The following is a 57,671-nucleotide window of genomic DNA, read 5'->3' on the forward strand; positions in this document are numbered from 1 at the left end:
AGTACCTGCTTCCTGCTGGAATAGCCGGGCATGCGCTGCGACACAGTGAATCATTCCCCGGACAGCCCTGCCCTTGCGGGAGAGGGTGGCTCGCCGCGAAGCGGCGAGACGGGTGAGGGGTCTCTCTCCGCGCGCGAAACTCTTGCATTCGAGCTTGCCGAAGCAACCCCTCATCCGGCGCTTCGCGCCACCTTCTCCCACAAGGGGAGAAGGGAAGCAGCATCGCGTGCGGCGAGGTCATCTAGCCTAAAACGGCAGGCCCACATAATTCTCCGCGAGCAGGCGCTGCGCTGTCTCCGACGAGAGCAGATAGTCCAGCTCCGTTTGCTGCAGCCGATCCTCATATTCGATCCGGTCGGGGAAACGATGCAGCATCATCGTCATCCACCAGGAGAAGCGCTGCGCCTTCCAGATCCGCGCCAGTGCCTTGGCGGAATAGCCTTTGAGGCCGGAATCGTCCCCGCGCTGATAGTGCGCGAGCATGGCATGGTAGAGATAGTAGATGTCGGAGGCGGCGCTGTTCAGTCCGCGCGCGCCGGTCGGCGGCACGATGTGGGCGGCATCTCCGGCGAGGAACAGGCGGCCATAGCTCATCGGTTCGGCGACGAAGCTGCGTAGTGGCGCGATGCTCTTCTCGATCGACGGCCCCGTGATCAGGCGGCCTGCAACGTCGTCCGGCAGACGGCGCTTCAGCTCGGCCCAGAACGCATCGTCGCCCCAGTCCTCCACCTTGTCGGTCAGCGGCACCTGGATGTAGTAGCGGCTGAGCACCTGCGAACGCAGGGAGCAGAGCGCAAAGCCGCGCTCGTGCTTCACATAGATCAACTCGGGCGACACCGGCTTCGTGCGCGACAGCACCCCGAGCCAGCCGAACGGATAGACCTTCTCATATTCGCGCAGCACGTCCTTCGGGATCGATTTGCGGCTGACGCCGTGAAAGCCGTCCGCGCCGACGACGTAGTCGCAATCGACGCGGATAGTCTCGCCGTTCGAACGGTAGGTCACGTAAGGCCGGTCCGAGGTCAGCTCGTGCGGCGTCACATCCTCGGCATTGTGCACGACCTTGCCGCCAAAGCGGTCGCGCGCCTCGTAGAGATCGCGCGTGAGCTCGGTCTGGCCGTAGACCAGCACCGAATTGCCGCCGGAATGCTTGTGCAGGTCGATATGGGACAGAATGCCGTCATGGGCAATCTCGAACCCGTTGTGGATCTCGCCCTCGCGGTCCATCCGCTCGCCGCATTGCGCCTCGCGCATCAGTTTTGCAAAACCGTGCTCGAGCACGCCGGCGCGGATCCGGGCCAGCACGTGGTCGCGGCTGTACTTCTCCAGCACGATCGTGTCGATGCCCTTGAGATGCAGGAGCTGGGACAGCAGCAGCCCGGAGGGCCCACCGCCGATGATACAGACCTGAACTTTCATTTTTGCGTCCTCCCGTCGGCACTTTTTTGCAGATTTGGCGCTGCAGACCGATGGAGGGTTTCGCCATTGTCTTGTACTATTCGAACATGAGAAACGTGGCCCCTGCCCCGGCGATCCGGGTCTACAATCTGTTCGGCGAGTCCGGCGATCTGCCCGACGTCGTGCATTGCGAGACGATCGCGTCCCGCTCGGTGCTGCATGACTGGACGCTCGCCGTGCACCGTCATGCCCGGCTGCACCAGGTGCTGCTGATCGAGCGCGGCGGCGGCGAGGCGACGCTCGACGGGCGCGTGGCGCCGTTGAAGCCGATGCAGATCGTCAACGTGCCGGTCGGACACGTCCACGGCTTCCGCTTCGAGCCGGATACCCAGGGCTGGGTATTGACCATCGCCGCCGAGATCCTGGACGAGGCGCTGCTCGCCGCCGAAGGCCTGCGCGGAGCCCTGTCGCAATCGGGCGTGGTTCGCGGCACGCCGCAGATCCGCACCACCATGAAGCAGATTTTTGCAGAGCACGCCGCGCGCGATTTCGGCCGCGCCCATGTGCTGCGCGCGTTGTCGGCGGCCATGATCGGACTGGTGGCCCGCGCGATCACCAGTGAGAGCGGCGGCAATGGCACTGCGGAAAGCGGCCTGTTCCGCCGCTTCGAAGCACTGCTTGAGCAGCATCATCTGGAACGCTGGAGCGTTGCGGACTACGCGGACGCGCTGTCGATCACCCCGACCCATCTCAACCGCGTGACACGAGCGGCAACGGGCGACACCGCCTCGCACCTGATCCTCAACCGGCTGATTCGCGAGGCGCGGCGCAACCTCGTCTACACCAACCTGCCGGTCTCGACGATCGCCTACGCCCTCGGCTTCGAGGACCCCGCCTATTTCAGCCGGGTCTATGCGGCCGCCACAGGACTGTCGCCGCGCGCCTTTCGCGCGCAGCTGCATGACGGCGAAGGCTGACCATCGGACGTTGCCGACGCGCCCCACTTACCTTCGTATATGGGGTGCTATCCTTTGGATAGAGGCCCCTTACCTCAGTACAATTGAGTAGATGGTGCGCTCGCCTTAGCGTGGCTGCATTCGGCGCCCTGGCGCTGGTGGCATGGAACTCCTCCCTGACCTTGGCGCAAGGCGGCCACCCCTGTCCGGTCGCCGGCGCCGCTTTTTCAGCAGGCGATCGGCGCCTTCGGTGTTTTGCGCCGACACACGGTGCCCTGGCGGCGAGACAGGCTGGCTTCGTGCGGAACTGGAGATTTGTGCATAATGTCTTCAATTGGGAAGATCGCACTCTTTATCGATGGCGCCAATCTCTATGCCACCTCCAAGGCGCTCGGCTTCGACATCGATTACAGGCGTCTGCTCGGCGAATTTCAAAGCCGAGGTACGCTGTTGCGCGCCTTCTACTACACGACGGTCATCGAGGATCAGGAGTTCTCGTCAATTCGTCCGTTGATCGATTGGCTCGACTACAACGGATACACCGTCGTCACCAAGCTCACCAAGGAGTTCGTCGACGCTACCACCGGCCGCCGCAAGGTGAAGGGCAGCATGGATGTCGATCTCGCCGTGAGTGCGATGGAGCTTGCCGAACATGTCGACCAGATCGTGTTGTTCTCGGGCGATGGGGATTTTCGCTCGCTGGTGGAATCCCTGCAACGCCGCGGTGTCCGCGTGACGGTCGTCTCCACGCTCTCCACTCAGCCACCCATGATCGCCGACGACCTGCGCCGGCAGGCGGACGTCTTCATCGATCTGGCTGAACTGAAACAAAAGGTGGGGCGCGATCCGGTCGAGCGACCGGTATCGCGCGAGGTGCGGCAGCCGCCGCAATTCCTCGCGCGCGGAACGGCCAAACGCGACGACCGGGTGGAGTGACCCTGCGAGACGGCCGACGGATTCTCACACGTCGAAGAACACCGTCTCCTCCGGCCCCTGCAAATTGATCGTGAAGGAATACACGACCTTGCCGGCGCGCTCGCTGCGCTTTGCGATCAGCGTCGAACGCCGGGCCGGCTGTTCGATCAGGTTGAGCACGGGATCGGCGGCATTGGCGGCCTCTTCGTCCGAGAAATAGAGCCGCGTGTTGAGACCGATATTGATGCCGCGCGCGACGATCCAGACATTGACGTGCGGCGCGCATTTGCGCCCCGCCTTGTCAGTGATGGCGCCGGGCTTGATGGTCTCGAAGATGACGAGGCCGCTGTCGAAGTCGGAGCCGGCACGGCCCCAGCCGCGAAACTCTTCCTCCAGTGCACCGGTCGAGCGATCGGCCGGATGGTTGTAGCGGCCGGCCGCATTGGCCTGCCAGATCTCCAGCAGCACGTCGCGCAGCGGCGTGCCGGTGCCGTCGAGCACCCTGCCTTCCAGTGTGATGCGTTCGCCTTTGGTGTTCGGCGTCACCAGCACGTTGGAAAAGTTCTTCTCGAAGATGTCGAAGCCGGCCATGGCTGGAATCAGGCCGATATGGACATAGGGCCCGGCGGTCTGCGAAGCGGTTTCCTTGAGATAGTTGAGCGGCTGCGGCATCGGCTCAGTTCCCCGCGGTACGGTTTTCAAAATAGGTGGAACGCTGGCCGCGCAGGACGATGTCGAAGCGATAGGCGAGCGAGTCGAACGGCGTCGAGGCGTTGAGGTCGAGCGGCGCGACCAGGCGGTCGAGCGCGTCCTTGTCCGGAATGGTCGTCAGGATCGGGCAGACCGGGATCAGGGGATCGCCCTCGAAATACATCTGGGTGATCAGGCGCTGCGCAAAGCCCGAGCCGAACACCGAGAAGTGGATGTGGGCGGGGCGCCAGCTGTTGACGTAGTTGCGCCAGGGATAGGGCCCCGGCTTCACGGTGCGGAAATAATAGTAGCCGGTATCGTCGGTCAGCGCGCGGCCGCAGCCGCCGAAATTGGGATCGATCGGCGCCAGATACGTATCCTTCTTGTGCCGGTAGCGGCCGCCGGCATTGGCCTGCCAGAACTCGACCAGCGTGTTCGGAACGCCCCGGCCGGTTTCGTCCAGCACGCGGCCGTGGACGATGATGCGCTCACCGACGGGATCGCCGTCCTTGGCGTAGTTGCGGATCAGGTCGTTGTCGAGCGGGCCGAGATCGTTGTGGCCGAACACCGGGCCCGTGATCTCCGAGACCGAATTCTCCAGCGACAGCAGCGCCTGGCGCGGGGAGCGCAGCACCGAGGATTTGTAGCCGGGCGCATGCGCCGGCGGATGGATGGAGCGGTCGCGCTGGAAGAAGCCGCCATCGCCGAGCGGCGATGCGAACGGCTCGGGGCGGTTGAGGCGGGGATCCTGCAAGGCTGGCGCCTGGGCATTCATCGGCGTTGTCTCTCCCTTGGGCGTCCCGGGGTCCGGGTGCGCAGCTTATGGAACGATAATGCCGCCACCTATTCTCAAGATAAATAGATCGATTATAATGAATTCCATGAAAGAAATCGATCATTTGGCCCTCGATGGCCATGCCCTCGAACTGTTCCTCGCGGTGCTGGAGGAAGGTTCGGTGACGGCGGCGGCAACCCGGCTCGGCCTGACGCAATCCGCGGTCAGCCACGGACTGAACAAGCTGCGGCGGATTGCCGGCGACCCGCTGTTCGCCAAGGCGGGCCGCGGCATCGTCGCCACCGCGCACGCCCAGGCGCTGGCCGCGAAGGCGCGGGCGCTGATCGACGAGATGCGGAGCTTTGCCGGCGGCGTCAGCTTCGCGCCGGCGCAGGCGCAGCTTTCGCTGACGATCGCTGCCAACGACTTCCAGCGCGACCTGTTGCTGCCGCGGTTCTTCGATCATGTCGCCGGCCAAGTGAAGAACCTAAACCTGCGCGTCATCCCCTCGCAATCCCCCTCACCCGCCATGCTGCGCGAGAACCGCTGCGATCTCATGATCACGCCGCTGCCGCCGTCCGGCGTCGACATCGTGCAGAAGCGGCTGCTCAGCGATCACTACGTCTGCTATTACGATCCCAAGACACGCGCGGCGCCTTCCGACCGCAATGCCTATCTCGCCGCGCGCCATATCACCGTCGTCTATACCGATAATGAGAGGCTCGATTTCGATCGCCGCCTCGCGGCCAACGGCTGCCACCGCGACATCGCGATCTCGGTGCCGAGCTTCTCGGGCGTACCCTCGTTCCTGCGCGGCTCGCAGATGCTCGCGAGCATGCCGAGCCTGCTCGCGTCCGGCGTGATGGGGGGCTTCGCACAGACGCGGATTCCGCTGGCATCGCGCACGCGAACGCTGGCCGAACTGCCGATGTTCATGGTTTGGCACCAGCGCTACCAGAAGGACCCGGCCCATCGCTGGATCAGGAGCCAGCTCGAGACCGTCGCGACGACGGCAGCCGGAGACTGAGCTCCCGCTCCAAATTCGCGGAAGCCAGCCCCTCGCCAAACCCACTGGTTGCGCGGGGGCCGCCACGCTAGAATTGCCCCATGACAGTGACCGACATTGCGAGCCGGACCTACAATCACAGCTGGCGGCTGGATCCCATTATCCGCAGCCTGCTTGATACCGACTTCTACAAGCTATTGATGTTGCAGATGATTCGGGAAGATTACCCGGATCAGAAGGTGACCTTCTCGGTCATCAACCGCTCGCGCCATGTGCGGCTCGCCGAGATCATCGACGAGGGCGAGCTGCGCGCTCAGCTCGACCACGCCCGCACCATCCGCTTCACCAAGAAAGAGCTGATCTGGCTGGCCGGTAACACGTTCTACGGCAGGACCCACATGTTCTCGGCGGAATTCATCCGCTGGCTCGCCGAATTCCGCCTTCCCGAATACGAGTTGCGCAAGGTCGAAGGCCAGTACGAATTGCACTTCCACGGGCCGTGGACCCACACCTCGATGTGGGAGATCCCGGCGCTCGCGATCCTGAACGAGCTGCGCTCGCGCGCGGCGATGAAGGGCCGCGGCCGCTTCGAGCTCGACGTGCTCTATGCCCGCGCCAAGGCCAAGCTGTGGACCAAGGTCGAGCGGCTGCGCAAGCTGGAGAACTTGCGGCTCTCCGACTTCGGCACCCGCCGCCGCCACGGCTTCCTCTGGCAGCGCTGGTGCGTCGAGGCCGTGAAGGAAGGCCTGGGCCCCTCCTTCATCGGCACGTCCAATGTGCTGCTCGCGATGGACAACGATCTCGAAGCGATCGGCACCAACGCCCATGAGCTGCCGATGGTCGCGGCCGCACTTGCCAAGGACGACGAGGAGTTGCGCTGGGCGCCCTATCGCATCCTTGACCAGTGGCGCCAGACCTATGGCGGCAACCTCCTGATCGCACTGCCCGATGCCTTCGGCACCAAGGCCTTTCTGCGCGATGCGCCGGAATGGGTCGCCGACTGGACCGGCTTCCGCCCGGACAGCGCACCACCGATCCAGGCCGGCGAGGAGATCATCGCTTGGTGGGAGAAGAAGGGCCGCAACCCCAGGGACAAGCTGCTGGTCTTTTCCGACGCGATGGACGTCGGCTCGATCGAGGACACCTATCACCATTTCACCGGCCGGGTGCGGCTGTCGTTCGGCTGGGGCACCAACCTCACCAACGACTTCGTCGGCTGCACGCCGGACGGCTCATTCAATCTCGATCCGATCTCACTGGTCTGCAAGGTGTCGTCGGTCGACGGCCATCCGGCCGTCAAGCTCTCCGACAATCCGGAAAAGGCAACCGGCCTGCCCTCGGAGATCGAGCGTTACTTGCGCGTGTTCGGCGACGTCGGCCGCGTGCGCAAGCCGGTGCTGGTCTAGCAATTCTCTCGATCGAGTAAACCGCACGCGACGAATGCGCGGCATTGGTCCGCCGATACCGCGTCAGTTCCGCTTCAATGGTATTTGAAGCGATCTGCGGCCATCCACTTCATGACGCCTTCACCCTGCGATGTGGTCCTGCGCTGTTTTCAGCCCGGGTTAAGCAACCTTCTCCTCTACTTGGCGTTGCAGGCAACGCTCCGCTGGGGTCGTTGAGCGATTTGGGGAACGCAGGGTGTTTCGCAGAACAGAGTCGTCGACGAAGGGACGCAGCTTCCTTCACGTCATCAAGCTCGTCTCGCCTTTCGTGATGGTCGTCGTGCTCCAGGCGACGATTGCGGGATTCAGCCTCGAGGTGATGTCGTCGGTCCGCGCCTATGTCGCGGGCGAAGCGCTCTGGTCGCGCTCGCAGAAGAACGCGGTCTATTTCCTCAATCTCTATCTGCATTCGGGCGAGAAGAGCCAGTTCGCGCAATATCAGGCCTCGCTCGCCGTTCCCATCGGCGACGAGTTCGCGCGCTGGGCGCTCGAGCGCGATCCAGTCGACGTCGAGGCCGCCCGCATCGGCTTCCTGCAAGGCGGCAACCACCCTGATGACGTTCCGGGATTGATCTGGCTGTTTCGCTACTTCAGTGGCGTCAGCTTCCTCCAGGAAGCGATCCGCGAGTGGGCTGCCACCGATCCCATGCTGCTGGAGCTGAGCGTCTTCGGCGAGGTCATCCGGTCCGAGCTGGCGAAGGGCCCCGTTCAGGACAACGGCCGCCTGCAATTCCTGTCGGCGCGGCTCTCGGAGCTCAACACCCAATTCACGGTGCATGCCAAGCGCTTCTCCACCGTCCTCGGCGAAGGCTCCCGCGCCATCAAGCTAACGCTCACCTGCATCAACATCGTCACCGCCGGGACGTTGATCCTGCTCCTGATCTGGCACACGCGGCGACTGGTGCTGCAGCGACAGGCCTTCGAAGACGCACTACATGCCGAGAAGGAGCGCCTCGCCTGGCAGGCATCTCACGACTGGCTGACGGGCCTTTCCAACCGCCGCGCCTTCGAGGCGCGCCTGCAGAACGAGCTGGACAATGTCGCGGCGGGTCCGCTGGGACTGATCCTGCTCGACCTCGACCAGTTCAAGAACGTCAACGACAGCTGCGGCCATCTCGCGGGCGACCGCCTGCTTTGCCAGGTCTCCAGCCTCCTGCAACAGGACCGGCGGCCGCATGACCTGGTGGCCCGGCTCGGCGGCGACGAGTTCGGCCTGATCCTGCCGCAGTGCTCGCCGTCGAACACCGTCGATATCGCCGAACGGCTGCGGCGCTCGCTCGAGCTGTTCAGCTTCGCCTGGGACGATCGCTGCTTCGCGGTCACCGCCAGCGTCGGCGTCACCTGCATCGCCGACCGCGACACGACGCTCGAGGAAGCGATGCGCCGCGCGGATGCTGCCTGCTACCGCGCCAAGGAAAAGGGCCGCAACCGGGTTCAGGTCGACAGCGTGAGACCGGACGTCGTCGTCGTTGCAGCCCGGGCGCGCGAAGCCGTCGCGGCACGAGGCTGATACCGGCCGGTGCCATCGCAACCCGCCGGCATCCGATCGCGGACATTGCCCAAGGGCCTCGAGACGCGAAATGATGTGACGTCGCAGCCACATGGCTCCCAAAATGGTTGCGTCTTTCGCATTTCGCCACACCAACTTGCGCCCTGGTCCACGATAGTCGGAGCCTCCCTCGCTAAGGATAGCACCAGCCAACGTTGCGGCCCGAATCCGATCGGACCGCAATAGGAGTTAGCAGGTGCTTTGGATTGATTTGCTGGCCCCACCGGAGATCCGTCGCGCGACGACGTGTCGACGGCGCGGGCTTCTCTTGAACGTCGCGATCGGCGCTCTTGCCATAGGCAGCGCACTGCCGTGGCTCGCCGCTCCGGCCGAAGCTGCGTGCGTGATCACCGGAAGCGGCACGCAACTCGGGCTCCAGTCGGGCGACCTCATTACCTGTACCGGCGCGGGGAATACCACCGTTCAGACGAACCCGGCCGTCAGCGGTGTCACGGTCAATATCGGCGACGGTACCGCGACATCGCTGGACGGTGCAGCCCTTCCTGGCGTGCTGTTCGACACCGCATCGAATAGCGCCGTCAATGTCCTCAACAACGCGACGATCACCTCCGCCAACTCGGGCATTCTCGTCTCCGGCGGCAGCAACAACAGCGTGACCATAGGCGCCGGAGCGACCATTGGCACGACGAGCCAGGGTTCGATTGCAGTCGTTGTCGATGGTTCGAACAACAACACCGTCGTCATCGGAGGTACTGCTGGAAATCTGACGTCCGGCACGGCGGGTTTCGGTATCACCAACGCGTCGGGTAACAATCAGGTCAGCATTCTGTCGGGCGGCGTGGTCCAGGCGAGCAACAACAACGCCCTCAACCTCAACGGCGCAGGCGACGGAAACGTCATCAACAATGCCGGCACGATCTCGAGCGCTTCGAATTATGCGATCTTCGGCTCGGCCAGCCAGGACACCGTCATCAACTCCGGCACGATCTTCGGAAATTTCTTCAACAGGGCAGTCGATCTCAAGGACGGCAACGACGTCTTCGAGCTGCGCGCCGGCTCGAGCATCACGGGCTGGGTCCTGGGCGGCAACGGAACGGACACGCTGCGCTTCGGCGGGGTGGCCAATAGCACGTTCGACCTCGGCACATTCGGCGCGGCGAACCAGTTCCGGGAATTCGAGACGCTGGAAAAGACGGGCAGCTCCACCTGGACGCTGACGGGCTCGACGACGGACACAGCGATCATGAACGTCCAGGCCGGTACCCTCATCGTCAACGGCGCAATGCCTAGTGTTGTGACGACGGTCAGCAGCGGCGGCACCCTTGGCGGCAACGGCAATGTCGGCGATCTCATCGTGCTGTCGGGCGGCAGGGTCGCACCCGGCAATTTCGGTTCGCTCACGAGCTACGGCAATACGACATTCAATGCCGGCTCGACCTATGCGATCACCGTCAACGCGGCCGGCCAATCCGACAAGATTGCGGCCGTGACCGCGACGTTGAACGGCGGCACTGTCGCCGTTACCACGCTTGCGGGCGCCTACGGCGCATCGACACAATATACGATCCTGACTACGACGACCGGCCTCACCGGCGCTTTCTCCGGCGTGACGCTCAGCGGATACAATCCGCAGTTTTTCACCTCCGCCCTCAGCTATGACGGGTCCTCGGTCTTCCTGACGCTCAACTACAACAACAGTGCGTTTCCCGTTATCGCCCAGACGCTGAACCAGAAGGCCGTGGCCGGCGCACTGAGCGCATTCGGCGCCAATCTGCCTTTCCTGTCCTCCTTTGCAGGCCTCAGCGACGCCCAGCTCCGTTACACTCTGGACCAGCTCTCCGGGGAAGCTGCCACCGGCACGCGGCAGGGTGCCTTCCAGTTCACGGGCCAGTTCCTCGGCCTGATGCTCGATCCCTTCGTTGACGGCCGAGGGATCAGCGCAGGCACGGGCGGGACGGTGCTCGGCTTCAGCCCCGAACGCACCGCGTTGCCGGAAGCCATCGGTCTCGCCTACAACAAGGCCCTGGGCGTCCCAGCCACCAAGGCGCCAGCCTTTGCAGAACGCTGGACGGCCTGGGGCACGGCGTTCGGCGGCACCAATCGGACCAATGGCGACCCTGTCGTGATCGGCAGCCGCGACCTCAACGCGCGGGCCGGCGGCGTCGCGGCCGGCGCCGACTATCACTTCAGCCGCAACGCGCTGGTCGGCTTCGCGCTCTCGGGCGGTGGCACCAAATGGGATCTTGCGCAGGCAATCGGCGGCGGCAAGAGCGAGGCGTTGCAGGCCGGCGTCTACACCGCCGTACGCAGCGGGCCGGCCTATTTTGCTGCCTCTCTCGCCGTAGCCAATCATTGGATGTCGACGGATCGCTTCGCACCGTTCGGCAATCAGCTCACAGCGAAGTTCGACGCACAAACCGTCGGTGGCCGCATCGAGGGCGGCTACCGCTTCGCCACGCCGATCGGTGGCTTCACGCCCTACGCGGCAGCGCAGACGCAGGCGTTTCGCACGCCGACCTATACCGAGACTGATCTGGCCGGGAGCGGCTTCGGCCTGACTTATCAGGGACGCACCGCCTCCGACACACGGAGCGAGGTCGGCGCGCGTTTCGATCGCGCGACACTGCTCACGCCGAATTCGGTCCTGACGTTGCGCGGTCGCGCGGCCTGGGCGCATGATTGGGTGAGCGATCCGACGCTCGTCGCTGCATTCCAGGCGCTGCCTGGCGCGAGCTTCATCGTCAATGGCGCGACGCCGGCAAAGGACGCCGCGCTCGCGTCCGCCGGTGCCGAGCTGAAGTTTTCGAACGGCGTCGCGCTGTCCGCCAAGTTCGACGGCGAGTTCGCGGCGCGCAGCACGACCTATTCCGGCACGGCGAGCCTGCGATACGCCTGGTAGCGGCGGCACCTCATCGAGAGGGCCGCGCGCCGACCGGCAGAATTCCGAGCCCGGCGAGATGCGTATCGACGAACTGCTCGACCTGCTGGCGCAGCATCTGGGGCGGCACCGCCACCATGCGCTCCTCGAGGCCGAGCGAGATGATGCCGTGCACCGCGGAAAACAGGGTGCGCGACAGCAGCGCGATCTTCACATCATCCGCATCCGGTAGCACCCGCACCAGGGGCGCGTGCATCAGCGCGAAGGCATCCATCACCATCTGAAGGATGTCGTCCGGATAAGGCCGATCGTCCTCCATCCGGTGCTCGAACAGCGACCGCAGCAGATTGGCGTGCTCCGCAAAGAATACGAGATAGGTCTCGGCAAGCCCGTAAAGCTGACGAATGGGATCCTCGGCCGGAACCCCGCGCAGCTGCGCCGTGAGCGCCTGAACGGTCTCCCGGTTAACGGTCAGAATCACCCCGTCGAAGTCGCCGAACTCATTATAGACGCTGCCGACCGAGCACCCGGCGGCCTCCGCGACGTCCCGAACTTTGAGTGATCTCAATCCCTTAGCCGTAATAATGCTACGGGCGATCTCCAGGATCTGGAGCCGGCGCCGATTTTTTTTCTGGTCCCGCAGCGATTCTTCTTGAACATTGTTCATTTTCAAGTTACTCATGTGAACAATGTTCAATTTAACCCGGAGACCAGCAAAATGCAAACCCTAGCTTTTGATATCGCCGCCACCTTCATCGATGACGCCGCAGCCCTCATGACCGGCCTCGGCCGGGCCCTGCTCAAGTTTGCGATGGCGCCGATCGATCGCATCGCCAATGCCTGCGACATTGCCGGCGTGCTCGCCGAGCGGCGCGCCACCTTCCGGATGTGGCGGGCCAACCGCGGCCGCGGCCGCCGCGAAGGCCACAGGTTCAGCCTGCTTGGTCGCTTCTCGCCCTTTCGCCACCTCGCCCATCTCACCTGAAACGCGCGGGACGAAGCGGTTCGAATGCAAGGAAAGGCCGCAATGAAGGACTTACCATTTGCCGACATTCGCGGCCGATGTCGCGGGCCTTACCGATGCGGTTCAGTTTTTGCTCACGGCCCATCGCATATCCGGGTCAGCGCGGCCCTTCCGTCCAAAGCCGACGTGGCCGCGTCAGGAATTTGCGAACCTAACGGGACCATTTGGAGACCAACAGGATCAGAGGGACCAAGGGGACGGGGCAGGCCAGACGACAACAGTCACTCTGCAATCGTTCGTCCCATGCCCTTCCGGTCGTGACACTTTCACCGCCAAAGTAACAACCTCAGGCTGCCTTTTCAAAACAGGACTAGTCATGATCAGGGAATTGATGTCGTCACGCCGCTTCGCGCCGCTGTTCTGGGCGCAATTCTTTTCGGCGCTCAATGACAACGTGCTCAAGAACGCACTCGTCATCATCCTGCTTTACAGTGCCGCGACCGGCCATGGCGATGCGCTGGTGACTGTGGCAGGCGCCGTCTTCATCTTTCCCTATTTCATCCTGTCCGGGCTCGGCGGCCAGCTCGCCGACAAATACGTCAAATCCGTCGTCGCACGGCGGCTCAAATTCGCCGAGATCTTCGCCGCGGGCTTTGCCGCCGCCGGCTTCTTCCTGCATTCGGTGCCGCTGCTGTTCGCAGCGCTCGCGCTGTTCGGCACCATCGCCGCCCTGTTCGGCCCGGTGAAATACGCCATGCTGCCGGACCAGCTCGAGCTCGGCGAACTCGCGACCGGCAACGCGCTGGTCGAAGGCGCGACCTTCATGGCGATCCTGCTCGGCACCGTCGCCGGCGGCCAGTTCGTCGCCGGCTCCGCGCATATGGGCTGGGTCGCCTCGGCCGTGGTCGTGCTGGCCCTGCTGTCCTGGGCTTTCGCCTCCCGCATTCCGCAGACAACGCCCTCCGCGCCCGATCTGCCCGTCGATGCCAATCCCTGGACCTCGACGCTCAGCCTGCTGAAGACGCTCTACGCCGACCACCGGCTGTGGGACGGCACCGTGATCGTCTCCTGGTTCTGGCTTGTCGGCGCCATCGTGCTGTCGCTGCTGCCGGCACTGATCAAGGAAGTGGTCGGCGGCACCGAGGGCGTGGTGACGCTGTGCCTTGCGATCTTCGCGATCGGCATCGCCATCGGCTCGCTGTTTGCCGCAAGCCTGAGCCACGTTCGTCCCAACCTCGCGCTGGTGCCGATCGGCGCCATCATCATGGGCTTTGCCGGCCTCGATCTCGCCTTCGCCATCGCCGTGACCACCAAGGGGCAGGATATCGCCGCGGCCAGTTTCGCCACCTCGTTCGCCGGCCTGCGCATGCTGGCCGACTTTGTCGCCTTCGCTTTCGGCGGCGGCTTGTTCGTCGTCCCGTCCTTCGCTGCGGTCCAGGCCTGGTCGGAACCCTCCGAGCGCGCCCGCATCATCGCTGCCGGCAACGTGCTGCAAGCTGCCTTCATGGTGGTCGGCTCGCTGTTCGTCGCGCTGCTGCAGGCGGGCGGGCTGCATGTCGGCTGGATCTTCTTCGGCCTCGGCGTCGCCAGCTTCGGCGCAGTGTGGTTCGTGCTGACGAAATGGGGCAAGGAAGGCGTGCGCGATGCCGGCGGACTGCTGTTCCGCGCCCTCTTCCGCACCGAGGTTCGCGGCCTCGAGAACCTGCCGCCTCCGGGCACGCGCATGCTGATCGCGCCCAACCATGTCAGCCTGATCGACGGCCCGCTGCTGCACGCCGTCCTGCCGATCGACGCGAGTTTTGCGGTCGATACCGGCATCGCCAAGGCCTGGTGGGCCAAGCCGTTCCTGCGCGTGGTCAAGCACTACACCATGGATCCGACCAAGCCGCTGGCCGCACGCGACCTGATCAAGCTCGTCGCCGCCGGCGAGCCTGTCGTCATCTTCCCGGAAGGACGCATCACCGTCTCCGGCTCGCTGATGAAGGTCTATGACGGCACCGCGATGATCGCAGACAAGGCCGACGCCGTGGTCGTGCCGGTTCGCATCGAAGGCGCGCAGCGCTCGCATCTCAGCTACCTCAACTCTAGCCAGATCAAGCGTTCCTGGTTTCCGCGGGTGACGGTCACGATCCTGCCGCCGGTCAAGCTTCCAGTCGATGAAGCGCTGAAGGGCAAGGCGCGCCGCAATGCCGCTGGCGCCGCGCTCCAGGACGTGATGATCGACGCCCTGGTGAAGAACGCCATGCTCGATCACTCGCTGTTCGAGGCGCTCGGACACGCCTATCGCGACCGCGACACCGGCAAGGTCATCATCGAGGACGCGCTCGGCACCAAGCTGACCTATCGCAAGCTGATCCTCGGTGCGCAGGTCCTGAGCCGCAAGCTGGAAACCGGCACCGCCGCCGGCGAGAATGTCGGCGTCCTGCTGCCAAACTCCGCGGGCGTTGCCGTCGTCTTCATGGCGCTGCAAAGCATCGGCCGCGTCCCGGCGATGCTCAACTTCTCGGCTGGCCCGGTCAACGTCCTCGCCGCCATGAAGGCCGCGCAGGTCAAGACCGTACTCACCTCGAAAGCCTTCATCGAGAAGGGCAAGCTCGACAAGCTGATGGCCGCGATCTCCGCGGAAGCTCGCGTCGTCTATCTCGAGGACGTCCGCGCCTCGATCGATCTGACCGACAAGATCAAGGGCCTGCTCGCCGGCACCGCGCCGCGCGTCGTCCGCCAAGCGAACGATCCGGCCGTCGTACTGTTCACGTCGGGTTCTGAAGGCACGCCCAAGGGCGTGGTGCTGTCCCACCGCAACATCCTCGCCAACGCGGCGCAGGCACTGGCGCGGGTCGACGCCAACGCCAATGACAAGGTGTTCAACGTGCTGCCGGTGTTCCACTCCTTCGGGCTGACCGGCGGGATGATGATGCCGATGCTCGCGGGCATTCCGATCTACATGTACCCCTCGCCGCTGCACTACCGGATCGTGCCGGAGCTGATCTATCAGACCGGCGCAACCATCCTGTTCGGCACCGACACGTTCCTCACCGGCTACGCCCGCTCGGCGCATGCCTACGACTTCCGCACCCTGCGTCTCGTGATCGCCGGCGCCGAGGCGGTCAAGGACCGCACGCGGCAGGTGTTCATGGAGCGCTACGGCATCCGCATTCTCGAAGGCTATGGCGTCACCGAGACGGCGCCGGTGCTGGCGATGAACACGCCGATGGCCAACCGTCCGGGCACCGTCGGCCGCCTGTCGCCGCTGATGGAAAGCCGCCTCGATCCGGTTCCCGGCATCGAGGACGGCGGACGCCTCTCGGTGCGCGGACCGAACGTGATGCTCGGTTACTTGCGGGCCGAAAATCCCGGCGTGCTCGAAAAGCTCCCCGAGGGCTGGCACGACACCGGCGACATCGTGGCGATCGACTCCGCGGGCTTCATCACCATCAAGGGCCGCGCCAAGCGCTTTGCCAAGATTGCGGGCGAAATGGTCTCGCTGTCGGCGGTCGAAGCCATCGCGACGGCGCTGTGGCCGCAGGCCGCTTCGGTCGCGGTGTCGATCCCGGACCAGCGCAAGGGCGAGCGCATCGTGCTGCTGACGTCGGAGAAGAATGCCGAGCGCAGCGCGATGCAGGCCCAGGCCAAGGCGATCGGCGCGTCCGAGCTGACCGTGCCCGCAACGATCATGGTGGTCGACAAGGTGCCGCTGCTCGGCACCGGCAAGACCGACTATGTCACGGCAACGACGATGGCCCGCGAGCAGGCGTCCTCGCCGGAGCGCGAGGTCGCGTAAACGAGATGCACGAGGCGCCTCAATCAGGCGACGCGCGATGCTCCGGAGTTGTTCTGCTTCACGGCATCGCGCGGACCTCGGCATCCCTGACGAAACTGGAACGGGCGCTCCAAGCGAGCGGGTTCACGACGCTCAACATCGACTATCCCAGCCGCCGCAAGCCGATCGCGGCCATCGCGGACGACATTCACCCGTCGATCGCCCGTTTCGCCGAACGTGACGCGCCGCTGCATTTCGTCGCGCATTCGATGGGCGGCCTCGTCGCGCGCGCCTATATCGCAAGACACCGCCCGGCCCGGCTTGGCCGCGTCGTGATGCTGGGCACGCCGAACAGCGGCAGCGAGGTCGCCGATCTCCTGCAGGGATTTCTGCCCTACCGCACTTTCTACGGGCCGGCCGGCCTCGAGCTCACCACCACGCCTGCGACCGCGCCGAATGCCCTCCCCGCCATCGACTATCCGGTCGGCGTGGTCGCCGGAAACCGCTTCATCGATCCTGTCGCCGGCCTCTTCGTTCTGCCGAAGCCCAATGACGGACGGGTGTCGGTGCAGAGCACGATGCTGGCCGGCATGACTGACCATGTCATCGTGAAAGCATCCCACACCGGGCTTCCGCGTCACGCCGGCGCGATCGAACAGACGATCGCCTTCCTGCGCGACGGCCGCTTCCAACCGACCTGATTAGGTGGCCGAGCGCCGCTCCTGCGCGTAACGCACCAACGCCACGAAACGGTAGATACCGTGCACGAACTTGCCATAGGGCATGGTGATGAACAGCGCAAACACCGCACCGAGATGCAACGCGAGCAGCGGCCCCATCGCAGCAGTCTCGCGAAGGACCAGAAGCAGCATGCCGGTCAGGCCGGTCAGGAACAGCATGGCGATGAAGCCAACGTCCATGCCATAGCGGCTCTCGTCGAGCAATGCCGGATCGCGCCGCATCCTGGCCGTGAACAGGCCGATCGGCCCGACGATCAGGCCGATGCCGCCCAGCGTGCCGAGCACGACCGGCAGATCCCACCACGGATACGGCGCCTCGCGCCCCAACAGATAGTGATAGAGCGTCGCGACCGAGGTCGCGGCAAAGCACAGCAGGAAGCCGTAGAAGGTCAGGTGGTGATAGAGCTTGCGCCGGTCGGTCGGCCGGTCGTCCTCGTTGTAGCAGCCGACACCGCCGCCATGGAGATAGCGTAGCTCGCCGGCATCGCGGACCGCCTGGAAGATCGAGCCACCGTCGGCCCGGCCACCGATGGCGGGACCGATGTCGCGCCAGAACGCACGCACGCTCATGACGAGGGCCAGGATGGCGTAGAGGAAGGCGGCGCTAAACAGCGCAGCCATCGCATTGTGCGGCATCAATTTGTAAAACGCGCCGGGACCGGTGTGGACGCCGAACAGCACACTGCGGTCGTTCAGGGCCGCGAAGCCGAGGACGAAGGCCGCCATGCTGAGCGCCGCGGCGATACTGATGACAAGGCCGTTGCGCGCGAAGGCGCCGGACAGCGCCTGCGGCCAGGCATAGGCCGCATAGGACTCGGCACGCGCAACCGCCAGCGTCTTCGGGACGTTGACGTTGAACTCGTGCGGCGGCGAGAACTGGCAATCGACATAGCAGGCGCCGCAGGAATGGCAGAGGTTGGCGAGATAGTTGAGGTCGCCGTCGGAGAAGGCGCGCCGCATCTCCATCGCTGGAAATACCGCGCAAAGACCCTCGCAGTAGCGGCAGGAATTGCAGACCGTCATCAGACGGTCGGTCTCGTCGAGGATTCTGGTTCCGTGCATGGGTCTACTTCGTCAGGCCCTTTGCCTCGAGCCATTTCTGGATCAGGCCCGCGACCTCGAGGTTGTTCTTGTCCATCATCACCATATGCGAATTGCCCTTGATGCCGGCCTGCGGGAGGTCGACGATATCGACGCTGCCGCCGGCCGCCTTGATGGCATCCGCAAAGGCGACGCCGCTGGCGCGGATCTTCGGCCAGCGGGCATCGCGCTCGATATAGTCGCCGTAGATGATCAGGGTCGGAATGTTCTTCAGCACATCCGCCTTGGCGGGATCGCCGATGCCGGCCGGCTCGATCGCGATCAGCGCCTTGACCTTGTCGGGCCGGGCTTGCGCCACCTTGAAGCCGAAGCTGCCGGCCTGGCTGTGAGACAGGATCACCGAGGGGCCGACGCGGTCGATCTCGGCGATATAGGCGGCGACGGTCGCATCATCAGTCGTGGTCCAGCGCGGGACGTTCTGCTTGACGAAGTTCTCGTAGCCCTCGACCGGAAACTGGTTGCCCGGCAACACTTTTCGCTTGGCGGGATCCGGATCGTAGGAGTCCGGCCCATCGCCGATGCGAAAGCGCGCGAACGGATTGGACGTGGTGAGAAAGACCGGCTCGCTCTTGAAGATATCAGGATATTGCGCCCAGCCTGCGCGTCCGCGCTCCACCGCGTCGGAATTGTAGACCGCCCACCCCTTGCGCAGGAAATAGTTCAGCCAACCTTCGCGTCCGTCCGGCGTGGTCTCGTAGGTGACGCCGGTCAGTCCGCCGCCGTGCCACATCAGCAGCGGATAGGTCCCCTTCTCATTGGTGGGCAGGAAATATTGCACGTACATCTGTTCGACCTGATAGGTGCCGTTGGGATCGACCTTGGCCGGCACGCCGCCGGGCGTGAACATGACCTCCTTCACCGGCTTGCCGGAGATCTCGACAAGACGCCCACCGACATGGAACGAGCCCATGTCGCGCAGAGTGATCGGCTCGGCGGCGTGGGCGTGGCCGGCGATCAGCAGCGCCGTGATCGAGGCAATGGCAATGCGCGACATGGTTTCTCCCTTCGTCTTTCTTCTTGATCGCTAGTTTTTCGCGTGGCGTGCCGCTTCGCGTCCGGCGATCCGCCCGAATACGCTGCCGATGGTCATGCCCATGCCGGCCGCATAGCCCTGGCCGAGCACGTTGCCCGCCATGATCTCGCCGGCCGCGAACATGTTGGCGGACGGCTTGCCGTCAGCCATCAGCATGCGCGCCTCCTTGTTCACGCGCGTGCCGAGATAGGTGAAGGTGATGCCGGGCCGGACCGGATAGGCAAGATAAGGCGGCGTCTCGATTTTGCGCGCCCAGTGCGTCTTGGGTGGTGTGATCCCCTCGGTCACGCAGTCATCCAGAATTGTGTGGTCGAAGGTGCCAGGCCGCACCGCGGCGTTGAACTCGGTGATCGTCTTTTCCAGCGCAACCGGATCGAGCTCCAGCTTGCCGGCGAGTTCGGCGACGCTATGCCCGGCGATCGGCGGGAACAGTGTCGGCATGAAGCTCGCGACGACGGTGGAATCGAAGATGATGTAGGCGATCTGGTCGGGCTGGGCCGCGACCAGCCGGCCCCAGATCGCGTAGCGCTTCGGCCAGATGTCCTCGCCCTCGTCATAGAAGCGCTGGGCGTGCTTGTTGACGACGATGCCGAACACGACGGAGTCGTGACGTGTGATGATGCCGCCGTCGAATTTCGGCGCGCGGGCGTCGATCGCGACCGCGTGGCACTGCGTGGGATCGCCGACCTCCTGCACGCCCTTGTCGAGCAGCATCTTCAGGATCGAGCCGCGATTATAGGGCGTGCCGCGAATCAGGAAATTGTCGGCGGCCTCGCCCCAATATTGCTTCAGCCAGTCGATGTTGGCCTCGAAGCCGCCGGCGGCGGCAACCAACGACGTGGCGCGGATCTCGGTCTCCCCCTTGACCGGCCGCTTGAGGCGCGCGGCGAGGAACATGCCATCCTCGATCACGAGGTCGGTGACCTCGGCGTCGTATTCGACATCGACACCGAGTCGTTCGGCGGTCAGGTACAGCGCATTCAGCATCGCGCGGCCGCCACCGAGGAAGAAGGAGTTGGTGCGGCCGAGGCTCAGCGTGCCGCCAAGCGAGGGCTGCCAACGCACCCCCTGCTCCACGATCCAGTTCAGGATGTCCTTGGACTCCCGGATCATGTGACGGGCCAGTTCTTCGTCGGTCTTCCCGCCGGTGACCAGCAGCAGATCCTTCCAGAACTCCTCCTCGGTGTAGGGGCCGGTCAGGATTTCCGTCGCAGCATCGTGGGCACAACGCATGTTGCGGGTGTGCCGGGTGTTGCCGCCTCGGTAGAATTTTGGCGCGCCTTCGAGCACGAGGACGGAGGCGCCGCCGCGGCGCGCCGAGATCGCCGCGCACAGCGCCGCGTTGCCGCCGCCGATCACCAGCACGTCGTATTTGCTGCTCATGCCGTCCGTCCGATGCGACGAGGTTGGAGACATTCTGCCGCTGGCTGACGCCGATCAACCGGCCCGCCATTGCGTACTTTTGTATACAAAGATATACAGAAACGGCGCAAGCGACATCTCTGCATGGGCAGGATGCGCTTGGCGGCCGACGAGGATGCATGGCCAGACGCCCGGCAAAGACAGGCGGATCAATCGGACGCGGCGGCGGCGTGGCGCTGGGGGAAGCCGTGTTCCGCTCGCTGTGCGAGGCGCTGCAGGCCGGTAGTTACCGCGCCGGCGACCGGCTGCGCGAGGAGGAGGTCGCGCAGCGCCTCAAGGTCAGCCGCACGCCGGTGCGGGAAGCGCTGGGCCGGCTCGCGGCGCGCGGCTTCGTCGAGCCCGCCGGCGGCCGCGGCCTGATCGTCCGCAACCTGGACGTCTCGGAGGTGCTGGAGCTCTACGCCATGCGCGAAATCATGGAAGGCGCCGCCGCGCGCCTCGCCGCCGGGCATGCCTCCGCCCCCGAGGTCGACGCGCTCAGGGATATCGAGCAGGCCTTTGTCGAATCCTCCGCAGCCGACGCCGCCGAGATGGCGAAGCTCAACCGCGCCTTCCACGAGGCGATCTGCCGTGCTGCGCGCAATCGCTATCTCGACAACGCCTCCCGCGAATTGCAGGACTGGATCGCCCTGCTCGGCCCGACCACCTTCACAGTGACCGGACGCCCCTCGACCAGCCACGGCGAGCATCAGGCGATCATCGACGCGATCGCCGCGCGCGACGGCGACAAGGCCGAGCAGCTGGCGCGCGCGCATATCCGCGAAGCGCTGCGCTGCCGGTTGAAGCTGTTGCAGAAGCAATAGACGAGGCGCTCACGCCAGCACGTCGGCGACGACTGCCTTCAGCACATCCTTGACGTCACCGGGCTTCAGCCGCACCTGCAAGCCGCGCTGGCCGCCATTGAGGTAGACCAGGTCGTGCGCGAGCGCACTCTGCTCGATCACGGTGCGCACGGGCTTGCGCTGCCCGAACGGGCTGATGCCGCCGACCTTGAAACCGGTGACGCGTTCGGCCTCCGGCGGCTTCATCATCTGCGCCGACTTGCCGCTCGCCGCGGCCGCGAGCTTCTTCATCGAGACCTCTTGGTCTGACGGAACGACCACACAGACCGGCTTGCCGTCCACCAGCGCCATCAACGTCTTCAGGACACGCGCCGGGTTCTCACCGAGCGCGGCGGCGGCCTGGAGCCCGATGCTCTCGGCGTCGGGATCGTAGTCGTAGGCGTGGACGGTGAAGGCAACACCGGCGGCCGTGAGCGTGCGGGTGGCTGGGGTGACTTTGGACATGGGTGATGTTTAGCACCGTCGCCGCCCGCGGCGAAGTGCATAGCGCCGCACCTTCAGCTGTCGTCCTGGCGAAAGCCAGGACCCATTACCCCAGGGTAGAGTTTGGCGAAGACTAGTGGGGCGCGGTACTATTACCGATCCCAATCGTTAGATCACGCGGTATGGGTCCTGGCTTTCGCCAGGACGACACCGAGATTAGATCCGGCGTGGTGCCGCCAAACGACGACCGCCCCTATTCCGCCGCGTCCCGCATCTCCGCGCGCTCGGCGCGTGCCGCGCAGAACTTGAACTCCGGGATCTTGCCGAACGGATCGAGCGCCGGGTTGGTGAGCAGGTTTGCTGCCGCCTCCGCGTAGCAGAATGGCATAAACACCATGTTCTCCGGCACGTCGCGGTCGGAGCGGACCTTGACCTCGACGGCGCCGCGGCGGGTCTCCAGGCGAATGAAGTCGCCCGGCGCGAGCTTCTTCTTGCGCATGTCCTTCGGCGACATGAAGGCAACCGCCTCCGGCTCGATCTGGTCGAGCACCTGGGCGCGGCGCGTCATCGAGCCGGTGTGCCAGTGCTCCAGCACGCGGCCGGTCGACAGCACCATCGGGTATTCGGCGTCGGGCAGCTCGTCCGGCGGAATGACCTTCGCCGGCACGATCTTGCCGCGGCCGCTCGCGGTCGGGAAGCCCGTGGTGAAGATGATCTCGTTGCCGGGCTTGTTGGGATCGTCGGCTGGATAGGTGACCGCGCCTTCGCGCACCAGCCGCTCCCAGCTGATGTTCTTCAGCGACGGCATCAGCTCCGCCATCTCCGTATAGACATCGCCAGGGCCGGCATAATTCCAGGGCAGGCCCATGCGCTTGCCGATCTCCTGGATGATCCAGAGATCCTGCCGTGCATCGCCCGGCGGCTTGATCACCTGGCGCGCGAGCTGCACGCGGCGGTCGGTGTTGGTGAAGGAGCCGTCCTTCTCGGCGAAGGCCGAGGCCGGCAGGATGACATCGGCGTGGAACGCGGTCTCGGTGACGAAGAGATCCTGCACCACGAGATGATCGAGCATGGCGAGCGCATGGCGCGCATGCTGCAGATCCGGATCGGACATCGCGGGGTTCTCGCCCTCGATATACATGCCCTTGATCTCGCCGGCATGGATCGCGTTCATGATCTCGACCACGGTCAGGCCGCGCACGGGATCGAGATCCTGGCCCCACAGCTTCTCGAAGGCGCCGCGCATGTCGTCGCGACCGACCGGCTGGTAATCCGGCAAGAACATCGGGATCAGGCCGGCGTCGGAGGCGCCCTGCACGTTGTTCTGGCCGCGCAGCGGATGCAGGCCGGTGCCGGGACGGCCGACCTGGCCGGTGATCAGCGCCAGCGCAATCAGGCAACGCGCATTGTCGGTGCCATGGACGTGCTGGCTGATGCCCATGCCCCAGAAGATGATCGACGATTTTGCCCGCGCATAGGTGCGCGCGACCTCGCGCAGCGTCTGCGCCGGGATGCCGCAGATCGGCTCCATCTTCTCCGGCGTGAATTCCTTGATCTTCTCCTTGAGGTCCTCGAAACCCTCGGTGTAGCCGGCGATGTACTGGTCGTCGGTCAGGCCCTCGGTGATGATCGTGTTGATCATCGCGTTCAGCATCGCGACGTCGGAGCCGGGCTTGAACTGCAGATGCTTGGTCGCATGACGCGACAGCGACTGCCGGCGCGGATCCATCACGAACAGCTTGGCGCCGTTCTGCTTGACCGCGTTCTTGATGAATGTCGCGGCGACCGGATGGTTCACGGTCGGATTGGCGCCGATCACGATGATGACTTCGGCATCCATCGCGGCGGAGAACGGCGCCGACACCGCACCGGAACTCAGGCCTTCGAACAGCGCTGCGACCGACGAGGCGTGGCACAGGCGGGTGCAGTGGTCGACATTGTTCGAACCAAAGCCGGTGCGCACCAGCTTCTGGAACAGATAGGCCTCTTCGTTCGAGCCCTTGGCCGAGCCGAAGCCGGCGAGCGCCTTCACGCCCTTCTCATCGCGGATCTTGACGAGGCCCTTGGCGGCGATGTCGAGCGCTTCCTCCCAACTCGCTTCACGGAAATGCGTGAACGGATTGGCCGGATCGACCTGGTCGTTGGCATCCTTCTTCGCATTCGGCAGCCGCACCAGCGGCTTGGTCAGGCGATGCGGGTGGTGGATATAGTCGAAGCCGAAACGGCCCTTCACACAAAGGCGATTGTGATTGGCGGGACCGTCACGGCCTTCCGCATAGATCACCTTCTCGTCCTTGACCTCGTAGGTCACCTGGCAACCGACGCCGCAGAACGGACAGAGCGAATCCACTTTCTTGTCGGCGTAGGTGACGCGGGTCTGCTTGTCGTCGAGCATCACGGCCGGCATCAAAGCACCGGTCGGACAGGCCTGCACGCATTCGCCGCAGGCAACGCAAGTGGACTCGCCCATGGGATCGTCGAAGTCGAACACGATCTTGGCGCCATGGTTGCGGTAGGCCATGCCGATGACGTCGTTGACCTGAACCTCGCGGCAGGCGCGCACGCAGAGGCCGCACTGGATGCAGGCATCGAGATTGACGCGCATCGCCGGATGGCTGGCGTCGGTCGCCCAGCGCTCGGCGGCAGGGAAGCGGCTCTCGGTGACGCCCGTGGCCTCGGCCCAGTGCCAGAACTTGGAATCCGGATCGTGCGAAGTCTCGCGCGCCGGCTGGTCGGCGACGAGCAGCTCCATCACCATTTTTTGCGCCGACACCGCACGCGCGGATTCCGTCTTCACCTTCATGCCGACCGACGGCGTGCGCTTGCACGATGCCGCCAGCACGCGCTCGCCCTCGATCTCGACCATGCAGGCGCGGCAATTGCCGTCGGGGCGATAGTCGGGCGCCGGCGAGTAGCAAAGATGCGGAATGTCGCGGCCCTGACGTTTGGCGACTTGCCAGATCGTCTCGCCGGGATTGGCCTCGACCTGCTTGCCGTCGAGCTCGAACGTAATCTTCGTCATTCGGCCGCTTCCTTGAACTCGTCAGGGAAATATTTGATCACGGAGGACAGCGGATTCGATGCCGCCTGTCCGAGCCCGCAGATCGAGGCGTCGCGCATCGCCTGGCTCAATTCTTCCAGCAAGGCACGGTTCCAGACTGGCCTCTGCATCAGCATAGCCGCCTTCTGGGTTCCGACGCGGCACGGCGTGCACTGGCCGCAGCTCTCGTCCTCGAAGAACTTCATCAGGTTCAGTGCGGCTGCGCGCACGCTGTCCTTCTGCGACAGGATGACGATCGCGGCCGAGCCGATGAAGCAGCCGTATTTCTCCAGCGTGCCGAAATCGAGCGGGATGTCGTCCATCGATGCCGGCAGAATGCCGCCGGACGCGCCGCCAGGAAGATAAGCGTAGAACTGATGGCCGTCGGCCATGCCGCCGCAATATTCGTCGATCAGCTCGCGCACGGTGATGCCCGCAGGCGCGAGCTTCATGCCGGGATTCTTGACGCGGCCCGACACAGAGTAGCTGCGCAGGCCGTGACGCTCATGGCGGCCATGACCCTTCCACCAATCGGCGCCCTTCTCGACGATGTCGCGCACCCACCACAGCGTCTCGACGTTGTTGATGAGCGTCGGCAGGCCGAACAGGCCGACCTGGAACGGATAAGGCGGCTTGTGCCGGGGCAGGCCGCGCTTGCCCTCGATGCTTTCCAGCAGCGAGGATTCCTCGCCGCAGATATAGGCGCCGGCGCCGCGGCGCATGTGCAGCGTCGGACCGCCCGCGGGCAGCTTTGCGATCTCGCGCTCCAGGATTTCGCGCGAGGCCGGATATTCATCGCGCAGATAGATGTAGACGTCAAAGGCCTGCACCACATGCGCGCCGATCAGCATGCCCTCGATGAAGCGGTGCGGATCGCTCTCGAGATAGACGCGGTCCTTGAACGTGCCGGGCTCGCCCTCGTCACCGTTGATCGCCATCAGCCGCGGACCGGGCTCGCCCAGCACCGCGCGCCATTTGCGTCCCGTCGGGAAGCCGGCGCCGCCGAGGCCGCGCAGCGAGGCATCGTCGAGCGACTTCAAGAGATCGTCCTTCGACAGCTCGCCCGAGCGCAGGCGATTGAGCAGCTTGTAGCCGCCGCCGGCGACATAGGTGTCGTAGTCGATATAATCAGGCAGATGTGCGTGGGTGTCGCCAGCTTTCGCGGTCGCCATGACGTTGGCGACGGTCGCATGATCCACGAAGTTGTGGCCGACTTCGGCAGCCGGCGCGGTATCGCAGCGACCGACGCAAGGCGCGCGCACGACGCGGATGCCGGGGCCGGACGCGCTCTGCAGATCCTCCAGCAGCTTCTCGCCGCCGAGCATCGCGCATGTCAGCGAATCGCAGACGCGGATCGTCAGCGGCGGGATGCTTGGCTCGCCCTCCTTCACCACGTCGAAATGCGCGTAGAAGGTCGCGGTCTCGAACACTTCGGCAAAGGCGAGCTTCATCTCGTCGGCGAGCGCGGCGAGGTGCGCGGCCGAGATCTGGTGATACTTGTCCTGGATCAGGTGCAGATATTCGATCAGAAGATCGCGCCGCCGCGGCCTGTCGCCGAGCAATTGCTCGATCTCGTGCGCGGCGATCGGATCGACCTGCCGCCCCTTGGGCGTGGCCTTGGCTCGCTTCCGTCCCTCGCCCGGATGTTCGAACGTTCGGACCTCGTGCACGTCGTGGCTCATCGATTCGTCTCGATCTCGTCTTTTAGAACGGCTCCAGTTCTAGCTTCTGGCATGCCAGATGCCAAGCAAATTATCATGCTCACGGAAGCAGTTAAGCGCGGCCCAAGGGCAACCCTGGATCGCTGCCAGGACACGGCCTTGCGTTCGCCCAGCGCGCCAACTGATAGAACGAAGCCTGAATTGGTCTTGAGATCAATAAAGGCTTCCCATGCTGCGATAGCGAAATCGTATCGAGCTCCCGCGCCGAGGCTAAAGGTGGCCCCGATGCTGATGGGTCAGCTTTTGCCCATGCACTCCTCGATATAGAACCAGCGATCGTCGCCCGCGAGGCCCTTGGCCTTCACGTCCTTGCGGCACTCCCTAAGCTTCGGCTTGTTGGCGCTCCACTTGGCCTTCATGTCCTTGAGCTTCTGCACGGTCAGCTTGATCTTGCCGGGCTTGGCCTCGGTCGCGGCGGGCGGCGTTGCGGCCGGTGCCGCGGCGGTCTGTGCGGATACGGATTGCAGGGCGCCGGCGACGAGCAGCATGGCGGCTGCACAAACGAGTTTACGAACCATCGAATTCCCCCAGGGGTAATTTTGAAACGAGCGAAACGAGCGGCGGGAGCGCGCGCAAGGTGCGCTCCCGCTCGCGATGAATGGGCGATCAGAAAATCTTGACCGCGCTCTCCAGCGTCTTCCAGACACCCCAAGCCAAGGGAATGCCGACGAAGGCCCAGAACAGCGCCGCCTTGGCGTCAAGCCCGCCGAATCCGATGCCGTAGGAACCGTGCGGACCCGCGGCTGCAGCGCTGGCACTGGCCGCCTGCAGCTTGGCAACGTCGGCATCCTTCATGTGCCATTTCGAGTCGACCGGCTTGACCAGATAGTTGCAGATCAGGCCCGCGATCAGCATCGCGCACAGGATGTACATCGTCGTGTTGTAGAGCTGGTCGCGCGGCACGCCGGCCGCGAGCTGGAACTCGCGGATGTAGTTCACGACGACCGGGCCGATGATGCCGGCCGTCGACCACGCCGTCAGCAGCCGACCGTGGATGGCGCCGACGAACTGGGTGCCGAACATGTCGGCGAGATAGGCCGGCACGGTGGCAAACCCGCCGCCATACATCGACAGGATGATGCCGAAGCCGAGCACGAACAGGAGCTTCGAGCCCATCGCCGCAAAGGTCGGCGCCAGCGCGTAGAGCACGATGCCGAGGATGAAGAAGGTATAGTAGGTGTTCTTGCGCCCGATCTTGTCAGACAGCGACGCCCAGAAGAAACGGCCGCCGATGTTGAACAGCGACAGCAATCCGGCGAAGCCGGCGGCGATCGCCGCGATCTGCGCCTTCTGCCCGGCATCGAGCGCGTTGAAACCGACGTCGGGCAGGCCGATCAGCTTGCCGCCGAAGATCTCCTGAAGCATCGGCGAGGCCATGCCGATCACGCCGATACCCGCCGACACGTTGAGGCAGAGCACCCACCAGATCAGCCAGAACTGCGGCGTCTTGTGCGCGTCGTTGAGATGGACGTTGTTCTTCGAGATCATCGCGTTGGCCTTGACCGGCGGGGTCCAGCCCTCGGGCTGCCAGCCGGGCGGCGGCAAGCGATAGCGGAATGCGCCGATCATCATGAACACGAAGTAGATGACGCCCATTGTGACGAAGGTCTCCCAGACGCCGACCGAGGTCGGGGTCTTGAAGTAGTTCATCAGCAGGTTGGCCAGCGGCGCGCCGATCATGGCACCGCCACCGAAGCCCATGATGGCCATGCCGGTCGCCATGCCGCGGCGATCCGGGAACCATTTCACCAGCGTCGACACCGGCGAGATGTAGCCGAGGCCGAGACCGACGCCGCCGATCACGCCCGAGCCCAGCCACATCAACCAGAGTTGGTGGGTGTAGATGCCGATCGCGCCGAGAAACAGGCCGCCGCACCAGCACAACGCGGCAACGAAGCCGGCCTTGCGCGGACCGACCCGCTCGAGCCAGCCGCCCCAGATCGCGGCGGAAACGCCGAGCAGCACGAAGAACAGCGTGTACATCCAGCCCAGACTCGCGACCTTCCAGTCGCACGTCGTTGTGAACAGCTCCTGCAACAGCGAAATGTCACTGCAGGTCTTCGGCGCGGTCACGCCGATCGCGCGCGACAGCGGCAGCCAGAACACCGAGAAGCCGTAGGCCATGCCGATGCAGAGATGGATGCAGAGCGCGGCCGGCGGCACCAGCCAGCGATTGAAGCCGGCGGTCGCGATCGTGCGTTCACGATCGAGGAAGCCGGAGGCACCAACAGGTGCAAGAACGGTATCGGCAGTTGTCATAAGCATTACCTCCAAAGCGTGGCCTTACCGGCGCATCGGTTTGAGACCGGTCGCACGCGTGCTTGGCAGCCGCGCATGGCCGGTCGAACTTCATGCCGAAGTGGAATCGTCTGGCGCGCATCTCGTCGTGTGCGCCGAGCAAGCAGCTGATCGCGGGTGATGTCCCTTCGCCTCGCAAGCAGCGTTGCAGTGACGGCTATCGCGCCCTCATCCCCCTCAACACCCTGTCTTGGGATGAGCAACGCGCGTGCCAGATGTCGCGCCATGACGAATCAATGACTTCCCGCAGCGCAATGTGCCGCGCCGGACAAAATGTCCTGAAATCCTCGGACAAAATGTCCAATCAAGCCGCCTCGGGCAGCCACACCGTGAATGTACTCCCGGAACCGACGCGGCTCTCCGCCGTGATTTGCCCGCCCTGGCGCTTGATCAGCGTCTGGCTGATGGAGAGGCCCAGCCCGGTGCCTTGCCGCCGTTTCGTCGTGTAGAAGGGATCGAAGATCTTTTCGATCACCTCAGTGCTCATGCCGATGCCGGTGTCGGCGACCTCGATGGCGACGCCTTGATGACCGTCACGCTCGGCATCGAAGGCGCGGAGCGTCACGGTTCCGCCATCCGGCATGGCGTGGATCGCGTTGACGATCAGATTGACTAGCACCTGCTGCAGTTCGTTGCGGTTCATCAGCACCAGCCGGCTGGCGCGGTCGTCCCTGATGACCGCGATATCGGTCTTGTTCAGCAGATGCTGCACCAGCGGCAGGCAGTCCGAAATGATGCTTGCCGGCGCATGGCGCTCGACATAGCCGGCATATTCCTCCGGCCTTGCAAACTGCAACAGCTTGGTCACGATCTGGCTGATGCGGTGAATCTGCTCGTCGAGCAGGCGGAACTCGACCTTCGCCTTGTCGGCATCGGTCCCGAACACGCTGCGGATGACGTCGAGATTGCCCTGCATCACCGCGATCGGATTGTTGATCTCGTGTGCGACGCCCGCGGTGATCTCGCCGATCGCAGCCAGCTTCTCCGACATGATGAGCTGCTTGGTGGTTGTCTCGAGCTTGAGATTGGCGTGCTCGAGGTCCCGCGTCCGCTCCCGCACGCGGACATTCAGCTCCTCGTTCCATTCCCGGAGCTGCCGGTCGCGTTCCTGGATCTGGTCGAGCAGGCTGTCGAGATGAACCGCGACGCGGCCGATCTCGTCACCCGAGACAGGCATCTTGGTGCGGGCGGAGAGGTTCCCCCGCTCCACCTCGCCAATCGTCGCGGTGACGCGCTCCAGCGGCATGAAGATCGAGCTCGCCCAGCGCAGAAAGATCGGCACCGTCGCGGCCGTGATTGCGATGAACGCCGCGATGACGATCAGCAGTGTCTGGTATTTGGCTTCGCTGAAAGGCTTCTCCAGAAAGCCGACATAGAGCATGCCGACGCGCTTGCCATAACTGTCGACCAGCGGCTCGTAGGCGGAGATGTACCAGTCATTGACCACAAAGGCGCTGTCGAGCCAGGTGCGTCCCTCGCCCAGCACGGCCGAGCGTACCGCCGCCGAGACGCGCGTGCCGAGCGCGCGCCGTCCCTCGAACAGACGGACGTTGGTCGAGATCCGCACGTCCTCCAGGAACAGCGTCGCGGTGCCCTGGCTGCCCTCCGGCAGGCTCGCCGCGCGATAGACGAGGTCGTTGATCGTGTCGATGAATTCGAGATTCTGGTTGAGCAGCGTGCCGCCGACCAGCGCCGCGGCGCCGCCGTCAGGCAGCATCGCGCGGCTCGCCGCATGCACGACCATGCCGCGCGTCTCCGTGCTGCGGTCGGTCGGCACCGCGTTCGGCGTCGGCACGAGGTCGAGGCGCGCGCGCTCAGCCAGGGTCGGCGAGATCGCGGCGAGCTCGTCATTGCCGAAAATATCGACGCCCGTCGCCGGAACCTGACCCGACAGCGCCGACATGATGATCGGCCAGTCGTTTCTCGGTTGATGCTGCAACGGCGGCGATGAGGCCAGGATGTCGCCGCGGCCGTTGGTCAGATACAGGAAGTCGAGACCGATTTCCTTGCGGGTCTCGTCGAGCAGATCGGGCAGGGAGCCGCGCGCATCCGGCGCCAGCACCTCCTGGAAGCGGGCCGACAGGCTGAGCGCCCGGAGCTGGACGCCGGTCTTTTCGAGGATACGGGCGAGATATTGGTGGGCGATGGTGAGATCGCCGTTCACCTTGGAGATCAAGGTCGCGTCGAATTTTGCATTCCAGCGATAGATCGCAACGCCGAGCAAGAGCGGCAGGATGACCAGCATCGGCAGCAGCGCGATCGCGAGCAGCCGGAAGCGCACGGAGCGTCCCCGCACGGGCTCATCGCTGCGGCCGGCCGCATCAGACATCCCACAACGCGCATTTGCGGTCGATGGTCTTGCGCGAGATACCGAGCCGCCGCGCCGCCTCCTCGCGATTGCCATTGACCTCTTTCAGCACGCCGAGAATGTGACGGCGCTCGAGCTCCGCGAGACTGTCGGCGGGCGCGGACTGGCCGTCGTTGCGGGGACCGGCGAAGTCGTCAGGGAAAGCGCCGAGGATCAGCGTGCGCTCGATCAAATTGCGCAGCTCGCGCACATTGCCCGGCCAGTCATAGCTTGCGAGCGCCGCGCGCACCGAAGCGTCGATCGGGACCGGCGGCATGCCGAGCTGGGTCGACAGCTTGCTCATGAAGATGGCGGCGAGCTCCTGCACGTCGTCGCCGCGATCCTTCAGGAGCGGCAGGTGGATCTGCATCACGTTGAGGCGGTAGAACAGATCGGCTCGAAAGCGGCCCTTCTCGACCTCTTTCTGAAGCTCGGCATTGGTTGCGAAGATGAAGCGCAGGTCGACCGGAACCTCGCGCTCGGAGCCGACGGGACGGACGCGGCGATCCTCGAGCACGCGGAGCAGCTTGCTCTGCATCGGCAGCGGCAGCTCGCCAATCTCGTCGAGGAACAGCGTGCCGCCATGCGCATACAGGAACAGGCCTTCGCGGCCGGAATCGGCGCCGGTAAAGGCGCCCTTGATGTGTCCGAACAGCTCGGCCTCGATCATCTCGGGCGGGATCGCCGCGCAATTCACGGGCACGAAGGGCTTGTCGGCGCGGTCGGAGAGCGAGTGGATCGAGCGCGCCGCCACTTCCTTGCCGGTGCCGGATTCGCCGGTAAGGAGAACCGAGGTCGGCAGGCGCGCGACGCGTGCGATGGTCTCACGCACGCGCAGCGTCGGCGCCGACTGTCCGATCAGGTTGTCGCGCAGGAAGGTGCGGTCGGACGAGGCGCGCAAAGCGTAGCGCAGGACGTAGTTCTCGCGCTGGAGGCGGACACGGTCGAGGCATCGCGCCACCGCGTTGAGGATCTGGTTGGAGCGGAACGGCTTGAGCACGAAATCGGCCGCGCCAGCGCGCAGGGCCTGGATCGCGGTGTCGAGGTCGGCATAGGCGGTGATCAGGATCGCGTCGGCGAAAAAGCCGACAGCGCGCTGCTCTGCGAGCCAATCGACGCCGTTCTTGCCCGGCATGATGTTGTCGAGAATGACGACGTCGTAGCGGTTGGAATCGAGCTTGCGCGAGGCCTGATCCGTGTCGGCCGCCTCGTCCACCAGCTTGCAGCGCGGCGCGAGCGTGCGCGCCAGGAAATTGCGCATGCCCGGCTCGTCGTCGACGATCAGGATGGAGGCCTGAGCCAATGCGCTGAACTCGGGACCTGTGGCCGTCTTGCCGAGCTTGACGGCAGGCTCGCGGGCCGCCGCGGAACCTGCGGCTGCGCTTGCCTTCGATGTTGAGAAAGTCATGCCCGACGTCTTAGGTTTGAGATCATCCACCGCAACAACCGGGGCCTTTTCGCACTGCAGCGAAGCTCCGGCCGTTTCCCCCGTGGGCGCAGCATAGTCAAGCGGTGCGGCGGTGAACATTCGCCTTTCTACGGGCCGTCGCTCTTTTCGACCAGGAACACGATGCGGGCCTCGTTGCGCTCGGTAATCTCGACCTTGTCGCCGGTCTCGCGGATCAGGTTGGGGATGTCGATCACCGAGAGGGGATCGGTGCAGTGGACCTCGAGCTGGTCCCCTGCCTTGAGCGGCTTGAGCGCCTTGCGGGTCTTGAGGGCCGGTAGCGGGCATTTCAGCCCGGTGAGATCGAGTGTCGTCCTGGTCATCGCGGCAACATGGCGGGGCGGGCCGGCGGCGTCAACGCGCGGGGCATCAGATCAGGTCGGCGTAGGACAGGAAGCCGACGCTCTGCCCAGGCTCGACGCCCGTGACGGCTTCACCGAGCTCGACCAGGCCGTCGGTCTCGACCAGCGACGACAAGAGCCCCGCACCCTCGCGCGGAAACTTGGTTACCTCGAGCGCACCGTCCTGCCCCTTGCGCAGGGAAACGCGGACATATTCGCGGCGGCCGATCTTCTTCTTGTAGGTGAACGCCGCACGCACCGGGATCGGCAACAGCGGCTCCGGCAGCCCACCCGCCAGCGCCAGCACCGTCGGCCGCACCACATGGACGAAGGTGACAAAGCTCGCGACGGGATTGCCGGGCAATCCGATCAGCGGCGTGCCGCCGATGATGCCCATCGCCACGGGACGGCCCGGCTTGATCGCCATCCGCCACAGCACGAGCGAGCCGACGCTCTCGACCGCCGCCTTGACGTGGTCCTCCTCGCCGGTCGAGACGCCGCCGGTGGTGAGGATCAGATCATGCGCGCCTGCCACCTGCTTCAGGCCACTCGCAAGCGACGTTCGCTCGTCGCGCAAAATGCCGAGATCGCTGACCTCGCAGCCGAGCCGGCGCAGCATCGCCATCAGCATGAAACGGTTGGAATCGAACAGCTGCGAGGCCGCGCGCGGCTCGCCGGGCGAGGCCAGCTCGTCGCCGGTCGAGAACACCGCGACGCGGATGCGCCTGACCACGTCGAGCCTGACAAGGCCGAACGCCGCGGCAAGCGCGACATGCTGCGGCCGCAAGCGCTGGCCGGCGCGTAGCGCAACCTGTCCCTTGGGAATGTCCTCGCCGGCGGGGCGGACATTGGCGCCCGGCTTCAGCCCCGGCGGCAGCACGATCCGGCCGGAATCGTCGATGCGGACATCCTCCTGCATGAAGACGGTTTCGGCCTCCGGCGGCATCGGCGCACCCGTGAAGATGCGCGCGGTGTGGCCGGGCTTGATCGGTGTTTGCGCAAGACAGCCGGCCTGGATGCGGCCGTCGATCGGGAACGCCTGCTCCACAGCTTGCGGAAGATCCACGTTGCGCACGGCGTAGCCGTCGACCGCAGAGTTGGTGAACGGCGGCAGCGGCAGGGGCGCCGCGAGATCATGCGCCAGCACGCGTCCGTCGGCATCGACGAGCGCCACGGTTTCCAGATCGGTGATCGCGTTGACGCGCGTGGTGATCAGGCCAACGGCCTCGTCGACCGACATCATCGGTCCGCCGAAGGCAAAGCAATCGTCCGACAGTTGCGCCATGGTGCCTCGTCAGCGTGTCGCGGCGCTTCTTGCCACCGCTTCCTCGACCGGCATCGCCGCACGCAGCAGCAGCGCGGCCACAGCGGGGATATCATCGAGATGGACGGTCGGCAGCCGGGTTTCAATGGCGGTGTCGGTCGCGATCCCGGCAATTCCGGGGTCGTCCGGAAACAGCAGCGGCTTGCCGTTGGCGGCGCGATGCACCTCGATCTTACGATGCGGCTCGCGCTTGAAGCCTTCGACCACGACGAGATCGACAGTAGAGAGCTTGCTCAATAATTCCGGCAGCCGCGGCTCCGCCGCGCCGCGCAATTCATGCATCAAGGCCCAGCGATTCGACGAGGCCACCAGCACCTCGGCCGCCCCGGCCTCGCGATGCCGCCAGGAATCCTTGCCGGGCACGTCGACGTCGAACTGGTGATGCGCATGCTTGATGACGGAGACGCGCAGGCCTTGCGCGTTGAAATGCGGGATCAGCCGCGTCAACAGCGTGGTCTTTCCCGCACCGCTCCAGCCTGCAAGGCCGATGACTTTCATCGTAACTCGATCTCCGCCAGCCGCACGACGCAGCCGGAACCGCCTTCTCCATCGTCTTGAGCATGCTTATATCGGCTTGACCCGAATGTCATGCTAACCTCGCGGCCATGATGAAGATCGACAAAGCCCCGGTGCCCCTGATCGTCCCCAACCCGGACGACCCGCGCCTGACCCAGAGCGTGGCCGGCACCGACCAGACCGGCGCCAGGGTCGAGATCAAGGTCCCGATGGAGCGGCCGCTGACGCTCTACCTGAATTCCCAGGAGATCGTCACCATGATGACGATCGGCGACTACCCCGAATATCTGGCGCTCGGCTACCTGCTGAACCAGAACATGCTGAAATATAACGACGCGGTCACCGAGGTCGAATACGACGACGACCTCCAGGTGGTCGTGGTGCGCACCGAGCACCACACCAATTTCGAAGCCAAGCTGAAGAAGCGCACCCAGACCTCGGGCTGCGCGCAGGGTACCGCCTTCGGCGACCTCCTGGAGGCGGTTGAAAGCGTCGCACTGCCGAAGGCCGAGCTGCGCACCTCCTGGCTCTACCAGATGACGCAGACCATCAACACCATGCCCTCGCTGTACCTCGAGGCCGGCGCGATCCATGGCTGCGTGCTGTGCAAGGAAGGCACGCCGCTCTGCTACACCGAGGATGTCGGCCGGCACAATGCCGTCGACAAGATCGCCGGCTGGATGTATCGCCACGGCGTCGATCCCTCCGACAAGATCCTCTACACCACGGGACGCCTCACCTCGGAGATGGTGATCAAGACCGTGCGGATGGGCATTCCGATCCTGGTGTCGCGCTCCGGCTTCACCGCCTGGGGCGTCGATCTCGCCAGGCAGGTCGGGCTGACGCTGGTCGGACGCACGCGCGGCAAGCGCTTCATCGTGCTCGCGGGCGAGGAGCGCATCGTCTACGACCAGAACCTCGCTTACGTCGAGGAAGAATCGGCCAAGCACAAGCGCAAGGGTGAAGGTGGTGACGACTGAAATTCCTGCCGTGCTGTTGGCCGGCGGGCTTGCCCGCCGCATGGGCGGTGGTGACAAGCCGATGCGCACCATCGGCGGGCGCACCATCCTGGAGCGCGTGATCACGCGCCTCAAGCCGCAATGCACCGAGCTACTGCTCAATGCCAATGGCGATCCCGCGCGCTTCGCCGCGTTCGGCCTGCCCGTGATCGCCGATGGCGTCGCGGATTTTCCAGGCCCGCTGGCCGGCATCCTCGCTGCGCTCGACTGGGTCGCCGCCAACCGCCCGAACGTGCCGCTGGTGCTCAGCGCCGCCGCCGACTGCCCGTTCCTGCCGCGTGATCTCGTGGCGCGGCTGCATCGCGCGCTCACCGATGAGAACGCCCAGCTCGCCGTCGCCGCCTCCGACGGCCAATCGCATCCCGTGATCGGCCTGTGGAGCGTCGCGCTGCGCGACGAGCTCCGCCACGCGCTGGTCGTGGAGGACATCAGGAAAATCGACCGCTGGACCGCCCGGTATAAGCTCGCCACCGTGACCTGGCCGACCACGCCGCTCGATCCCTTCTTCAATGCCAATACCATGGACGACATCGCGGAGGCCGACCGGCTGGCGGCGCTGGATGAGGCCGGCGGGCGGTAGACCCTCCCATGAACCGGCTGGAGCCGGGGTGCGACTAACGGTCATCGCGGGCAATCTCACAACCGATTCACCATGATCGACCTCCTCATCAGCATCCTGGTCGAGATCATCTGGGGCTTTATCCTCCTCGTGTTCCGGTTGATCGCCGAGCTTCTGGATTTCGTGCTCTTCCCAAACAACGCCAAGCGCCTGGCCGCCCAAGTGACCGGCAGCGACAAGTTCGTCGACGTGCCTGCCGATCCCAAGGTGTTGCCGCCCGCCGCCGAACGGGCGCTCGCGGAAGCCGAGCAGCGCCGGGCGCTGACGGACGCCTCCTGACCGCTACGCCGCTAGCGGCACATTCCACGCGTCATAGCCATAGACCCAGTCCGCATTGGTCCGGCCGCGCAGCCAAGTGTTGGCGCGCGAGGTTTCCTGCACTCGTGTCGTCCGCCCTTTCCGCGTCGCCTCGAAGCGGCGGAACGCATCGGCGAGGCCGTCACGATCGACACCGTCCAGGCAGCGTGACAGCACGGCGGCATCCTCGATCGCCATGGCCGCGCCCTGCGCCATGTAGGGCGTCATGGGATGGCAGGCATCACCGAGCAGCGTCACCTTGCCGTCGGCCCAGCGATCGAGCGCCTCGCGATCCATGATCGCCCATTTGTGCACGTCGGGGCACGCCGCAAGCACCTGACCGACCTGCGGATGGAAGCCTTCGAAGGAGGCACGCAGATCGCGCACATCGCCCTTCTCCGACCATGACTCGATGCGGAAATCCGGCTCGGGCTGGCTGGTGACGAGATAGACCTCACTGCGATCCGGCTTGACGTAATAGATCACGATGTGGCGGTCCTCGCCCCACCACTTCGTGCAGTCGTCGATCTTCTCCCCGCCGAGCAGTGCGGCCGGATATGTGGTGCGGTAGGCGATGCGGCCGGTGAACCTGGCCGGCGCGGTATCGAACAGGATGTCGCGTACCGTCGAATGCACGCCGTCCGCGCCGACCACGGCATCGGCAACGGCGCTGGTGCCGTCGGCAAAGGTCAGCCGGACGCCATCGCCGGTGTCATCCAGGCCGACCAGTTTGTGGCTGAGCTTTACCAATTCATGCGGCACTACGCTCGCAAGCGATGCATGGAGATCGCCGCGGTGGGCGAGCAGATAGGGCGCGCCGAACTTCTCCTCCGCGCTCTCGCCGAAAATCATGTCGAACTTGATGTCGCCGCTCCTCCAGTCGCGATTGTTCCAGGACCGCGGATAAAAGGAGTGCTCGCGCATCCGCGCCTCCAACCCGAGCGCGCGCAGCACTTTCATCGCGTTACAGCCGATCTGGATGCCGGCGCCGATGCGGGCGAACTGGGAGGCCTGCTCGTAGACCATGACGTCGATGCCGACGCGGCGAAGCGCTGCGGCGGTCGCAAGCCCGCCCATGCCGGCACCAACGATCGCAACCGAAAGCGGCCTTGCCATCGCATCCCCACCCTGTCGCGCGGCTTGCATGCCGCGTCGTCTACGCAGGCCGGAAGCCTGCTCGCTCCAGTGCCGCACGCGCCTCGTCCGAGCCGAGCGCGGTGAGAAACGCCTGCACCGCCGGACGGTCTTTGCGCGCCGTCACCAGCGCGAAATCATAATGCTCTTCCGCGAGCGGAATAAAACCGAGGCCGGCCGCATGGGCGACCGGCGCAATGGTCATGCCCCAATCGGCGCGGTGCTGGGCAACGGCCGCGGCAACGGCGTTGTGCGAACGCGGCTGGTTCCAGTAGCCCTCCGGGCGTGCACCACCGAGCAGCCGGTCGATCAGGATGCGCGTGCCGGCGCCCTGGTTGCGGTTGACCATGATGCAGGCGGGGTCGGCGAGCGCGGCGGCAACAGCATCCTTTGCGCTCAGGCCCTCGAACCGCGTGTCGTCCTTGCGGAAGACGATGCCCTGCATCCGCCGCCAGCCGGGGACGAGTTCGAGCCCCGCGACGAGATAGGGCGTGTTGTAGGTCTCACTCTTGTCATCGAACAGATGGATCGGCGCGAGATCGCATTCGCCGCGCTTGGCCGCCGCAAGGCCGCCGAGGCTGCCGACCGCGATCGAACGCACGGTCAGGCCGGCATGCGCAAGCTGTGCGGTGACGAGATCGAGGCCGGTGCAATGGCTGCCGACAATGACGAGATCGGGCACCCGCACATGCGGCGTGAACAGCGTCACCTCGGTTTCGGTCCCGGCCGGCATCTGGTCGGCGAGCGCATCGATGCGCAGGAATCCGTCGGCCTGCGCGAAGGACGTGATCGCACCAGAGCCCTTGCCGGAGGGATAGGCGATCAGGCCATTCTTGCCTTCGACCAGCGAGACCATGACGAATTCGGTGCGACCAAGCTCGGAGGCGATGCGAACCGGCACGGTCGCGCTGGCCTTGGCATCGGAGCGCGGCGGCAGGCCGGCCATCCTGCGCAGCACCGGCACGATCATGTCGTGGAAGGTGAACATCGCCGAGGTCGGAAAGCCCGGCAGGATCACCACCGGCTTGCCGTCGCAGACCGCAAGACACAGCGGCTTGCCGGGCTTGAGCGCGACGCCATGCGCGATGATGCCGGGCTGGCCGAGCCGGCCGATGATGCGATGGGACAGATCGCCCGCGCCTTTCGAGGTGCCGCCCGACAGCACCAGCATGTCGGCGTCTTCAAGCGCGCGCCGCATCGCGGCTTCGAGCTTGGCCTCATCGTCGGGAATGGCGCCGAGGAAGATCGCCTCGCCGCCGTTCTCGTCGATCGCGGCCGCAACGATCGCGCCGTTGGTGTCGTAGATCTCCGCGGGCGCGAGCGCCTCGCCCGGCTGGACCAGCTCGTCGCCGGTGGAGATCACCGCGACACGCGGTTTTCGCGCGACAGTCACCTCCGCGATGCCGCAGGCCGCCAGCATGCCGATCTCGCGCGAGCCGATCATTGTGCCGGCGCGCAGCAGCGCCTCGCCGCGCGCAATGTCGGAGCCGGCGTAGGACACGAACTGTCCGGGCGAGACGGCACGGCGGACGTCGATCGCATCGGAGCCGGCCGGCTGGGTATGCTCAACCATGACCACGGCATCGGCGCCGCGCGGCACCGGGCCGCCGGTGGCAATCGGTGTGGCGGTGCCCGCGGCGACCTGCATCCTCGGCACGGTGCCGCAGTGGATGGTCTCGGCGTTCAACGCAAGGCGCCTGGGTGCACCTTCGCCGGCTGTCGCGAGATCGGCCGAGCGCACGGCAAAACCGTCGACGTTCGAACGGTCGAACGGCGGCACGTCGATCGGCGCAGTGATGTCCTCGGCGAGTGCCGCACCGAGCGCAGCAGCGAGCTTGCGCGTCTCGCTCGGAAGCGCCCGCGGGAACAAAGCCGCCTCGAAGCGCGCCAGGGCTTCCTCGCGCGAGAGGATCTTGAGGAACTGCTCCTGTTCGAGCGCGCTGCGGCCTTGCGATTGCGGGATCATCGACATGCCGGAACCCATATCACTCCTGCATCAGATAAGCATCGACGGGCGTAGCCGCCGCAAATCCCTCGTGGCTGGCGGGAATTATCAGCCATGCATCCGCACGGGCGATGGCCTGGAGTGGCCATTCGCCCACGGCAAGCGGCATCCAGGCATGATGTTCCTCGGCCAGCAGCGCGATTTCGGCGATGCCGACCGTGGATGCGATTTTTCGCGCGAGCGGCAGAGTGATTTGCCGGCGCGGCTGCCGTGCCGACAGACGATCGATGAGCGGAAGCATCAGCGCCAGCCAGGCCGCAAGCGCATGATCCGGCGAGCCGGGCAAGGCAACGACGGGAACCTTGCCAAGCCGTCCGACCGCAGCGGTGCGGCCGGGCTGAAGCGCAAGGCCATGGGCGAGCACCTCGCCGCGACGAGCCAATGCAGTCACCGCGGCATCCTGGCGACCGAGGCCGCTGCCGCCGACCGTCAGCAGAAGGTCGCAAGCGGACGCATCGAGCACATCTGCGATCGATGCTTCATCGCGCGCGGCGGCCTCGAGCGTCCTCACATCCAGTCCTGCGGCACGGGCGATGCCGGCGATCATATGCGCCGTCGTCGTCGCGCCCGGCACGTTGACGATGCAGAGCCGCGGTCGCCGTACGCTCAGCCCCTCGACCGCCGCGACGCCCGCAAGCAACAGGTCGGCCGGACCGACCGGGTATCCCTCCGCGCCGGCCGTCGTGCCGCCGGCAATGTCGCCTCCGGCGCGCCGGATACCCTGCCCCGGCACGCCCTCCGCCAGCACCTGCGCAAGCGGCCCCGATACCTCCACGGCGTCGGCATCGAGCACACAGTCACATCCCTCCGGCATCGCATCGCCGGCATCGACCCAGACGGGAGCCGTCGCCAAAGGCAGCGGCGCATAGGCGGATGCGCCGACGAGATCGTTGGCGCGCAACGCCCAGCCGTCCGCGGCGGCGACGTCATGAGACGGATAGGCCGCTAGCCGTGGCGCGCCCACCGCGACGCAGCCAATGGCCTCGGACAGCGGCAATGCGACCGGCGCGACCGGATCAACGCCTCGCAGCAACGCGGCGAGTGCGGTGTCGAGCGGCGTCAGCGATGGCGGCAGGCGCTGGATCATGCGCCATGATGGACCATGCCTCGTCCGGTTTGGCAACCGCAGGAGCTGAGGATCTCAGCCGCCGGTCTTGTCCGCATTTGGAAAGAACAGCTGCTGGCCGTCGACCTTGTAGGCAGCGATCGCAGCCTGGCCCTCCGGCGAGATCAGCCAGTCGACGAAGGTTTGCCCCAGCTCCTTCCTCACGTTCGGGAACTTCTCGGGGCTCATCAGCATCACGCCGTATTGGTTGAGCAACCGCTTGTCGCCTTCGACGACGACATCGAGATCGCCGCGATCCCTGAAAGCGATCCAGCTGCCGCGGTCCGACAGCACATAGCCGTTCGCAGCGCGCGCAGCCTCGAGTGCCGCGACCATGCCCTGCTTGGCCTCGCGATACCAGGCGCCCTTGGCGGCGGCGATGTCGATGCCAGCGACGATCCAGAGCGCGAGCTCCGCAGCGTGGGTGCCCGAGCGATCGCCGCGCGTCACGAACGGCGCGCCCTTGGCCTCGATCGCCTTGAGCGCGGTCGCGATGTCCTTGCCCTTCACGCCGGCGGGATCGCTCTTCGGCCCGATCAGCACGTAGTCGTTGTACATCACGTCGAAGCGCTTCGCGGCAAAACCGTCGGCGACGAATTTTTCCTCCTGCGGCCGTGCGTGCGTCAGCACGACGTCCGCTTCGCCCTTTCGCGCCCCGTCGAGCACCTCGTCGGCGCGCCGCGCGATCACCCTCACATCGATGCCGGTCTTGTCGCGGAAGATCGGCAGCAGATGATCGAGCAGGCCGGACTCCTGCGTCGATGTCGTGGTGGCCAGCACGATCGCACGATCCTGCGCGAAGGAAGCCGCAACACCCACAGCAAGGCCGCAGAGAAGCGCGAATGCAACGGACAGGCGGCGAGCGGCCATGAGCTGGTTCCCTTCGATGTGACGCGATCATGATGATGGATTGCGCCGCACTCGTGACGCCATTGCACTGCCGTCCGGGATATTTCGGCAACGCACGGAGCGGCACGGCGATTGCAAAACTGCCGATCGCATGCACGTTCGCGACAGCCGCAAGGCCTGTACCATTCGAGCGCTTGAGGATCGTTCACCAAAGCAGAAATCGCGCGCGCGGATGTGTTGCAAAGCAACGAGATGATCGGGCATGGTTCCCGCGGACAGAAAATGAAATGCAGAATTCCACCTGCGACGAACGTCCAAAAAGAAGCAAGAATTTGCATAGGAATGCAGGATGGAATTCCTGACGACCAGTGAAGCCGCTGACTATCTCCGACTTGGCGAACGCAAGCTCTACGAACTCGTCACCACCGGTGCGATCCCCTGCAGCAAGGTGACCGGTAAGTGGCTCTTCCCACGGCACGAGCTCGACCTCTGGGTCCTCTCGGGCCTCGCGCGTCCGGCGGGCATGCTGACCACGGAGCCGCCACCCGTCATGGGCGGCAGCCAGGACGAGCTGCTGGACTGGAGCCTGCGCGAATCCGGCTCTGGCCTGGGATCGATGAGCGAGGGCAGCGCACGCGGGCTCGAGCGCCTGCAGCGCGATGAGGTGATGGCCGTGGCCGTGCACTTCCACAGCCTGGATGCCGCCGGCAATCTTGCCGCCGACGCCAGTGTGACGGCGCTGCAAAACGCTCCGGACCTGCATGACGCGCTCTTGGTCGCGTTCGTGCGCCGCGAGCAGGGTCTCGTGCTGCCGCCGGGCAATCCGAAACGGCTGCGCGAGCTCGCCGACGTTCTCGCGGTCGGCGCCAGGATGGCGATGCGACAACAAGGCACAGGCGCGCAGATGCTGCTCGATGCGCTGCTGAAGCGCGCGGACGCCACGACGCGCGATTTGCGCCGGGTGGAGACGCCGGCCCTCACCGGGCCGGATCTCGCCGAAATGGTCCGCGCCGGCCAGGCCGATTGCGGCATCGCGACGCGCGCGGCGGCGCGCTCGGCCGGCCTCGATTTCGTGCCGCTGGTCTGGGAGAATTTCGACCTTGCGATGCGGCAGCGCAGCTATTTCCGCCCCGCCATGCAGGCGCTGATCCGGTTCCTCAACGAACGACGGCTGCGCCAGCGCGCCGAGGAACTGACCGGCTACGATCCCTCGCCGGCGGGACAGATCCGCTTCGCGGCCTGACATTGACGCCCGCCCCTGAATAGTTGCAAAAGAAACCAATTCAGCCGGGCCGTACCCGGCAAAAGCAACACCGGCCAACGCGCCGGGTCAGGGGAGGACAAACGTGAAGCCAACGAGATTTGGACTGCCGGTCGCGGCCGCCTTTATCGGGATGTTCTCGGCGGCGGCCCTGCTGCCGGGTGCTGCCATGGCGCAGGTGTCCGACAACGTCGTCAAGATCGGCGTGCTCACCGACATGAACGGCCCGGCCTCCGCACCGACCGGCCAGGGCTCGGTGACGGCGGCGCAGATGGCGATCGACGATTTCGGCGGCACCGTGCTCGGCAAGCCGATCAGCGTCGTGATCGGCGACCACCAGCTCAAGGCTGACATCGGCGGCACGATCGCGCGGCGCTGGTACGACGTCGACCAGGTCGATCTGATCGTCGACGTGCCGGTCTCGGCCGTCGGGCTCGCGGTGCAGAACGTCGCCAACGAGAAGAAGCGGCTGTTCATCACCCACTCCACCGGCACCGCCGATTTCCACGGCAAGTTCTGCTCGCCTTACGCGATCCAGTGGGTGTTCGACACCCGCGCGCTCGCGGTCGGCACTGCGGATGCCGTGGTCAAGCGCGGCGGTGACAGCTGGTTCTTCATCACCGACGACTACGCCTTCGGCCATTCGCTGGAGCGCGATGCCTCGAGCGTCGTCACCGCCAATGGCGGCAAGGTGCTGGGTTCGGTGCGGCCGCCGCTGGCGACGCCGGATCTCTCCTCCTTCGTGCTGCAGGCACAGGCCTCCAAGGCCAAGATCATCGGCATTGCCGCCGGCCCCCCCAACAACATGAACGAGATCAAGACCGGCTCGGAGTTCGGCGTGTTCAAGGGCGGCCAGCAGATGGCGGCGCTGCTGGCGCTGATCACCGACATCCACGGCCTCGGCCTGCAGGCCGCGCAAGGCCTGCTGCTCACCACCTCGTTCTACTGGGACATGGACGACAAGACCCGCGAATGGTCGAAGCGCTATTTCGCCAAGATGAACAAGATGCCGTCGATGTGGCAGGCCGGCGTCTATTCCAGCGTCATGCACTATCTCAACGCGATCAAGGAGACCGGCACCGACGACCCGCTTAAAGTCGCGGCAAAGATGCGCGAGAAGCCGATCGAGGACTTCTTCGCCCGCAACGGCAAACTGCGCGAGGACAATCTGATGGTGCACGACCTCTGGCTGGTGCAGGTGAAGACGCCGGAGGAGAGCAAGTACCCGTGGGACTATTACAAGATCCTCACCACGATCTCCGGCGACAAGGCGTTCGGGCCGCCGGACCCGGCGTGTCCGCTGGTGAAGAAGTGACGATCGCTTAAAGCGATCGTCACTCCGGGATGGTCCGAAGGACCAGACCACAGGTGCGCAATTGCGCACCGGGGAATCTCGAGATTCCGGGTTCGGTGCTACGCACCGCCCCGGAATGACGGTCGCTTTAGGCGACCGTCATTTCACCACGCCGATCTCGCGAAAATACTTCGTCACGCCCGGATGAATCAGCTCCGGCTTCGGCGCGGCCGCGACCGTGTTCGCGGCCGTGGTCTCGCAGGCCTGCGCGAGCTTTTTGCAGAACGTGGCCTCGGCGCCGTGCAGCGTCTTGGCGAGGCGATAGGCGACATCGTCGGGCAGATCTTCGCGCGTGAGGACAAAGCTCCAGGAGCCGAGCGAGGCGATCGGCTCGGTCTGCTTCGGGTAGGAGCCGGCCGGCACGGTCAGCGGCTTCAGGAACGCATGCCTGGCGCGGATGCGCGTGATCTCCTCCGCGCTTGGGGCGATGAAGCGCGCGCCTGATGCGCTCGAGGCCACCGCGGCGAAACCGGGCCAGCCGATGCCGGCGCCCCAGAGCGCTGCGACGCGGCCGTCCTCGACCATCGCGGGGCCGTCGCCGGCGCGGTCGAGATAGACCGCCCTAAAATCCCCGTCCTGCTTCAGGCCGAGACCATCGAGCACATAGCGCGCCAGGATCGGCAGGCCGGAGCCCTTGGCGCCGAATGCGACGGGCTGGCCGACGAGATCGGCAATCGTCCTGTAGGGACTGTCGGCGCGCACTACGAACATGCCGGGATTGGAATAGATCGCAGTGAGAATCTTCAGGCGTACCGGCGCGCGGCCGATGCCGGCAAAAGCCTCATAGGCCGGCTCGCCTGCGACCAAGGCGAGATCGAGCTCGCCCTTCTCCAGAAGCGGAATGTTCTCGTTGCTGCCCTTGGTGTTGCGCGGGGCGATGGTGATGACCGGATCGGCCGCGTTCATCACCTCGGCAAAGGCGTTGCCATAGAGCGGGAAGCCGCCGCCGGGTGTCGCGGTGCCCAAGCTGAGTGTCGTGGTGGGAATGGCGTTGCCTCCGGTTTGGGCGGCGGCGGGGCTTAAGAGCAGTGCCGCTGCAAGAAGGATAATTGAAGCGAATCTCATGGTCGTTCCCGGCGGGCTTGCGTCAACACCGACTTGCGGCGATGTAGGCAGCCGCGCGTTTTTGTGAAAGCATGCCCTATAACGACAATAGAACAATGGGAGGCGTCATGTTGCGAATTTTGCGTCACGGTTTGTTTGGGCTCGCGGCCCTCTTGGGTCTTTTCAACACCACCCCTCCCGCCGCCGCGGCCTATCCCGACCGCCCCGTGCACTGGCTGATCGGCTTTGCCGCGGGCGGCCCGGTCGACATCGTGGCGCGGATCATGGCGCAGGCGCTCTCGGATCGCCTCGGTCAGCAATTCATCGTCGAGAACCGCACCGGCTCCGGCGGCAACATCGCGGCTGCGGCTGCGGTCAATTCGCCGGCCGACGGCTACACGCTGCTGTTCGTCGCGCCCAACAATGCGATCTCGACCTCGCTCTACAAGAAACTGCCGTTCGACTTCCTGCGCGATACCGTGCCGGTGGCGAGCATCATGCAACTCACCAACATGCTGGTCGTCTCCAACGCGTTTCCGCCGAAGACGGTTCAGGAGTTCATCGACTATTGCAAGGCCAATCCGGGCAAGATCTCCTATGCCTCCTCCGGCAACGGCACCTCGGTGCACATGTCGGCGGAGCTGTTCAAGGCGATGACCAAGTGCGACATGATCCACGTGCCCTATCGCGGCTCGGCGATCGCCTTCCCCGACATCATCTCCAACAAGGTGCAGCTGATCTTCGACAATCTGCCGTCCGCGCTGGAGCAGGTGAAGGGCGGCAATGTCCGCGCGCTCGGGGTCACCTCGCCGAAGCGCTGGCCGACCGTTCCCGATGTGCCCGCGATCGCCGAGACCGTGCCGGGCTTCGAATCGGTCGGCTTCTACGGCATCTCCGTGCCGAAGGGCACCCCAAGTGAGGTGATCGAGATCCTCAACAAGGCCGTCGGCGAAGCGCTGAAGGACCCGAAGGTGATCGCGCGGCTGACCGAGAATGGCGGCATCCCGAGGCCAATGACGCCCGCCGAGTTCGGCAAGCTGGTCACTGACGAGACCGAGAAGTGGCGCAAGGTGGTGGAGTTCGCCGGGGTGTCGGTGGACTAGCCAGCGGGCCCACCGCGGGGGAAGTCGCCCACCAGCAAGACGTTTGAGGGGGCCGACAGGCCCTCTCAAAACAAAAAGTGCGAAAACAACCCCATGCACAGTAGAAGACGTGAGCAATCACAGGGGCTTACGGAAGCGCCAAACGGGCACCGGTCGGATGATCGTCAGGGCCGTTTGACTTGTCGGGCAAAACAGTGGCAAAATGCCATTATTCCGAATCCAGCAATCATCCAACAAGCGGTGCTTTCCGCGCAGCGCCCGCGTTCCCTCGATCACGGCGCAATGTTTGACGCGTTTTCCTGACGCGAACCGAGGACCACTTCGCTTTGAAAACGCTTGAGGATTGCACCCCCGCCTCAGGCCCTGTAAACGAACCGCGCACCGTTGCCGGCCGCACTCCCGCGGCCGTCCCGCGGCGGGGCCTGTAGCTCAATGGTTAGAGCCGGCCGCTCATAACGGTCTGGTTGCAGGTTCGAGTCCTGCCGGGCCCACCAGTGAAATCAGTGGGTTGTTCAGTCGGATTTGCGGTCACCGCACCAGAAACGCCCTTGTGTCTCATCGACACACTGCCATACCTCAACAGCAGCAAACTAGTGCTGCACTTTCTGCTCAACTAGGTCCTCCGCTCCTCAATCGTAGATTCGGCGGGATCCGGAGCAGTCGCATCCGTCTGGCTGAATATTCAATCAGCTGCTCGCTAGGGCTGAGTCCGGTTTACGCCAGGCGCATCGGTTTGTTGAAGTTCTCAGGTTGGCCCGCCCCGGACACTTGGCCGAGGAGCATCTTGGGCATTCAATCCGGCTGCCGAAAGGTGTATAAGAGAGTTTAAATAAGCACAAAACGGATAGTGGGGAGGATATTCATGCCCACGTCTGTTTCGCTGGAGGTAAATGGCCGCGCGATCGTGGTCATAGTCGATGACCCCGGCATGCCGCTTCTCTATGCCCTACGCGACAGTCTTGAGTTGAAGGGGCCGCGCTTCGGCTGCGGACTGGGCCAGTGCGGCACCTGTGCCGTGCTTCTGGATGGCGAGCCGGTACTGTCGTGTGAGACGCCGCTCACGAAGGTCGTAAATCGGAAGGTGGTGACGCTCGAGGGACTTGGCACCCCGGAGAAGCCCTCGCGTGTTCAACAAGCCTTCATCGACGAACAGGCAGCACAGTGCGGCTACTGTCTCAACGGCATGATCATGCAGGCGACCGCACTCCTCGCAAAAACCCAGAATCCGACCGTTCCGCAGATCAAGAAGGCGCTCACCGGGAATCTTTGCCGTTGTGGCACGCATCTTCGCATCATTCGTGCGGTGCAGCGGGCAGCCCGGAGCGCCTGAGAAAAAGGAGACAGAGATGCTGGATTTTGTCTCCACCCGGCGTGGCGTGTTGAAGACCGGCGGCGCGCTCTTTGTCACCTTCACCCTCGTTGACAAGGTCCTCCCCGCCTTGGCGCAGGGTAGCGCCCGAAAGAAGACTGTCTCCCTTGATGAAGTCGACGGATTTCTGTCGGTCGGCGTTGATGGGCAAATCACCGTTTATTCCGGCAAAGTCGACCTCGGAACGGGAGTCCGCACCGCCTTCACACAAATTGTGGCCGAAGAACTCGAGGTTCCGATTGATCGGGTAAATCTGATTCAGGGCGACACCGCGCTGACGCCAGACCAGGGTCCCACTTGGGGCAGCATCTCGATCCAAATCGGCGGAATGCAGATCCGGAAGGCGGCGGCGACCGCGCGAAAGGCGCTCGTTGAGATGGCCGCGGAGCGTCTCGGCGTGCCACCGAACGAACTCCGGATTGAAAACGGCGCGATCAAGAGCAGCGGCAAGAGCGTTTCATGTGCCGATCTCGTCGGCGGCAGGACGTTCTCGCTGAAGGTCGACAAAGACGCACCGGTAAAAGACCCGGCGTCGTACACGGTTGTGGGCAAGTCTGTGCCACGTCTCGATATTCCGCCAAAGGCAACCGGACAGTTCATGTACATGCAGGATTTCCGCGTCGGCGGCATGCTGCATGGCCGCGTGGTCCGCCCGTTGGCGATCGGCGCCAAACTTGAGAATGTCGACGAGTCTTCGGTGAAAGACGTTCCTGGTCTCGTGAAGGTGGTGCGCGACGGCAACTTCCTTGGCGTCGTGGCAACAACCGAATGGGATGCCATTCAAGCGGCGCGTCGGCTGAAGGCAACCTGGTCAAAATGGGAAGGACTGCCGGAGCGCGCGCACCTCTGGGAGCACGTTCGCGCCACCAAGATCAACAGCGATGAGGTTACCGCCAATGTTGGTAACAGCGCCAAGGCGCTGAGCGACGCGTCGAAACGCATTTCAGCGTCCTACGATTTCGCCATCCACACCCATGGCTCGATTGGCCCATCTTGCGCGGTGGTTGAAATCAACGACGGCAAGATCACGTGCTGGAGCGCGTCGCAGGCGACACACCGGCTCAGAAAACAGCTCGCTGCGATGATGGCAATCTCCCCTGACGATATACGCTGCCTTTATATCGAAGGGTCAGGTTGTTACGGTCGAAACGGACACGAAGACGCAGCTGGCGATGCCGCGCTTCTGTCCCGCGCAGTGGGCGGGAGACCCGTGCGCGTCCAGTGGATGCGGGCTGACGAGCACGGTTGGGACCCGAAAGGTGCGCCGGTCCTGATCGACCTGCGCGCAGGAGTTGACAGGGAGGGAAGGACAATCGCGTGGGAGTCGGAATTCTTCCTTCCCGACAGTTTCGGACCAGTTCCGCTCGTCGCGGCAATACTCGCCGATCTGCCTGGGATGACTGAACAACTCCCCAAATTTGTCGTTCGCAATACCGCGGTCCCCTACACCTTCCCAAACATCAGGACGGTGGCACATATGCTTAACGAGACGCCGCTTCGCTGGTCTTGGATGCGGTCGCCTGGTCGCCTGGAGAGCACCTTCGCGAACGAGTGCTTTGTGGATGAACTGGCCGCGTCCGTCAGCGCAGACCCGCTGGACTTCCGTTTGAAGCATCTTGGTGACCCGCGAGGCGTAGAGCTTTTGCAACGCTTGGCCGTTCTTACGAAATGGGAGAAACGAACCTCTCCTCGGAAAGACGCTAAGGGCGATGTTGTTGCCGGAAGAGGCATTAGCTACGTCCAGTATGACCTAGTCCGAACCTATGTAGGCGCGGTCGCCGAAATTGAGGTCGACCGCAGGACCGGAGAAATTCGGGTGGAGCGGTTTCTCGTCGTGCACGATTGCGGGCAGATCATCAACCCCGACGGTGTGACAAATCAGATTGAGGGAAACATCATCCAGACTGTCAGCCGCACGTTGAAAGAGGAAGTCCTCTTTGACCGCTCGGCGGTGACGAGCCTGCATTGGGCAACCTACCCGATCCTCACCTTCCCTGAGGTACCGGACGTCATCATCGAGCTTATTGACCGCCCCAACGAGAAGCCCTGGGGAGCGGGCGAGCCTGCAGCCACGATCGTGCCATCCGCGATCTCGAATGCGGTTTTCGATGCCCTTGGCGTGAGGTTGCGCTCAGTCCCATTCACCCCGGCGAAGGTTCTGGCTGCGATTGAGGGGGACTGACCTGTAGTCGTTCAGCAACTGTGAGACAAAGGGATGTTCCTGTCGAGGCATTCGTGGGTGACAGCGACGATAGCCCTTATGCTTATGGGCACGATCCCGGTGTCGGTGATTTGCGCGGCGCCGGAAAGAGAGGATCTGAGCGAAGATCTGTTAATTGGCAATAGCCTGGCCGATATGCTGGTCGCTGGCGAAACTGTCATCTCCCGCGAACAGGACCGGATCAACGATCCAAAGCTCGGCGACAAGGGCCTTAGCGGCGGCGCGCTGATCGAACAGGTTCGCGAAATCTATCGCAAGGCAACCGGCGTCGATCCGTCGACAGTCGACCCAGCATCCCGCCATGGCCGATTGTTGCGCGTCCAAATGGACGCGATCGTCGAGGTCATGGACGCAAATCAGACAACGATCAACGCGAAGGGGACGGGGTTCAAAGGTTTTATTCCGGCAGTGTTCGCGCGCCTAGTCGACGAAGCCTTTGCTCGCAGAGCAAAGGGGGAGGCTGAAGTGAAGGTCACAGGACCGCCCGATCGCATCCGCAACCGAAAGGCGCGACCGGACGTTTGGGAGACCGCCATCATCAAATCAAAACTGCTCGCGCCAGACTGGCCGCGCGACCAGGCTTATTCAGCTGCCGTCGAAACGGACGGGCGTCCGGCCTTCCGGGTCATGGTGCCGCAATACTACGATGAGACCTGCCTGGCTTGCCATGGCTCCCCAAAGGGCGAGGTCGACATAACAGGCTATCCGAAGGAAGGCGCGAAACTGGACGAACTGGGCGGCGTGATCAGCATCATTCTCTACCGATAGCCCGGCATTGAGATAGCGAGGCTCGCGACGATGGCGCGACTGAATATCCGAACCCGGATCATTCTACTATCGAGCGCTCTGCTCCTCGTTATATTGGGAACGAACATCTATCTCACGCGCAAGCTGGCGAACAATTCGGCGATCGTGGCCGAAGTGGCTGATTTGATCGGCGCCATCGAAACGGCAAATGGCGCACGCGTCGCCTTCGGAGAGTTGCGGTATTGGCTGACCGACCTCGCCGTCAGCATGCTGACACTTTCGGAGAGAAACGCCGAAGAAGCTCGGAGGCGAATGGAGCATCTTCTCGACCAGGTGGCGGCGAGGAAACCCGATCGCATTGACGCCGTCCGTACGGAACTGGCGCAGTTTCAGAAATTCGCCGCCGATGCCGTTGAGGAGTACACTGCCGATCGCCGAGTGATGGGAAATTCTCTCCTGGCTCAAGCGCGACGGCACAGTGCGGTCGTCGATGAACTCCTAAGTTCGATCGTAATTGAATTAACCAGTGAGGCCGCAGTCGCCCGCGATCGTGCGGTTGCGGAGGTCGCCACTGCGACTCGGATCACACAGGGCATCGCAGTCATCGTCGTGACCATGGGAGCACTCGTCACCTTCTTCTTGCTGCGCTCGATCACGCTTCCGCTCCGGCGACTTGTGGTGGCGATCGATGGCCTCAATGCCGGGGACGTGGGAGTCCCGATTCCCGCTGCGGGCCACGACGAGATCGGCGCCATGGCACGGACACTAGCGATGTTCCGCGACACCCTCACGGAGCGGGACCGGCTGACCGCCGAACGGGAGCACGAGCGGAAGACGCTCGCGGCAGCCATCGCAACCATCTCGGACGGCTTCGTCCTCTACGATGCCGACGACCGCATCGTGGTATGCAACGAGCGCGTACGAGAGATTTATCCTCAGCGAGCCGACCTCTTCCGGCCCGGCACAAGCTTTCGCGACATCCTAGAGGCAGCAGTTGCACGCTCCGTTCCTGATTTGAAGGGGCAGACTCCGAAGGAGTGGATTCAGGAACGCCTGAGGCAGCATTCTGCACCTTACAGCGTCGCCGAGCACTCGTACCGGAACGATCTCTGGGTGCGTGTTACCCAGCGCAAGACCCATGATGGCGGCACGGTCTTCGTCTACACCGACATCACCGAGCTGAAGCGCCGGCAGATCGAGCTCGAGCAGGCGCGCGAGGAAGCGGAGTCGGCAAACCGGACAAAGAGTCAGTTCCTGGCAAATATGAGCCACGAGCTTCGAACGCCCCTTAACGCCGTCATTGGCATTGCCGAGGTGCTCTATGAAGAAGCGCAAGAAGACCGTGACGGAGCTCTTGCCGAGCCCATTGGGCGCATCGTACGGGCAGGAAAACACCTTCTCATGCTGATCAACGATATCCTCGACTTGTCCAAGATCGAGGCCGGCAAGCTCGACTTATACCCCGAGGAGATCGATGTCGCGACGCTCATTGGCGAACTGACCAAGACAACCCAGCCGATGGCGGACAAGAACAACAACAAGCTCACTATCGACTGTCCTGCGGACATCGGAGTAATGCAAGCGGACTCGACCCGGGTGCGTCAAGTGCTCCTGAATTTGCTCAGTAATGCGTGCAAGTTCACGGAGAAGGGCGAGATTCGTTTTATAGCCAGACGCGAAGCTGACCGGTCAGCGAAATGGCTGATCTTCACTGTGGCCGACAACGGCATCGGGATGACGGAGGAACAGCTTGGCCGCCTCTTCCAGGAGTTCTCTCAAGCCGACAGCTCGACGACGCGCAAGTACGGTGGGACCGGGCTGGGTTTGGCAATTAGCCAGCATCTGTGTCGAGCGATGGGCGGAGAAATCACTGCCAAGAGCGCACCCGGTCGCGGCGCGGTTTTCACCGTCCGCATGCCCGATCAATCTCTCAGCGGGACGCCACGGCGCGACGAGGCGACGGCGGTCGCGGCGGATTTCGTCATGCACAACGTCCCCATCGGTGGAATGCAGCAGCGGGCCGAACGCGATGGTTAGGATCCTGTACATCGAGGACAACGAGGACAACATATACATGATGTCGCGCCGGTTGCGGCGAAAAGGCCACGAGGTCCTCATAGCCCGCGACGGGGCGGAAGGCTTGGTGCAAGCCAAGAGCCGGGCCCCGGCCCTCATTCTGGTAGACCTCGGGCTACCGGTCATCGACGGTTGGGAAGTTGCGCGGCAGTTGCGCGTGGCACCCGAAACTGCGGCCGTTCCTATCATTGCGCTGTCTGCCCACGCTATGCCGGAGGATCGCAAGCGGGCATTCGCGGCGGGGTGTGATGACTTTCTTGCGAAGCCGGTTGATTTTCCGCGCCTGATTGATCGAATCGACGTTCTGCTGAGGGCGAAGAAGACATGAATGAGCCGCTACCGGTGATTCTGGTCGTGGATGATAACGAGGACAATCGTTATCTGCTCACGCGTCGGTTGCGGCGCCTGGGCTACGAGACCGTGCTGACCGCTGACGACGGCGCCGAGGCCCTCGAAATGGTCTCCAAACAGCCCGTGGACCTCATGCTCCTCGATGTCCTCATGCCAGGGATGAACGGTCATCAGGTGTTGCAGCAGCTCAAGGCGTGCCCGGCATCACGAGAGATCCGTGTGATCATGATTTCCGCAGTGGACGAGATTGAAAGCGTGGTTCGCGGTATCGAACTCGGCGCCGACGACTATCTTCTGAAGCCTTTCAATCCCGTGGTTCTCGGCGCGCGTGTCGGCGCCTGTCTTGAGAAGAAACGTCTGCGTGACCGGGAGGCCTACTATCTCGAAGAACTCCAGCGCGAGAGGCGCCGTGCCGACGAATTGTTGCAAGCCATCCTGCCGCCGAGCGCGGTGGCCGAGCTAAAAGCGACCAATGAGGTCAAGCCTCGCCGCATTGAGGACGTCACGGTGCTGTTCAGCGACATCGTTGGGTTCACGCGATACTGCGATTGCCATCCGGCGGAACAGGTCATGTCTGAGCTTCGCACTCTTGTCGACGCTTTCGAGGACATCGTCGAAGCGCACGCCATGGAGAAGATAAAGACCATCGGAGATGCATTTCTTGCCACCGCCGGGCTTCTTCATCCCATGGAGAACGGTGTGCTCGCCGCTGTGCGCTGTGCGGGGGCAATGATCGATATCTCGCAGAGGCTCAAGCCCGGCTGGGCGGTCCGTATCGGGATTCATAGCGGCCCCGTGGTCGCTGGGATTATGGGCCGGCGCCAATACTCGTTCGATTTGTGGGGAGACACTGTCAACACCGCCGCCCGTGTCACCTCGCATGCGGAGGGCGGATCGATCCTGATGAGTGCCGCGGCCTGGGCCCAGGTTCGACACTATTGCGCGGGACACAGCCGCGGCCTAGTGGAACTGAAAGGAAAGGGAGCACTCGAACTATTCGAATGTCACGGACTTCTGGGGTCACCCCAAATTAGGCAGTGTACTCGTCAATCTCCTTAGCGCATCTGCTAGTCCGAGAAGCGAGAGAAGGCGGCGGCTGCTTATGGGCGCGAAGCGGACCTACGGCAAGACGCCGAGGTCCCTCGTGTCATGCTGGTCTAGCTACTCGTTGCTCTGCTTCAACGGCGATCAAACTCCCGTTCCACATCTGATCAGGCCATTGGCTCTCCTTCCTGATCGTAAATTCGGCGATGAATTCGAGTTGGCGATCGTTCGATCAAAGGAGAATTATGCCGCTCATCGCAAACGTCACCGCCGACGCAACGGACTCATCGCCTCATCGCTCATGGGATGGCTCTTTTTTGAGTGAAGCTTGCGCTCCCTCGTCCGCCGCAGCAAGCAATCGCGCAAGTGGTTCAGTCCCGAGACTCCAACGAGAGATAGGGCTTTTGTCGCACACAGCGACCTTGTCCGGGTCCAACAAATCCGGCCTTTCGGAGAGCCTATCTTCGTCGTACGATGCGTTCCCCAAAAGCTCGGGGTGAGCACGAGACAGCACGAATTCCTCGGGGCGCAACGCCGGCCTGTTCGTCCACTGGTGCTGACTGATCCGCAGGGATTGAACAGCAAGTCGGCAAGATGCTCCATCGCACGCGCCGTCTCTTAGTCCGCCAGCAGACTGCGGTGATCAATTGGATGTGAGCGCATCTGCCGTATCGACCTAGCGATCTTTGATCTTCGACCAAGAAATCAAAAGTCAGTCTTAGTGGACGAACCAATTGCCTAGTCGAGGGGTCGACGATGTCCGATCCACGATCACCAGCTCCCACGACAAATTCTAGCCGAGTCATCAGCTACATCGGCGGTCTGGTCGCAATTGGGGCCATCTATCTCGTCTCGGCAAAAGGCGGGCTTGCTCTCGCCTCTGTTCATCCTAGCGCAACGCCAATTTGGCCACCGACGGGTGTCGCGCTGGCGGCGGTGCTGTTGCGGGGATATCGGACCTGGCCAGCGATTTTCGTCGCGGCGATGATCGCTAATGCGACGACGGCAGGCTCTATTGCCACAGCAATTGCGATTGCGACGGGCAACTCTCTTGAAGCAGTTGCCGGCGCTTATCTCATCAATCGGTGGTCGGGCGGGCGTAACACGTTTTCGAGGCCCAATTCTGTCGCAAAGTTTGCTGTGATTTGCGTCGTGATCGCGACACCGATCAGCGCCAGCATTGGACTGAGCAGTCTGGCAATCTTCGGGTACATCGAACCGAAGAATTTCGTGGACGCGTGGATCACCTGGTGGCTGGGAGATGTGACCGGCGCACTGGTCATTGCCCCCGTTATCGTGCTTTGGGCATCAAGCAGCTATCATGCCTTCAACCGCCATGAATTTCTGGAGACGGTCGGCGTCCTCACGACTGCGGCTGCTGTTGGACTCATTGCTTTCAGTCCCCTGATCGAGCAAGCGCCCGGCCGAGATTCACTGGGTTTTCTGGCTATCCTGCCCCTGTTGTGGGCAGCGCTGCGTCGCGGTCCACGCGATACCGCAACGGTTGCCCTGGTACTTGCGGGCATCACGATTTGGGGGACGCACATGGGCGGCGGCCCCTTCGTGACCCCTGATATCAACGCGTCGTTCCTGCTGGTATTGATGTTCCTGATCAGCATTACCGTTCCGAGCCTGCTGCTGAGCGCCGATGTCGAGGTGCGCAAGAGAGCGGAAGGAGGCCTGCGCCGCGCGCACGACGAACTCGAGCGGAAGGTCGCAGAGCGTACGCAGGAACTGCAGCTCGCAAATGCCGCAAAATCGCGCTTTCTGGCCATGGCAAGCCATGATTTGCGACAGCCGTTACATGCATTGGGGCTGTTCGTCGCCCAGCTGCGCACGCCGCTCAAACCGGAGGAAAGGACCAAGACGATCGAACGGGTCGACGCAACCCGCAAGGAAATGGATGACATGTTCAATTCGCTCCTGGACATTTCCAGGCTCGATGCCGGGATGCTTACCCCCAAGCTCACCGAATTCCCGATCGCGCGCCTGCTTCAAAAGATCGAAACGGCGTTTGATCAGGCGACGCGGGAAAAAGGCCTGCGGCTACGCATCCAGCCAAGTGACGCCTGGGTGCGGAGCGACGCCATGCTGCTCGAACGCATCATGCTGAATCTGGTATCCAATGCCGTACGCTACACGTTGCGGGGCGGTATTCTGGTCGGATGTCGTCGGCGCGGTGAATTGCTGCGCATCGAAGTATGGGATACCGGTCCCGGCATTCCCGAGGACCAGAGGCAGAATATCTTTGGCGAGTTTTTTCAAATTCCTGCCTCAGACCAGAGCAAATCCGGGGGGCTCGGGCTTGGCCTCGCCATTGTCGACAGGCTTTGCCTGCTTCTCAACCATCAAATCGACCTGGCCTCGACCGTGAGTCGAGGTTCGCGATTTGCGATCCTGGTTCCGACGGTCGATGAAGGCGTCAAATCCGCAGCAGCAACGGACTTGCCTCGCCCGGGCGCGTTTGCAGTCGACGGCAAGGCGATTCTTGTTATTGCCGATGCCCCAATCATGCAGGAGGGAACGGGCGGATTGCTTAGCAAATGGGGATGCTCGGTTCTTGCCGCCGGATCCGACGAAGCTACGCTTGTCCGACTTGCTGAGCGCCAGCAACGCCCCGACCTCATAATCTCGGACTATCATCTCGCAAGCGGGAAGACCGGAATCCGGGCAATTGAACAAATCAATGCGGCGTTTGGCTCGTCAATTCCCGCCATTCTCGTCAGCGGCGATACGGCAGCTGAACCACTGCGGGACGCCAAGGATAGAGGGTACATTTTGCTGCACAAGCCCGTCGATCCGATGCAGCTCCGCGCTGTCATGCACGAGCTCTTTAGAGATCATGACGGTGGAAGGGACGCTGGGGCAGTTTCATGATCCGGATTTCGGCGGCCACTCCCAGTCCATTTTTCCAACCTTTATGACGGCCTCGGTGCGCGTCGCTACCCCGAGCGCCTTGAGAACGACCGTGACGTGATTCTTCACTGTCGGCACTGCCATATTGAGCATCTTGGCAATGACCTTGTTGCTTTTTCCCTCAATCAGGAGCGCAAGTACGTCAATCTGCCGATCGGTCAACCCGAGCCCCTCGAGCGAGTCGGGCGCCACTTTCTTATTTGCAAGCCGCGGGCCCGCTGTTTCCTCCAGAATCTCCGAGGGAATGTAAACTCCGCCGGAGAAT

General features: G+C 64.1%; 46 protein-coding genes and 1 tRNA gene (1 of these 47 running past the window's edge). 24 read left to right on the top strand and 23 right to left on the bottom strand.

The window, feature by feature from the left end:
* Positions 1 to 246 precede the first annotated feature (246 nt).
* Positions 247 to 1,419: a 4-hydroxybenzoate 3-monooxygenase gene (gene pobA, locus JQ592_RS30940; RefSeq protein ID WP_211406523.1), complete on the bottom strand. Its 1,173-nt coding sequence runs from the start codon at positions 1,417 to 1,419 to the stop codon at positions 247 to 249.
* A 50-nt stretch (positions 1,420 to 1,469) separates the two neighbouring features.
* Here pobA and JQ592_RS30945 point away from each other — a divergent pair, with 50 nt between their 5' ends.
* Positions 1,470 to 2,375 (top strand): helix-turn-helix domain-containing protein, encoded by a 906-nt coding sequence (locus JQ592_RS30945; RefSeq protein WP_211406524.1) that lies wholly within the window; start codon positions 1,470 to 1,472, stop codon positions 2,373 to 2,375.
* Between the two features lie 303 nt (positions 2,376 to 2,678).
* Positions 2,679 to 3,290, top strand: a complete 612-nt coding sequence (locus JQ592_RS30950; protein ID WP_211406525.1) for an NYN domain-containing protein — start codon at positions 2,679 to 2,681, stop codon at positions 3,288 to 3,290.
* 24 nt (positions 3,291 to 3,314) lie between these two features.
* Here the strand turns inward: JQ592_RS30950 and pcaG are convergent, their stop codons facing one another.
* Both pcaG and pcaH read right to left on the bottom strand, forming a co-directional pair.
* Positions 3,315 to 3,941, bottom strand: a complete 627-nt coding sequence (gene pcaG, locus JQ592_RS30955; RefSeq protein WP_211406526.1) for a protocatechuate 3,4-dioxygenase subunit alpha — start codon at positions 3,939 to 3,941, stop codon at positions 3,315 to 3,317.
* Between the two features lie 4 nt (positions 3,942 to 3,945).
* Positions 3,946 to 4,734 (bottom strand): protocatechuate 3,4-dioxygenase subunit beta, encoded by a 789-nt coding sequence (gene pcaH / locus JQ592_RS30960; protein WP_211406527.1) that lies wholly within the window; start codon positions 4,732 to 4,734, stop codon positions 3,946 to 3,948.
* 97 nt (positions 4,735 to 4,831) lie between these two features.
* Between pcaH and JQ592_RS30965 the strand changes: the two genes are divergently transcribed.
* From JQ592_RS30965 to JQ592_RS30980, 4 genes are all read left to right on the top strand, one after another.
* Positions 4,832 to 5,761 carry a LysR family transcriptional regulator gene (locus JQ592_RS30965; protein ID WP_211406528.1) on the top strand — a complete coding sequence of 310 codons (930 nt, stop codon included), beginning with the start codon at positions 4,832 to 4,834 and terminating at the stop codon, positions 5,759 to 5,761.
* Between the two features lie 80 nt (positions 5,762 to 5,841).
* On the top strand, positions 5,842 to 7,146 hold the full coding sequence (gene pncB / locus JQ592_RS30970; protein ID WP_211406529.1) for a nicotinate phosphoribosyltransferase: 1,305 nt from the start codon (positions 5,842 to 5,844) through the stop codon (positions 7,144 to 7,146).
* A gap of 235 nt (positions 7,147 to 7,381) precedes the next feature.
* Positions 7,382 to 8,695: a GGDEF domain-containing protein gene (locus JQ592_RS30975; RefSeq protein WP_211406530.1), complete on the top strand. Its 1,314-nt coding sequence runs from the start codon at positions 7,382 to 7,384 to the stop codon at positions 8,693 to 8,695.
* Between the two features lie 307 nt (positions 8,696 to 9,002).
* Entirely contained in the window at positions 9,003 to 11,594 is a 2,592-nt protein-coding gene (locus JQ592_RS30980) for an autotransporter outer membrane beta-barrel domain-containing protein (protein WP_246820780.1), read from the top strand.
* Between the two features lie 10 nt (positions 11,595 to 11,604).
* Here JQ592_RS30980 and JQ592_RS30985 read toward each other — a convergent pair whose 3' ends face one another.
* The gene (locus JQ592_RS30985; protein ID WP_211406531.1) at positions 11,605 to 12,240 is read right to left on the bottom strand and encodes a TetR/AcrR family transcriptional regulator; all 636 of its coding nucleotides are present in this window, start codon (positions 12,238 to 12,240) and stop codon (positions 11,605 to 11,607) included.
* 51 nt (positions 12,241 to 12,291) lie between these two features.
* Here JQ592_RS30985 and JQ592_RS30990 point away from each other — a divergent pair, with 51 nt between their 5' ends.
* The 3 genes from JQ592_RS30990 (at position 12,292) to JQ592_RS31000 (ending at position 16,998) form a co-directional block, all read left to right on the top strand.
* Positions 12,292 to 12,558: a hypothetical protein gene (locus tag JQ592_RS30990; RefSeq protein WP_211406644.1), complete on the top strand. Its 267-nt coding sequence runs from the start codon at positions 12,292 to 12,294 to the stop codon at positions 12,556 to 12,558.
* A gap of 355 nt (positions 12,559 to 12,913) precedes the next feature.
* Entirely contained in the window at positions 12,914 to 16,318 is a 3,405-nt protein-coding gene (locus JQ592_RS30995; RefSeq protein ID WP_211406532.1) for an acyl-[ACP]--phospholipid O-acyltransferase, read from the top strand.
* A gap of 5 nt (positions 16,319 to 16,323) precedes the next feature.
* Positions 16,324 to 16,998 (top strand): esterase/lipase family protein, encoded by a 675-nt coding sequence (locus JQ592_RS31000; RefSeq protein WP_211406533.1) that lies wholly within the window; start codon positions 16,324 to 16,326, stop codon positions 16,996 to 16,998.
* On the opposite strand, the gene tcuB is transcribed toward JQ592_RS31000, so the two are convergent.
* The 3 genes from tcuB to tcuA are packed head-to-tail and all read right to left on the bottom strand — an operon-like array spanning position 16,999 to position 20,554.
* Positions 16,999 to 18,099 carry a tricarballylate utilization 4Fe-4S protein TcuB gene (gene tcuB, locus JQ592_RS31005; protein ID WP_211406534.1) on the bottom strand — a complete coding sequence of 367 codons (1,101 nt, stop codon included), beginning with the start codon at positions 18,097 to 18,099 and terminating at the stop codon, positions 16,999 to 17,001.
* A 4-nt stretch (positions 18,100 to 18,103) separates the two neighbouring features.
* Complete coding sequence (locus JQ592_RS31010) at positions 18,104 to 19,132, bottom strand: esterase (RefSeq protein ID WP_211406535.1); 1,029 nt, start codon at positions 19,130 to 19,132, stop codon at positions 18,104 to 18,106.
* A 30-nt stretch (positions 19,133 to 19,162) separates the two neighbouring features.
* Positions 19,163 to 20,554 carry an FAD-dependent tricarballylate dehydrogenase TcuA gene (gene tcuA / locus JQ592_RS31015; protein WP_211406536.1) on the bottom strand — a complete coding sequence of 464 codons (1,392 nt, stop codon included), beginning with the start codon at positions 20,552 to 20,554 and terminating at the stop codon, positions 19,163 to 19,165.
* Positions 20,555 to 20,712: 158 nt separating this feature from the next.
* Between tcuA and JQ592_RS31020 the strand changes: the two genes are divergently transcribed.
* The gene (locus JQ592_RS31020; protein WP_211406537.1) at positions 20,713 to 21,396 is read left to right on the top strand and encodes a GntR family transcriptional regulator; all 684 of its coding nucleotides are present in this window, start codon (positions 20,713 to 20,715) and stop codon (positions 21,394 to 21,396) included.
* Between the two features lie 9 nt (positions 21,397 to 21,405).
* On the opposite strand, the gene ybaK is transcribed toward JQ592_RS31020, so the two are convergent.
* From ybaK to mobB, 10 genes are all read right to left on the bottom strand, one after another.
* Positions 21,406 to 21,879, bottom strand: coding sequence for a Cys-tRNA(Pro) deacylase (ybaK, locus tag JQ592_RS31025; RefSeq protein ID WP_211406538.1), 474 nt, complete (start codon positions 21,877 to 21,879; stop codon positions 21,406 to 21,408).
* A gap of 232 nt (positions 21,880 to 22,111) precedes the next feature.
* Complete coding sequence (gene fdhF, locus JQ592_RS31030) at positions 22,112 to 24,880, bottom strand: formate dehydrogenase subunit alpha (RefSeq protein ID WP_211406539.1); 2,769 nt, start codon at positions 24,878 to 24,880, stop codon at positions 22,112 to 22,114.
* A complete protein-coding gene (locus JQ592_RS31035) occupies positions 24,877 to 26,580 on the bottom strand; it encodes an NADH-ubiquinone oxidoreductase-F iron-sulfur binding region domain-containing protein (RefSeq protein ID WP_211406540.1) in 1,704 nt (567 codons plus the stop codon). The genes fdhF and JQ592_RS31035 overlap by 4 nt, the downstream gene beginning before the upstream one ends.
* A gap of 275 nt (positions 26,581 to 26,855) precedes the next feature.
* Entirely contained in the window at positions 26,856 to 27,137 is a 282-nt protein-coding gene (locus tag JQ592_RS31040) for a hypothetical protein (protein ID WP_211406541.1), read from the bottom strand.
* A gap of 88 nt (positions 27,138 to 27,225) precedes the next feature.
* Positions 27,226 to 28,878, bottom strand: a complete 1,653-nt coding sequence (locus JQ592_RS31045) for an OFA family MFS transporter (RefSeq protein WP_211406542.1) — start codon at positions 28,876 to 28,878, stop codon at positions 27,226 to 27,228.
* A 343-nt stretch (positions 28,879 to 29,221) separates the two neighbouring features.
* Positions 29,222 to 31,246 (bottom strand): sensor histidine kinase, encoded by a 2,025-nt coding sequence (locus JQ592_RS31050; protein ID WP_211406543.1) that lies wholly within the window; start codon positions 31,244 to 31,246, stop codon positions 29,222 to 29,224.
* On the bottom strand, positions 31,239 to 32,672 hold the full coding sequence (locus tag JQ592_RS31055) for a sigma-54-dependent transcriptional regulator (RefSeq protein ID WP_211406544.1): 1,434 nt from the start codon (positions 32,670 to 32,672) through the stop codon (positions 31,239 to 31,241). Before JQ592_RS31055 ends, JQ592_RS31050 begins: the two co-directional genes overlap by 8 nt.
* 128 nt (positions 32,673 to 32,800) lie before the next feature.
* Entirely contained in the window at positions 32,801 to 33,034 is a 234-nt protein-coding gene (locus tag JQ592_RS31060) for a sulfurtransferase TusA family protein (RefSeq protein ID WP_018643991.1), read from the bottom strand.
* A 46-nt stretch (positions 33,035 to 33,080) separates the two neighbouring features.
* Positions 33,081 to 34,337 carry a molybdopterin molybdotransferase MoeA gene (locus JQ592_RS31065; protein WP_211406545.1) on the bottom strand — a complete coding sequence of 419 codons (1,257 nt, stop codon included), beginning with the start codon at positions 34,335 to 34,337 and terminating at the stop codon, positions 33,081 to 33,083.
* Positions 34,338 to 34,346: 9 nt separating this feature from the next.
* Positions 34,347 to 34,874: a molybdopterin-guanine dinucleotide biosynthesis protein B gene (gene mobB / locus JQ592_RS31070; RefSeq protein WP_211406546.1), complete on the bottom strand. Its 528-nt coding sequence runs from the start codon at positions 34,872 to 34,874 to the stop codon at positions 34,347 to 34,349.
* 107 nt (positions 34,875 to 34,981) lie between these two features.
* On the opposite strand from mobB, the gene fdhD reads away from it, so the two are divergent.
* The 3 genes from fdhD (at position 34,982) to JQ592_RS31085 (ending at position 36,809) form a co-directional block, all read left to right on the top strand.
* Positions 34,982 to 35,872 (top strand): formate dehydrogenase accessory sulfurtransferase FdhD, encoded by an 891-nt coding sequence (gene fdhD / locus JQ592_RS31075; RefSeq protein WP_211406547.1) that lies wholly within the window; start codon positions 34,982 to 34,984, stop codon positions 35,870 to 35,872.
* A complete protein-coding gene (gene mobA, locus JQ592_RS31080) occupies positions 35,853 to 36,491 on the top strand; it encodes a molybdenum cofactor guanylyltransferase MobA (RefSeq protein WP_211406548.1) in 639 nt (212 codons plus the stop codon). Before fdhD ends, mobA begins: the two co-directional genes overlap by 20 nt.
* Before the next feature lie 72 nt (positions 36,492 to 36,563).
* Positions 36,564 to 36,809 (top strand): hypothetical protein, encoded by a 246-nt coding sequence (locus tag JQ592_RS31085; protein WP_211406549.1) that lies wholly within the window; start codon positions 36,564 to 36,566, stop codon positions 36,807 to 36,809.
* Between the two features lie 3 nt (positions 36,810 to 36,812).
* Here JQ592_RS31085 and JQ592_RS31090 read toward each other — a convergent pair whose 3' ends face one another.
* Genes JQ592_RS31090 through JQ592_RS31105 form a run of 4 tightly spaced genes read right to left on the bottom strand, consistent with a single transcriptional unit; the run spans position 36,813 to position 41,941 of the window.
* A complete protein-coding gene (locus tag JQ592_RS31090) occupies positions 36,813 to 37,943 on the bottom strand; it encodes an FAD-dependent monooxygenase (protein WP_211406550.1) in 1,131 nt (376 codons plus the stop codon).
* A gap of 40 nt (positions 37,944 to 37,983) precedes the next feature.
* A complete protein-coding gene (locus JQ592_RS31095) occupies positions 37,984 to 39,933 on the bottom strand; it encodes a molybdopterin biosynthesis protein (RefSeq protein WP_246820782.1) in 1,950 nt (649 codons plus the stop codon).
* A 13-nt stretch (positions 39,934 to 39,946) separates the two neighbouring features.
* Positions 39,947 to 41,053 (bottom strand): molybdopterin-binding protein, encoded by a 1,107-nt coding sequence (locus JQ592_RS31100; RefSeq protein ID WP_211406552.1) that lies wholly within the window; start codon positions 41,051 to 41,053, stop codon positions 39,947 to 39,949.
* 54 nt (positions 41,054 to 41,107) lie between these two features.
* Complete coding sequence (locus tag JQ592_RS31105; RefSeq protein ID WP_211406553.1) at positions 41,108 to 41,941, bottom strand: substrate-binding domain-containing protein; 834 nt, start codon at positions 41,939 to 41,941, stop codon at positions 41,108 to 41,110.
* Positions 41,942 to 42,269: 328 nt separating this feature from the next.
* On the opposite strand from JQ592_RS31105, the gene JQ592_RS31110 reads away from it, so the two are divergent.
* Both JQ592_RS31110 and JQ592_RS31115 read left to right on the top strand, forming a co-directional pair.
* The gene (locus JQ592_RS31110) at positions 42,270 to 43,163 is read left to right on the top strand and encodes a helix-turn-helix transcriptional regulator (protein ID WP_211406554.1); all 894 of its coding nucleotides are present in this window, start codon (positions 42,270 to 42,272) and stop codon (positions 43,161 to 43,163) included.
* A 103-nt stretch (positions 43,164 to 43,266) separates the two neighbouring features.
* The gene (locus tag JQ592_RS31115) at positions 43,267 to 44,496 is read left to right on the top strand and encodes an ABC transporter substrate-binding protein (RefSeq protein ID WP_211406555.1); all 1,230 of its coding nucleotides are present in this window, start codon (positions 43,267 to 43,269) and stop codon (positions 44,494 to 44,496) included.
* Positions 44,497 to 44,634: 138 nt separating this feature from the next.
* On the opposite strand, the gene JQ592_RS31120 is transcribed toward JQ592_RS31115, so the two are convergent.
* Positions 44,635 to 45,600, bottom strand: a complete 966-nt coding sequence (locus JQ592_RS31120) for a TAXI family TRAP transporter solute-binding subunit (RefSeq protein WP_211406556.1) — start codon at positions 45,598 to 45,600, stop codon at positions 44,635 to 44,637.
* Positions 45,601 to 45,707: 107 nt separating this feature from the next.
* On the opposite strand from JQ592_RS31120, the gene JQ592_RS31125 reads away from it, so the two are divergent.
* From JQ592_RS31125 to JQ592_RS31165, 9 genes are all read left to right on the top strand, one after another.
* Positions 45,708 to 46,682: a Bug family tripartite tricarboxylate transporter substrate binding protein gene (locus JQ592_RS31125; protein ID WP_211406557.1), complete on the top strand. Its 975-nt coding sequence runs from the start codon at positions 45,708 to 45,710 to the stop codon at positions 46,680 to 46,682.
* 418 nt (positions 46,683 to 47,100) lie between these two features.
* A tRNA-Ile gene (locus JQ592_RS31130) sits at positions 47,101 to 47,176 on the top strand.
* A 368-nt stretch (positions 47,177 to 47,544) separates the two neighbouring features.
* A complete protein-coding gene (locus JQ592_RS31135) occupies positions 47,545 to 48,012 on the top strand; it encodes a (2Fe-2S)-binding protein (protein WP_211406558.1) in 468 nt (155 codons plus the stop codon).
* Positions 48,013 to 48,028: 16 nt separating this feature from the next.
* A complete protein-coding gene (locus JQ592_RS31140) occupies positions 48,029 to 50,233 on the top strand; it encodes a xanthine dehydrogenase family protein molybdopterin-binding subunit (RefSeq protein WP_211406559.1) in 2,205 nt (734 codons plus the stop codon).
* A 78-nt stretch (positions 50,234 to 50,311) separates the two neighbouring features.
* Positions 50,312 to 51,040 carry a Tll0287-like domain-containing protein gene (locus JQ592_RS31145; RefSeq protein ID WP_211406560.1) on the top strand — a complete coding sequence of 243 codons (729 nt, stop codon included), beginning with the start codon at positions 50,312 to 50,314 and terminating at the stop codon, positions 51,038 to 51,040.
* Between the two features lie 30 nt (positions 51,041 to 51,070).
* Positions 51,071 to 53,056 (top strand): sensor histidine kinase, encoded by a 1,986-nt coding sequence (locus tag JQ592_RS31150; RefSeq protein ID WP_211406561.1) that lies wholly within the window; start codon positions 51,071 to 51,073, stop codon positions 53,054 to 53,056.
* On the top strand, positions 53,049 to 53,423 hold the full coding sequence (locus JQ592_RS31155) for a response regulator (RefSeq protein ID WP_211406562.1): 375 nt from the start codon (positions 53,049 to 53,051) through the stop codon (positions 53,421 to 53,423). Before JQ592_RS31150 ends, JQ592_RS31155 begins: the two co-directional genes overlap by 8 nt.
* A complete protein-coding gene (locus JQ592_RS31160) occupies positions 53,420 to 54,505 on the top strand; it encodes an adenylate/guanylate cyclase domain-containing protein (RefSeq protein ID WP_211406563.1) in 1,086 nt (361 codons plus the stop codon). Before JQ592_RS31155 ends, JQ592_RS31160 begins: the two co-directional genes overlap by 4 nt.
* Before the next feature lie 741 nt (positions 54,506 to 55,246).
* Positions 55,247 to 57,367 (top strand): MASE1 domain-containing protein, encoded by a 2,121-nt coding sequence (locus JQ592_RS31165; protein WP_211406564.1) that lies wholly within the window; start codon positions 55,247 to 55,249, stop codon positions 57,365 to 57,367.
* Here JQ592_RS31165 and JQ592_RS31170 read toward each other — a convergent pair.
* A protein-coding gene (locus JQ592_RS31170) for a response regulator (protein ID WP_211406565.1) crosses the window boundary here: on the bottom strand, positions 57,362 to 57,671 show its 3' portion. The gene runs 353 nt beyond the window's last position; the window shows 310 of its 663 coding nt (coding positions 354–663); its start codon lies off the right edge, out of view; it ends in the stop codon at positions 57,362 to 57,364. The two genes, JQ592_RS31165 and JQ592_RS31170, sit on opposite strands and share 6 nt — an antisense overlap.

This window comes from Bradyrhizobium iriomotense (assembly GCF_018129405.1).
Taxonomy (GTDB): domain Bacteria; phylum Pseudomonadota; class Alphaproteobacteria; order Rhizobiales; family Xanthobacteraceae; genus Bradyrhizobium; species Bradyrhizobium iriomotense_B.

Bases quoted from the DNA above. Each gene is read 5' to 3' on its own strand.
- JQ592_RS30965 (WP_211406528.1), top strand. From the start codon at position 4,832: ATGAATTCCATGAAAGAAATCGATCATTTGGCCCTCGATGGCCATGCC.
- JQ592_RS31110 (WP_211406554.1), top strand. From the start codon at position 42,270: ATGGAATTCCTGACGACCAGTGAAGCCGCTGACTATCTCCGACTTGGC.
- JQ592_RS31135 (WP_211406558.1), top strand. From the start codon at position 47,545: ATGCCCACGTCTGTTTCGCTGGAGGTAAATGGCCGCGCGATCGTGGTC.
- fdhD (WP_211406547.1), top strand. From the start codon at position 34,982: ATGATGAAGATCGACAAAGCCCCGGTGCCCCTGATCGTCCCCAACCCG.
- pcaG (WP_211406526.1), bottom strand. From the start codon at position 3,941: ATGCCGCAGCCGCTCAACTATCTCAAGGAAACCGCTTCGCAGACCGCC.
- JQ592_RS31000 (WP_211406533.1), top strand. From the start codon at position 16,324: ATGCACGAGGCGCCTCAATCAGGCGACGCGCGATGCTCCGGAGTTGTT.
- JQ592_RS31090 (WP_211406550.1), bottom strand. From the start codon at position 37,943: ATGGCAAGGCCGCTTTCGGTTGCGATCGTTGGTGCCGGCATGGGCGGG.
- JQ592_RS31035 (WP_211406540.1), bottom strand. From the start codon at position 26,580: ATGAGCCACGACGTGCACGAGGTCCGAACGTTCGAACATCCGGGCGAG.
- JQ592_RS31065 (WP_211406545.1), bottom strand. From the start codon at position 34,337: ATGGCGCAACTGTCGGACGATTGCTTTGCCTTCGGCGGACCGATGATG.
- JQ592_RS30985 (WP_211406531.1), bottom strand. From the start codon at position 12,240: ATGAACAATGTTCAAGAAGAATCGCTGCGGGACCAGAAAAAAAATCGG.
- JQ592_RS31125 (WP_211406557.1), top strand. From the start codon at position 45,708: ATGTTGCGAATTTTGCGTCACGGTTTGTTTGGGCTCGCGGCCCTCTTG.
- tcuA (WP_211406536.1), bottom strand. From the start codon at position 20,554: ATGAGCAGCAAATACGACGTGCTGGTGATCGGCGGCGGCAACGCGGCG.
- JQ592_RS31010 (WP_211406535.1), bottom strand. From the start codon at position 19,132: ATGTCGCGCATTGCCATTGCCTCGATCACGGCGCTGCTGATCGCCGGC.
- JQ592_RS31100 (WP_211406552.1), bottom strand. From the start codon at position 41,053: ATGATCCAGCGCCTGCCGCCATCGCTGACGCCGCTCGACACCGCACTC.
- mobB (WP_211406546.1), bottom strand. From the start codon at position 34,874: ATGAAAGTCATCGGCCTTGCAGGCTGGAGCGGTGCGGGAAAGACCACG.
- JQ592_RS30995 (WP_211406532.1), top strand. From the start codon at position 12,914: ATGATCAGGGAATTGATGTCGTCACGCCGCTTCGCGCCGCTGTTCTGG.
- pcaH (WP_211406527.1), bottom strand. From the start codon at position 4,734: ATGAATGCCCAGGCGCCAGCCTTGCAGGATCCCCGCCTCAACCGCCCC.
- pobA (WP_211406523.1), bottom strand. From the start codon at position 1,419: ATGAAAGTTCAGGTCTGTATCATCGGCGGTGGGCCCTCCGGGCTGCTG.
- JQ592_RS30950 (WP_211406525.1), top strand. From the start codon at position 2,679: ATGTCTTCAATTGGGAAGATCGCACTCTTTATCGATGGCGCCAATCTC.
- JQ592_RS31085 (WP_211406549.1), top strand. From the start codon at position 36,564: ATGATCGACCTCCTCATCAGCATCCTGGTCGAGATCATCTGGGGCTTT.
- JQ592_RS31140 (WP_211406559.1), top strand. From the start codon at position 48,029: ATGCTGGATTTTGTCTCCACCCGGCGTGGCGTGTTGAAGACCGGCGGC.
- JQ592_RS31040 (WP_211406541.1), bottom strand. From the start codon at position 27,137: ATGGTTCGTAAACTCGTTTGTGCAGCCGCCATGCTGCTCGTCGCCGGC.
- JQ592_RS31050 (WP_211406543.1), bottom strand. From the start codon at position 31,246: ATGTCTGATGCGGCCGGCCGCAGCGATGAGCCCGTGCGGGGACGCTCC.
- JQ592_RS31105 (WP_211406553.1), bottom strand. From the start codon at position 41,941: ATGGCCGCTCGCCGCCTGTCCGTTGCATTCGCGCTTCTCTGCGGCCTT.
- JQ592_RS31165 (WP_211406564.1), top strand. From the start codon at position 55,247: ATGTCCGATCCACGATCACCAGCTCCCACGACAAATTCTAGCCGAGTC.
- tcuB (WP_211406534.1), bottom strand. From the start codon at position 18,099: ATGCACGGAACCAGAATCCTCGACGAGACCGACCGTCTGATGACGGTC.
- JQ592_RS30945 (WP_211406524.1), top strand. From the start codon at position 1,470: ATGGAGGGTTTCGCCATTGTCTTGTACTATTCGAACATGAGAAACGTG.
- JQ592_RS31095 (WP_246820782.1), bottom strand. From the start codon at position 39,933: ATGTCGATGATCCCGCAATCGCAAGGCCGCAGCGCGCTCGAACAGGAG.
- JQ592_RS31145 (WP_211406560.1), top strand. From the start codon at position 50,312: ATGCTTATGGGCACGATCCCGGTGTCGGTGATTTGCGCGGCGCCGGAA.
- JQ592_RS31055 (WP_211406544.1), bottom strand. From the start codon at position 32,672: ATGACTTTCTCAACATCGAAGGCAAGCGCAGCCGCAGGTTCCGCGGCG.
- JQ592_RS31155 (WP_211406562.1), top strand. From the start codon at position 53,049: ATGGTTAGGATCCTGTACATCGAGGACAACGAGGACAACATATACATG.
- JQ592_RS30990 (WP_211406644.1), top strand. From the start codon at position 12,292: ATGCAAACCCTAGCTTTTGATATCGCCGCCACCTTCATCGATGACGCC.
- ybaK (WP_211406538.1), bottom strand. From the start codon at position 21,879: ATGTCCAAAGTCACCCCAGCCACCCGCACGCTCACGGCCGCCGGTGTT.
- JQ592_RS31120 (WP_211406556.1), bottom strand. From the start codon at position 45,600: ATGAGATTCGCTTCAATTATCCTTCTTGCAGCGGCACTGCTCTTAAGC.
- JQ592_RS31160 (WP_211406563.1), top strand. From the start codon at position 53,420: ATGAATGAGCCGCTACCGGTGATTCTGGTCGTGGATGATAACGAGGAC.
- JQ592_RS31150 (WP_211406561.1), top strand. From the start codon at position 51,071: ATGGCGCGACTGAATATCCGAACCCGGATCATTCTACTATCGAGCGCT.
- pncB (WP_211406529.1), top strand. From the start codon at position 5,842: ATGACAGTGACCGACATTGCGAGCCGGACCTACAATCACAGCTGGCGG.
- JQ592_RS31060 (WP_018643991.1), bottom strand. From the start codon at position 33,034: ATGACCAGGACGACACTCGATCTCACCGGGCTGAAATGCCCGCTACCG.
- JQ592_RS31020 (WP_211406537.1), top strand. From the start codon at position 20,713: ATGGCCAGACGCCCGGCAAAGACAGGCGGATCAATCGGACGCGGCGGC.
- JQ592_RS31045 (WP_211406542.1), bottom strand. From the start codon at position 28,878: ATGACAACTGCCGATACCGTTCTTGCACCTGTTGGTGCCTCCGGCTTC.
- fdhF (WP_211406539.1), bottom strand. From the start codon at position 24,880: ATGACGAAGATTACGTTCGAGCTCGACGGCAAGCAGGTCGAGGCCAAT.